General features: G+C 62.0%; 35 protein-coding genes (1 of these 35 running past the window's edge). 10 read left to right on the forward strand and 25 right to left on the reverse strand.

Annotated elements, in window-relative coordinates; all coding sequences use genetic code 11:
- The first annotated feature begins 90 nt into the window (after nucleotides 1-90).
- The 4 genes from AACH73_RS17260 to AACH73_RS17275 all read left to right on the forward strand — a co-directional run bounded on the left by AACH73_RS17260 (nucleotide 91) and on the right by AACH73_RS17275 (nucleotide 5,330).
- Nucleotides 91-1,236 carry an AAA family ATPase gene (locus AACH73_RS17260; protein ID WP_338736581.1) on the forward strand — a complete coding sequence of 382 codons (1,146 nt, stop codon included), beginning with the start codon at nucleotides 91-93 and terminating at the stop codon, nucleotides 1,234-1,236.
- Between the two features lie 11 nt (nucleotides 1,237-1,247).
- Nucleotides 1,248-2,330 carry a ParB/RepB/Spo0J family partition protein gene (locus AACH73_RS17265; protein ID WP_338736487.1) on the forward strand — a complete coding sequence of 361 codons (1,083 nt, stop codon included), beginning with the start codon at nucleotides 1,248-1,250 and terminating at the stop codon, nucleotides 2,328-2,330.
- A gap of 210 nt (nucleotides 2,331-2,540) precedes the next feature.
- Nucleotides 2,541-3,644 carry a replication initiator protein A gene (locus tag AACH73_RS17270; RefSeq protein WP_338736488.1) on the forward strand — a complete coding sequence of 368 codons (1,104 nt, stop codon included), beginning with the start codon at nucleotides 2,541-2,543 and terminating at the stop codon, nucleotides 3,642-3,644.
- Nucleotides 3,645-4,292: 648 nt separating this feature from the next.
- Complete coding sequence (locus AACH73_RS17275; RefSeq protein WP_338736489.1) at nucleotides 4,293-5,330, forward strand: family 43 glycosylhydrolase; 1,038 nt, start codon at nucleotides 4,293-4,295, stop codon at nucleotides 5,328-5,330.
- Between the two features lie 448 nt (nucleotides 5,331-5,778).
- On the opposite strand, the gene iolB is transcribed toward AACH73_RS17275, so the two are convergent.
- The 5 genes from iolB to AACH73_RS17300 all read right to left on the reverse strand — a co-directional run bounded on the left by iolB (nucleotide 5,779) and on the right by AACH73_RS17300 (nucleotide 12,312).
- Nucleotides 5,779-6,600 (reverse strand): 5-deoxy-glucuronate isomerase, encoded by an 822-nt coding sequence (iolB, locus tag AACH73_RS17280; RefSeq protein WP_338736490.1) that lies wholly within the window; start codon nucleotides 6,598-6,600, stop codon nucleotides 5,779-5,781.
- Complete coding sequence (iolE, locus tag AACH73_RS17285) at nucleotides 6,597-7,499, reverse strand: myo-inosose-2 dehydratase (RefSeq protein ID WP_338736491.1); 903 nt, start codon at nucleotides 7,497-7,499, stop codon at nucleotides 6,597-6,599. Before iolE ends, iolB begins: the two co-directional genes overlap by 4 nt.
- Nucleotides 7,496-9,322 carry a 3D-(3,5/4)-trihydroxycyclohexane-1,2-dione acylhydrolase (decyclizing) gene (iolD, locus tag AACH73_RS17290; protein ID WP_338736492.1) on the reverse strand — a complete coding sequence of 609 codons (1,827 nt, stop codon included), beginning with the start codon at nucleotides 9,320-9,322 and terminating at the stop codon, nucleotides 7,496-7,498. The genes iolE and iolD overlap by 4 nt, the downstream gene beginning before the upstream one ends.
- A 14-nt stretch (nucleotides 9,323-9,336) precedes the next feature.
- Nucleotides 9,337-11,253 (reverse strand): 5-dehydro-2-deoxygluconokinase, encoded by a 1,917-nt coding sequence (gene iolC, locus AACH73_RS17295; RefSeq protein ID WP_338736493.1) that lies wholly within the window; start codon nucleotides 11,251-11,253, stop codon nucleotides 9,337-9,339.
- A 192-nt stretch (nucleotides 11,254-11,445) separates the two neighbouring features.
- Nucleotides 11,446-12,312: a MurR/RpiR family transcriptional regulator gene (locus AACH73_RS17300; protein WP_338736494.1), complete on the reverse strand. Its 867-nt coding sequence runs from the start codon at nucleotides 12,310-12,312 to the stop codon at nucleotides 11,446-11,448.
- A gap of 180 nt (nucleotides 12,313-12,492) precedes the next feature.
- Here AACH73_RS17300 and iolG point away from each other — a divergent pair, with 180 nt between their 5' ends.
- Complete coding sequence (gene iolG / locus AACH73_RS17305) at nucleotides 12,493-13,476, forward strand: inositol 2-dehydrogenase (RefSeq protein ID WP_338736495.1); 984 nt, start codon at nucleotides 12,493-12,495, stop codon at nucleotides 13,474-13,476.
- On the opposite strand, the gene AACH73_RS17310 is transcribed toward iolG, so the two are convergent.
- From AACH73_RS17310 to cyoA, 9 genes are all read right to left on the reverse strand, one after another.
- A complete protein-coding gene (locus tag AACH73_RS17310; RefSeq protein WP_338736496.1) occupies nucleotides 13,466-15,763 on the reverse strand; it encodes a GH92 family glycosyl hydrolase in 2,298 nt (765 codons plus the stop codon). The genes iolG and AACH73_RS17310 overlap by 11 nt on opposite strands.
- 4 nt (nucleotides 15,764-15,767) lie before the next feature.
- Entirely contained in the window at nucleotides 15,768-16,778 is a 1,011-nt protein-coding gene (locus AACH73_RS17315; RefSeq protein WP_338736497.1) for an ABC transporter permease, read from the reverse strand.
- A gap of 9 nt (nucleotides 16,779-16,787) precedes the next feature.
- The gene (locus AACH73_RS17320; RefSeq protein WP_338736498.1) at nucleotides 16,788-18,320 is read right to left on the reverse strand and encodes a sugar ABC transporter ATP-binding protein; all 1,533 of its coding nucleotides are present in this window, start codon (nucleotides 18,318-18,320) and stop codon (nucleotides 16,788-16,790) included.
- 7 nt (nucleotides 18,321-18,327) lie between these two features.
- The gene (locus AACH73_RS17325; protein WP_272741171.1) at nucleotides 18,328-19,296 is read right to left on the reverse strand and encodes a substrate-binding domain-containing protein; all 969 of its coding nucleotides are present in this window, start codon (nucleotides 19,294-19,296) and stop codon (nucleotides 18,328-18,330) included.
- Nucleotides 19,297-19,444: 148 nt separating this feature from the next.
- Nucleotides 19,445-20,944, reverse strand: coding sequence for a CoA-acylating methylmalonate-semialdehyde dehydrogenase (locus AACH73_RS17330; protein WP_338736499.1), 1,500 nt, complete (start codon nucleotides 20,942-20,944; stop codon nucleotides 19,445-19,447).
- 156 nt (nucleotides 20,945-21,100) lie between these two features.
- On the reverse strand, nucleotides 21,101-21,544 hold the full coding sequence (gene cyoD, locus AACH73_RS17335) for a cytochrome o ubiquinol oxidase subunit IV (protein WP_338736500.1): 444 nt from the start codon (nucleotides 21,542-21,544) through the stop codon (nucleotides 21,101-21,103).
- A complete protein-coding gene (gene cyoC, locus AACH73_RS17340) occupies nucleotides 21,544-22,221 on the reverse strand; it encodes a cytochrome o ubiquinol oxidase subunit III (RefSeq protein WP_338736501.1) in 678 nt (225 codons plus the stop codon). The genes cyoD and cyoC overlap by 1 nt, the downstream gene beginning before the upstream one ends.
- Nucleotides 22,222-22,223: 2 nt before the next feature.
- A complete protein-coding gene (gene cyoB, locus AACH73_RS17345; protein ID WP_272741175.1) occupies nucleotides 22,224-24,254 on the reverse strand; it encodes a cytochrome o ubiquinol oxidase subunit I in 2,031 nt (676 codons plus the stop codon).
- A gap of 45 nt (nucleotides 24,255-24,299) precedes the next feature.
- On the reverse strand, nucleotides 24,300-25,265 hold the full coding sequence (gene cyoA, locus AACH73_RS17350) for a ubiquinol oxidase subunit II (RefSeq protein WP_303651420.1): 966 nt from the start codon (nucleotides 25,263-25,265) through the stop codon (nucleotides 24,300-24,302).
- A gap of 381 nt (nucleotides 25,266-25,646) precedes the next feature.
- Here cyoA and AACH73_RS17355 point away from each other — a divergent pair, with 381 nt between their 5' ends.
- Complete coding sequence (locus AACH73_RS17355) at nucleotides 25,647-26,075, forward strand: hypothetical protein (RefSeq protein WP_272741177.1); 429 nt, start codon at nucleotides 25,647-25,649, stop codon at nucleotides 26,073-26,075.
- 63 nt (nucleotides 26,076-26,138) lie between these two features.
- Here AACH73_RS17355 and AACH73_RS17360 read toward each other — a convergent pair whose 3' ends face one another.
- On the reverse strand, nucleotides 26,139-26,870 hold the full coding sequence (locus tag AACH73_RS17360; RefSeq protein ID WP_338736502.1) for an SURF1 family protein: 732 nt from the start codon (nucleotides 26,868-26,870) through the stop codon (nucleotides 26,139-26,141).
- Nucleotides 26,871-27,107: 237 nt separating this feature from the next.
- Between AACH73_RS17360 and AACH73_RS17365 the strand changes: the two genes are divergently transcribed.
- Nucleotides 27,108-28,253, forward strand: a complete 1,146-nt coding sequence (locus AACH73_RS17365; RefSeq protein WP_272741179.1) for a hypothetical protein — start codon at nucleotides 27,108-27,110, stop codon at nucleotides 28,251-28,253.
- 57 nt (nucleotides 28,254-28,310) lie between these two features.
- On the opposite strand, the gene AACH73_RS17370 is transcribed toward AACH73_RS17365, so the two are convergent.
- From AACH73_RS17370 to pelA, 6 genes are all read right to left on the reverse strand, one after another.
- Nucleotides 28,311-31,169, reverse strand: coding sequence for a pitrilysin family protein (locus AACH73_RS17370; RefSeq protein WP_338736503.1), 2,859 nt, complete (start codon nucleotides 31,167-31,169; stop codon nucleotides 28,311-28,313).
- Nucleotides 31,170-31,357: 188 nt separating this feature from the next.
- The gene (gene kduI, locus AACH73_RS17375; protein WP_338736504.1) at nucleotides 31,358-32,206 is read right to left on the reverse strand and encodes a 5-dehydro-4-deoxy-D-glucuronate isomerase; all 849 of its coding nucleotides are present in this window, start codon (nucleotides 32,204-32,206) and stop codon (nucleotides 31,358-31,360) included.
- A gap of 2 nt (nucleotides 32,207-32,208) precedes the next feature.
- Nucleotides 32,209-33,579, reverse strand: a complete 1,371-nt coding sequence (locus AACH73_RS17380) for an oligogalacturonate lyase family protein (protein ID WP_338736505.1) — start codon at nucleotides 33,577-33,579, stop codon at nucleotides 32,209-32,211.
- Nucleotides 33,580-33,589: 10 nt separating this feature from the next.
- Complete coding sequence (locus AACH73_RS17385; RefSeq protein WP_338736506.1) at nucleotides 33,590-35,839, reverse strand: glycoside hydrolase family 88 protein; 2,250 nt, start codon at nucleotides 35,837-35,839, stop codon at nucleotides 33,590-33,592.
- An 84-nt stretch (nucleotides 35,840-35,923) separates the two neighbouring features.
- A complete protein-coding gene (locus tag AACH73_RS17390) occupies nucleotides 35,924-39,238 on the reverse strand; it encodes a TonB-dependent receptor (protein WP_338736507.1) in 3,315 nt (1,104 codons plus the stop codon).
- A gap of 105 nt (nucleotides 39,239-39,343) precedes the next feature.
- Nucleotides 39,344-40,657 (reverse strand): pectate lyase, encoded by a 1,314-nt coding sequence (gene pelA / locus AACH73_RS17395; protein ID WP_272741185.1) that lies wholly within the window; start codon nucleotides 40,655-40,657, stop codon nucleotides 39,344-39,346.
- A gap of 419 nt (nucleotides 40,658-41,076) precedes the next feature.
- On the opposite strand from pelA, the gene AACH73_RS17400 reads away from it, so the two are divergent.
- Nucleotides 41,077-43,347 (forward strand): hypothetical protein, encoded by a 2,271-nt coding sequence (locus tag AACH73_RS17400; protein WP_338736508.1) that lies wholly within the window; start codon nucleotides 41,077-41,079, stop codon nucleotides 43,345-43,347.
- A gap of 45 nt (nucleotides 43,348-43,392) precedes the next feature.
- On the opposite strand, the gene AACH73_RS17405 is transcribed toward AACH73_RS17400, so the two are convergent.
- The 4 genes from AACH73_RS17405 to AACH73_RS17420 all read right to left on the reverse strand — a co-directional run bounded on the left by AACH73_RS17405 (nucleotide 43,393) and on the right by AACH73_RS17420 (nucleotide 53,871).
- Complete coding sequence (locus AACH73_RS17405; protein WP_272741187.1) at nucleotides 43,393-43,866, reverse strand: VOC family protein; 474 nt, start codon at nucleotides 43,864-43,866, stop codon at nucleotides 43,393-43,395.
- A 481-nt stretch (nucleotides 43,867-44,347) separates the two neighbouring features.
- A complete protein-coding gene (gene galB / locus AACH73_RS17410; protein WP_338736509.1) occupies nucleotides 44,348-47,059 on the reverse strand; it encodes a beta-galactosidase GalB in 2,712 nt (903 codons plus the stop codon).
- A 140-nt stretch (nucleotides 47,060-47,199) separates the two neighbouring features.
- Nucleotides 47,200-50,061 carry a TonB-dependent receptor gene (locus tag AACH73_RS17415; RefSeq protein ID WP_338736510.1) on the reverse strand — a complete coding sequence of 954 codons (2,862 nt, stop codon included), beginning with the start codon at nucleotides 50,059-50,061 and terminating at the stop codon, nucleotides 47,200-47,202.
- Between the two features lie 441 nt (nucleotides 50,062-50,502).
- Nucleotides 50,503-53,871 (reverse strand): DUF4450 domain-containing protein, encoded by a 3,369-nt coding sequence (locus AACH73_RS17420; protein ID WP_338736511.1) that lies wholly within the window; start codon nucleotides 53,869-53,871, stop codon nucleotides 50,503-50,505.
- 847 nt (nucleotides 53,872-54,718) lie between these two features.
- Here AACH73_RS17420 and AACH73_RS17425 point away from each other — a divergent pair.
- Both AACH73_RS17425 and AACH73_RS17430 read left to right on the forward strand, forming a co-directional pair.
- A complete protein-coding gene (locus tag AACH73_RS17425) occupies nucleotides 54,719-57,286 on the forward strand; it encodes a GH92 family glycosyl hydrolase (protein WP_338736512.1) in 2,568 nt (855 codons plus the stop codon).
- A 44-nt stretch (nucleotides 57,287-57,330) separates the two neighbouring features.
- Nucleotides 57,331-57,671, forward strand: partial view of a glycoside hydrolase family 2 TIM barrel-domain containing protein gene (locus AACH73_RS17430; protein WP_338736513.1) — the start only. It continues 2,791 nt past the right edge of the window; only the first 341 of its 3,132 coding nucleotides appear in the window; its start codon is at nucleotides 57,331-57,333; its stop codon lies off the right edge, out of view.

Here is a 57,671-nt window from a genome sequence, read left to right on the forward strand (position 1 = left end):
GTGAACGCAAATCATTGGAATAATGAGGGGTTTCATCCTCACCTTGCCGAAGCTGAGCGAATCACCCAGTTGGCGCAGGCCGGTGAGCAGATGGTTGAGCGTTTGCGCCGCACCGCCTTCCTCCCCGGTGCCACGAAGGCGCTGAATGTGCGCCTGGGCATTGCCGAAGCCGCTGAACTGCTGGGCTGTTCCACCAACCGCATCCGCATGGCCGAACAGGATGGCCGCCTGCCTCCCCCGCCCGAAAGCGATACGGGGCGGCGTCTGGGCTATGATATTCCGGCGCTCCTCAATATGCGGCAAGTATTGGGCGCGTCGCCGCGTCGCTCTCCGGAAGACCCGCCGGCCATTATCACGGTGCAAAACTTCAAGGGCGGCGTCGGTAAATCGACCGTCACCACGCATCTGGCCCACTATCTGGCCGTTCAGGGCTATCGCGTGCTGGTCGTCGATTGCGACAGTCAGGCCACCACCACCACCCTGTTCGGCTTCAATCCGCATTTTGCCATCCGCCGCGAAGAGACTCTCTACCCCTATCTGTCGATCGAACCGACCGAGGACAGCCTGCACTATGCGGTCAAATCGACCATCTGGCCCAATGTCGATCTGATCCCCTCCAATCTTCAGATGTTCGATGTCGAATATGAACTGGCGGCGGCCGGTTCCGGAGGCGGCGGCACACTGGCCTCTCGCTTTCGCAAGCTGAAACAGGGGCTCAATGAGCTGGCGCAAAATTACGATGTTGTCCTGCTCGATCCGCCTCCGGCGCTGGGCACGATTTCGCTGGCGGTGATGCAGGCGGCCAATGCGCTTCTGGTGCCACTGGCGGCGACGACGCCCGACTTCTGCTCGACCGTGCAATTCCTCTCCATGATGTCGCAGGTCATCACCCAGCTTCAGGAGGCCGGCATTCAGGTCGAATACGACTTCTGCCGCCTGATCTGTTCGAAGTTCAATTCCAACGACCCGAGCCATGCCATGATCCAGCGGATTATGGAGCAATCCTTCGGCCCGGCCCTCCTCCCTATCCCCATACTGGAGTCCGCCGAAATCAGTCACGCGGCGCTGCGCATGATGACTGTCTATGAGCTGGAAAAGCCTGTGGGCACACCGAAAACCCACAAACGCTGCCGCAGCAATATCGACGAGGCGATGGGCCAAATCGAAAAACTTATCCGCCTGCGCTGGGGACGTGTGGATAACGAGAAGGGCGCGGCACTGGCCGCTGCCCTATAGGGGATTACACCATGTCCAAACGTCAGTCCGACTATCTGTCCGCCCTACTTAACGACGCGCTGGCCGAAAGCACACCCGCACCGGCGGCCCCTGCCCGTCCCTCTCCGGCGGTTCCGGCCGCCCCTGCCCCGGCAAGCGTACGATCAGCCACCACGCTTCTGGCGCGGGAATCCGCCCTGGCCCGCGTCGCCAATGGCGAGGTGAAGCAGGTCACCCAGCTTCTGCTCGATCCGGCGCGTGTGCGCATCTGGGCCGGAAACCCGCGTCATCAGGAGTCGCTCAACGAAGCCAATTGCCGTGAGCTGATCGACGCCATTCTGGCCGAAGGCGGGCAAAAGGTCCCGGCGGTCGTCCGCCGCGTGGATAATGACCCTGAGCACGATTACGAGGTGATCGCTGGCTCCCGTCGCCACTGGGCCATCTCATGGCTGCGCGCCAACAACTACCCGGACATGATGTTCCTGGCGCAGGTCTATGCGCTGGACGACGAGTCCGCCTTCCGCATCTCCGACATCGAAAATCGCGCGCGTAAGGACGTCTCGGATTTTGAACGCGCCCGTACCTATCTGGCCGCGCTCGATCAGCACTATGGTGGCAAGCAGGTGCGTATGGCCGAACGCCTGCGCCTCTCGAAAGGCTGGCTGTCGAAAATGCTAAGCGTCGGCGCCCTGCCCGCTTGGGCTGTCGCCGCCTTCGCCAGTCCCGCCGACATTCAGCTCGCAACCTGCTACCCTTTGGCGCAGCGTATCCAATCCCTCGAAGCCGCCAACGACACCGAACTTTTGCCGTTGATGAAGTACGCTGCCGAGGAAGTGGCGAAACTGCAGGCCAGCGTTCGAGGTGGCCCGAGCATTCCCGCCGCCGAGGTGGTGCGTCAGTTGATGACAGTCGATGCGCCGGCCGCCGCCGAGGACCGCAGCCTGCTCACCCTGCCCGCTCCGTCCGGCCGTCCGGCGCTCAGCATCATGTCGTCCAACCGTAACGGCGTGTCGCTGCGTCTGCATGCCGGATCGGGCGCTTCGGCACGCGAGCTGACCGACTTGTTCCGCAAGGCGCTTGAGACTTTGGACAAGCAGGGCAAGGGGCTGCGGTAAAAAGTTTCTTCGAGGAAACTTTTTTGGTTTCAGGGTGTGTGGGGCCTAGCGCTCAGACAGCGAAGCAATAGCGCTAAAAAGGCCCCACACCCCGACACTCACCTCATCCTGAGAATCGGCGTATGAAAAAGTTTCCTCGAAGAAACTTTTCAGAATCCAGGGCCGGAGGCTCCAGAGTCTCACCTATCTTTCCTCATCAAATATGCAGACATGGCTGCCAGGATCATGGCCGAAGACAAGCCCGAACAGATTGATCTCTTCCTGCCCTATCTGGCCGATCTGAGCCTGCGCGATCAGCGCGAGATGATGGAGAGGCCTTTCTTCAGTCTGGCCAAGTCGAAGCGTCTCAAGCCCATCGACTATACGTCCCCGGACGGCAAGGTCTGGGTGCACGTGTCGGCCAATCCCGACTATGGCATGGCGACGATCTGGGACGCTGACATTCTGATCTATTGCGCCAGCGTGCTGAACGACCTCAAACAGCGTCGCGTCAACGAAATCCCGCGCACGCTGAAAATCATGCCCTATGACCTGCTGCGCTCCATCGGCCGCCCTATTTCGGGCCGCTCCTATGAGCTTTTGGGTCAGGCGCTCGACCGGCTGCAATCGACAACCGTCAAAACCAATATCCGCTCGGACCTGCGCCGCGAAGCCACCTTCTCCTGGCTCGACAACTGGAGCCAGTTGGTCGATGAAAAGACCGACCGCTCACGCGGGCTCAGTCTGTCGCTCTCAAGCTGGTTCTATGAGGGCGTGCTGATGAATGGAGGCGTGCTCTCCATCGACCGCGCCTATTTCGACATCACCGGCGGGCGCGAGCGCTGGCTATACAAGGTCGCCCGCAAGCACGCCGGCGGGGCCGGCGAGGGCGGCTTCGCCATCGCCCTGCCGACGCTGTTCGAAAAGTCCGGTGCCGAAGGTCAGTACCGCCGCTTCAAGTTCGAAATCGCCGCCATCGTGCGCCGCAACGACCTGCCGGGCTACGACCTCAGCCTGACCGAAGCCGCAACCTCGCGCGAACCGCTGCTGCACATGGTGCGCCGCGACGCCAGCCCCGCACCCGTCGAAGTGGTCAAACCGACGGCCAAACCCAAGCCCGTCAGCGCCAGTGACGAACCGCGCGGCTATATCACTGAGGACACGCTGGAGCACCTGCGCAAACATTATCGCGGCTGGGACTTCCACGCCCTGCACGCCGATTTCCGCGCCTGGCTGGCTGAAAGTGCGGACCGCGCCCCCGACCGCTATCAGAGCGCCTTTATAGGCTTCGTCAAACGCTATCACGAAAAGAACCGCCATCAGTTGCGGGCTTAGGTTTTGAGAAGGTAAGGGTAAAGAACGCAGGGGCCTCAGGCCCCTGCAACCCACAACGGGGCACAAACGACTAGCGATTATTGTGTGGCTTGGTGGGGAAGGGGCTTCGCCCGAAGATCATAGAGGCCTGAGCGTATAGGGGTGCAGGGGCCTGTGGCCCCTGCGTCTTTCATCTTCTGTCTTTTCGTTCCCCCACCAAAGCGTTCCCGAAGTGACGAATCACTCTCCGGTGTTTGACAACAAACCATCACAAAAACCGAATCTGTTGACAGGAAGGGAATCGGTTTGAACGAGTTTTGAGCGAGGCTTGGCCAAATTGATTCAAAAACCACGGCCCCGCACCGAAGTTTCGACACATCGGGAACGGCCTTCGGCACATCGGGAACAATCCCCTGATACTTCGGGAACGCGGCCTTTGACACTTCGGGAACGCAGACGCGACACAACGGGAACGCTGTGGAGGCCTAGTCCGATGACTCCATTGCGAATTTCAGGCCTCTGGAGGCGTTTAACTCTGTAACTTAAGACTCTTGAACGCCTCTAACGCCTTCAGAGGTTTAGATAAGGAAAAGGTTTGAAAGGGCGTTTTGACAAGGGCCGGGGAGGGCGATAGGGTAATTGTAAGACATAATCAAACGGGAAGCCGAAATGCCAAAACCGACCTCTTTATCGCGTCGTCTGTTTATCGGGTCTGCGGCCGCCGCTGGCCTGAGTGCGCCCGTCATCGCGCAGGCTAAAAGCGCGCCGATCATCAACCCCATTATCCGGCAACGCGCCGATCCGCAAATCCTCAAACACAGCGACGGCTATTACTATTTCATGGCCACGGTGCCGGAGTATGATCGTCTGGTCATCCGCCGTGCGAAGACGCTGGGCGAACTGTCCGCGGCCGAAGAGGTGGTCGTGTGGCGGCGTCCGACCGAGGGCCGGATGGGCGGCTATATATGGGCGCCGGAGTTGCATCATTTCGATGGCCAGTGGCGGCTCTATTTCGGGGCCGGGGATAAGGGCGAACCCTTCCGTGTGCGCACCTATGTCATCTCTACCGCCGAGGCCAATCCGTTGACCGCCAAGTGGAACGCGCCCGTGCAAGTGCAGATGCCCTGGGACACCTTCAATCTCGACGCCACTGTATTTGAGCATCGTGGGGTGCGTTACATGCTGTGGGCCCAGAAGGAGCCCGGCATCGACACCAATTCCAACCTCTACCTCGCGCCCATGGCCACGGCCACGACCTTTGCCGCGACGCCGGTGCGCCTGACCATCCCGACCTATGACTGGGAGACCGTGAAGTATAAGGTCGCCGAAGGGCCGGCGGTGCTGATCCGCAATGGCCGCATCTTCGTGACCTATTCGGCCTCCGCGACCGATCATAACTACTGTCTGGGGCTTCTGACGGCCAGGGCCGATGCCGACCTGATGGACGCGGCCTCATGGAGCAAGTCGCCCGTACCCGTCTTCGTCAGCTCGGAAAAGAACACTATCTGGGGGCCGGGGCACAATGGCTTCACCGTCGATGAGCGCGGCCGCGATGTCATCGTCTATCACGCCCGCGACTACAAGGAGATCAAGGGCAACTCGCTTTTTGACCCTAACCGCCACTCCAGATTGCAATATGTGAAGTGGCGTAAGGATGGCACACCCGATTTCGGTGAACCCGTGCCTGTCGGCCCGCTGAAACGCTGAATTTCTGATTCAAAATCAGAGTCTTAACGGCGAAACGAGGCTGAAATCTTCTGCGGATATCGCCGAGGCGCTCAGGCGGCCCGTGAGGGGCCTTCAGCTTCTTTTTTGATGGCGTATGGCCAAAACATGAAAATGCGCTGTGCGGGCTTCCTAGTGCCCTTTTCGTGGATTTGTGATTTTGGCGTTTTTCTAGAAGTCAAACGAAGGGGCCGCGGGCCCCTTCACCCCTAACCGGGAGCATACGCGCCTGGCGAAGTGCAGAGGGGGATAGGGGGAGGGGGCTTCGCCCGAAGACCGGCTCGCACCGCGTTTCGGGGTGCAGGGGTCGTGACCCCTGCATTCTTGTTCATGTTCGAACAAAGTGAATTTCCGAACATGTAGAGTTTATCAGGTTAGAAAAATCCGATTTTCATAACATGTGAGGGGTGAAGTTTTGGGGACCCCGTACTCACTCTCGCGACACCCCTCGGCCCTTCAGCATCCACTCGTGCTGCGGGTCATTGCGGAAGATCCAGCGACGTTCCGGCCCGGCCATAACGTTGAGGTAGTAGAGGCTGTAGCCATGCGGCGCGCCGACCGGGTGATAGCCGCGCGGGACCAGCACCACGTCGCCGTCTTCGACAAGCACGGCTTCATCGAGGCTGCGGTCGTCGGTATAGACGCGTTGAAAGCCGAAACCCTGCGGCGGGTCGATCCGATGATAATAGGTTTCTTCGAGCTGCGTCTCCAACTCAGGCTCAGCGCTGTCGTGCTTGTGTGGCGGATAGCTCGACCAGTGACCGGCGGGGGTGACCACTTCGACCACCAGCAGGCTGTGGGCCGGGCGGTCCTGCGGCAGGATGTTGCGGACGTAGCGGGTATTGGTGCCCTGACCGCGCACTTCGCGCGACATCTCGGAGGCCGCGATCTGGCGCACCGCATCACCGGCCTGACCCGGTGCGGTGCACACGGCCAGTTCAACGGTGTCCTGAGCCGTTACGGCATAGGCGGTGGCGGGCGGTACGAAGATGGCGCCTGGCGGCGCGTCCTCGAACGGCGAGCGACGACCACCCACTGCGGCGAAGTGTTCTGTCCCGGCCTCTATGTCGGCCGTGCCACTGACGATGACGAGGCAGGTTTCGCGCGTCTCGTCCTGCCCACGATAGGTCTGACCGGCCACCAGCCGCACCAGCGTGAAACCGACATAGGTCCAGCCCGCCGACTGCGGCGTAATGACGGTGACGCGGCCTTCGGCGTCTGGCGGGGCCGGGCGAACGCGCAGATGGCTCATCGGGCGGCCTCTGACAGACCGGCGGCCTCAGCGGCGGTACGTAGGGTTTTCAGCCCCAGCTCGGCATAGGCGCGCGGATCGGCCTTTGCCGGGTCCTGCTCAGCCTCGATAATGATCCAGCCAGCATAGCCAATGCGTTTCAGGCCCTGCATGACGCGGTCAAAGTCAATCGAGCCGTCGCCCGGCACGGTGAACATGCCGGCCAGCACGCCGTTGAGGAAGCTCTCCTCAGCTCCGGCGGTCTGGTCAAACACCGGCTGACGCACATCCTTGCAATGGACGTGGACGATGCGTTCCGGATGGCTGTCGATCAGGCCATAGGGGTCGATACCGCCCAGAACCGCGTGGCCCGTATCGAGCGTCACCCCGACATTGGGCGTGGTGTGGGCCAGAAACGCCTTGAGGTCCGCTTCGTCCTGTACGACCGTCCCCAGATGGTAGTGGTAGGCGAGTTTGAGGCCCTGAGCGTTGACATAGTCGGCCACCGCGCTGAGACGCGCCCCAAAACGTGCCCAGCCCTCGGCATCAAGATGCGGGCGGTCTTTCAGGGGAATGTGTTTCTGCCCGTGGATGGCATTGCTCGTTTCGGCGATGACGAAAACGCGGCTGCCCATGGCTTTCAGAAGCGCCAGATGCCCTTGCAGGGCGTCGATTTCGGCCTCGGCGTCGCGTGTCAGAAGCTCGCAGCTATACCAGCCGCCGACCAGCTCGAGCCCATAGCCGCCCAGCAGGGCCTTCAGCACCGGGGCGTCCTTGGGGAATTTGCCGCCCAGTTCCGATCCGGCGAAACCAACCTCGGCAATGTCCTTCAGGACGCTGTCGAGCGGGGTATCGCCGCCCAGTTCAGGCATGTCGTCATTGATCCAGGCAATGGGGCTGACGCCGAAGGTAATGGTCATGAGGGGTCCCTGAGTGTTTTGAGTTTTTGGTCATAGGCGCTGCGCGCGGCCCGCACGGCGGCGGAATCCGAGACTTCGGGGACGGCCACGTCCCACCAGGCCCCGCCTTCGCCAAGCCCTTGCGTGGCCTCGGTTTCGATAAGGATCAGATTGACACCGCCGCGGGTTCTGGCGGCTTCGATGGCACTTTCCAGTGCGTCGATAGAGGCTGCGTGCACGGCATGGGCCCCCATGGCGCGGGCGTGGCCCACGAAGTCGATATACGGCAGGGTTTCGTGGTGACTGTCTTCGAGGCGGTTGTTGAACGGCGCTCCACCCGTCGCCTTTTGCAGGCGGTGAATACAGCCAAAGCCGCGATTGTCGATCAGGATGACGGTCAGGCGCACCCCCGTCATCACGGCGGTGGCCAGCTCTGAGTTCATCATCATGTAGCTGCCGTCGCCGACCAGCACATAGACCTCGCGCTCAGGCTCGGCCATGGCCACACCCAGTCCGCCGGCGATCTCATAGCCCATGCAGGAATAGCCGTATTCCATATGATAGCCGCCGCTCTGGCGCGTGCGCCACAGCTTGTGCATATCGCCGGGCAGACCTCCGGCGGCGGCCACGACCACGGCGTTTTCCGGGGCACAGCGCATCAGCGCGCCCAGAACTTGCGCCTCGGTAGGCGTGCCCTGAGCGGTCATAACTGCGTCGGCGCGGGCCTCCCAGACGGTGCGCGCCGCACTCAGACGCTCGGTCCAGTCCGGCGGAGCCTGATAATCGCTCGTGATCTGCGACAGGACGGTCTTGGCGTCACCAATAACCGGCAGGGCGTCGAACTTGTGCGCATCAAACGCCGCCGTATTGATCGAGGCGATGCGCGCCTGCGGGAAGAGGGCGGCCGAACCGGTCGTGAAGTCCTGTAGTCGTGTGCCGATGGCGATGATCAGGTCGGCCTCACGCGCGGCCTGATTGGCGGCGTTCGTGCCGGTGACGCCGATGGCCCCCAGATTGAGAGCGTGGTCATGGGGCAGGGCGCCCTTGCCGGCTTGCGTCTCACAAAAGGGAATGCGGTGGCTCAGGCAGAAGGCCGACAGGGCGCTTTCGGCCTGACTGTAACGCACACCGCCCCCGGCGATAACCAACGGGCGTTTGGCCTCAGTCAGCGCCTGATGCAGGGCGGCCAGATCATAAGCATCGGCCGGGGCGCGTCGCAGGGGCCACAGACGCGGCTCAAAGAATTTGGCGGGATAGTCAAAGGCTTCGGCCTGCACATCCTGACACAGGGCCAGCGTCACCGGGCCGCACTGGGCCGGATCGGTCAGGACGGCCATGGCGGCGGGCAGGGCCTTCAGTATCTGTTCCGGACGGGTGATGCGATCAAAATAGCGCGAGACGGGCCGGAAACAGTCATTGGCCGAGACGGTGGCGTCGCCGAACGCCTCGATCTGCTGCAGGACCGGGTCGGGGCGGCGGCTGGCATAGACGTCGCCAGGCAGGAAGAGGACCGGCAGACGGTTGACATGGGCGACGGCGGCGGCGGTGACCATATTGGTCGCCCCCGGCCCGATGGAGGTGGTGCAGGCAAAGGCGCGCCGTCGCGCCCTCTGCTTGGCATAGGCGATGGCGGCGTGCGCCATGCCCTGTTCGTTATGGGCGCGATAGGTGGGCAGCCGATCGCGCACCGCATAGAGGGCCTCGCCCAGCCCCGCCACATTGCCGTGCCCGAAAATGGCCCAGACGCCGGCAAAAAAGGGCACAGGGCCGTCCTCTGAGTCGACCATTTGCACGGCCATCCAGCGCGTCAGGGCCTGAGCCATGGTCAGTCGGATAAGGGTCATGGCGTCTCTCCCGGTTATTGGCGGGGCTGACGAATGGCCCGCCACCCGTCCACCAGCCGCGACAGCTTGTCTGCCATGGCGGCGGTGGCGGCGTCATCATCCATTTCGCCCCGTAGCCACTGGGCCGCCACATCGTGGAAGATGGTCCGCCCGATAGCAAAGCCCTTTACGCACTTAAAGCGGGCGGCGACCCCAAAGGCTTCCAGCAGTTCCTCTTCCGGTGCCGAGAGGCCCAGCACCACCACGCCGCGACATAAGGGGTCATTATCAGCGATGACGGCTTCGATGTGTCGCCAGTTGTCGGCGTCTGCGACGGGTTCCAGCTTCCACCAGTCGGGCTTGATGCCAAGGTCGTACAGGCGCTGCATCCCGCGCGCGCGCGTCGTAGTGTCCGACACCATACCGGCGGGCAGGATCAGTTCCAGCAGCAGTTCATGGCCTGAGCGACGGCAGGCATCGAACAGGGTGATCAACTGACGCTCCTGTTCGTCACGCAGGGCTTTCTCATCGTCGGGATGATAGAGGACCAGGCACTTGACCACCTGATTGACGGGCCAGGTGTGCAGGTCGAGCCCGACATCGGCCCCGGTTTCAAATTGCAGAGGTCGTGATTTCGGCACCTCGACCGGGCGGCCGATCCAGTAGGTCGTGTGTCCGGCCTCGCTAAGCGCCTCGGCCCCATAGCGCCCATCCAGCAGCACGCCGAAATCGGCATGGCCTTGTGCCAGACGATCCACGGCCTTAAGCGCCAGCCGCTTGAAGGCTGAGATGCGCGACAGCTCGGCCCCGAAATCGCTGGCCATCTCCTCGAACTGGAAACGGTGATCCATGGCGAGGATCATCAGGGCGTCATAGTCGCGGTGGCGCGTGCGCGCCCAGTGCAGGTGATCGAGCGCGTTTTGGGCCTCAGCCGTCATCGGGTGTTGCGCGGCCATAAAGGCCTGCAATTCATCAAAGGTCGGCATGGCCGGGGCGCAGGAATGGCGCGTCACCACCAGCGCGCCGCAGGCATTGGCCCAGCGCCCGCAGGTGGCGAGGTCCTCACCACCCAGCCAGCCGCGCAGAAAACCGGCGCTGAAGGCATCGCCCGCCCCCAGCACATTCATCACCTCAATGGCAAAGCCCGGCACGACCAGCCCGTCAGCGATGCGGTCGGGCACCTCGCCGGGGAAGATGGCGCAGCCATCCGGCCCCAGCTTGCATACCAGCACGGCGTTCGTCTGGGCGCGGATGGCCTTCAGGGCGGTAATCACATCCTCATGCCCACCCAGAATCCGCACCTCTTCCTCGGTGCCGATAATCAGGTCACACAGGGGCGTGACGGTGGCCAGACGCCGTGTGACTTCCGGATCGGCGACGTAGCGCTGCTCGCCCATGTCGCGCGTCGTCAGGCCCCACAGAACGGGGCGGTAGTCGATGTCAAAGGCGATCTGACCGCCGGCGGCCTTTACCTGCCGCACGGCCTCCAGACTGGCGGCAAAGACGCCCGGTTGCGACAGGTGGGTGCCGTCGATGACCAGCGCGCGCGCCGAGGTCAGCCAGGCCGGGTCGATATCGGCCATATCAACGGCCATGTCGGCGCAATTTTCGCGGTAAAAGATAAGCGGGAAGGTGTCCTTATCGACGATCCCCAGAAGCACCAGCGCCGTCAGACGCGCCGGGTCGGTCACCACGCCGGCCGTATCGACGCCTTCGCGGCGCAGGGCCTCAAGGATGAAGCGGCCCATATGGTCGGCCCCGACACGCGTGATCAGCCCGGCCTTCAGCCCCAGCCGCGCCGCCCCGATGGCGGTGTTGGTCGGGCTGCCGCCGACATATTTGGCAAACGAGGCCATGTCTTCGAGACGGCCACCGATCTGCTGCCCGTACAGGTCCACACTGGACCGGCCCAGCGTGATGACATCCAGTCCGCCAAGGGTGCGAGCGCCCATAAAACCTCCCACGAGGCGCTTGAACCGGCCTCTTTTGGAATGTTTATTTCTTTATTTGGAATTTTGCAATTATCATTTCAAAAATGATTTCACCCTTGCGATGAGAGCGGAATGATCTTTTCAGAATCATTCCGCTCAAGCCGCCATTGAGGCGGCGGCCAAGGTGGCGAAGCCGCCGCCCGGCGAGGGGCTTTAGGTGGCAAAGGCGTAGGCCACGACGAGGGACTGCGCCAGACACAGGGGCGCGGTCAGCGAACGAAAGGCGCGCACTTCCGATTCGCGCAGCAACAGGCTCTGATGCCCCGGCTTGACGAGAGGCGAGACATTGGAATCGGTGATCGACAGCACCTGCGCGCCGCGTTCCAGCGCCAGCGCATGGCAACGCACGGTTTCTTCGGCATAGGGCCGGAAACTGATGGCGATCAAAAGGTCTTCGGCGCGGATGCCGCGCGCCTGCTGCTCCCAAAGCCCACCCGCGCCATCCAAAAACACCACACGCTTGCCCGCCCGCTGAAGCGCGTAGGCGAGGTAGGAGGCGACCGGAAAGGCGCGGCGAAACCCGGCAATATAGACGTTATCGGCGGCGATAATGGCCTCGACGCTGGTGCGAATCTGCTCGGCAGACACGCTTTGCCGCAAATGGGTGAGGGCCAGAATATCGGCTTCGGCAAACTCATCCAGAATGGAACTAAGCCCCTCGGCCCCTATCCCCTCAGAGGCCCCGAAGGCGCGGGCCCGCTCGCCATAGGCCAGACTGATATGGCTGGACAGCAGCTCATCTCGGATGACCTTCTGCATCTGAGACGCCCCGGCATAGCCCAGCGTCTTGGCAAAGCGCACCAGTGCCGAAGGCTGTACATCGGCGCGTTCGGCGACCACGGCCAGGGTCTCGAACGCCACGTCTTCGGGCTTGTCCAGCACGAAACTGGCCACCTGTTTCATGCGCCGTGAGGCGTCGTCATACTGGCGCATGATGGCCGCGCGCAGGGCATCGAGCGTTTGCGGGGCGTCACCGCCGGGGGTGACGTCTTCGGGGGTTTCCGCCGGGTGTGGGCTCATCGGGGCACTCCGCCGCTGAGAAGAGAATCAACCATTTTCCAAGTTGACACAATATGGAATATTTGTTCCAAAATGCAAAGCCAGACGTGGAACCCTTTTGTAAGGCTTGGGTTTCAAAAATGGAATAAATATTTCAAAGCGGGATCAGGCTTGCGCCGTACCCCATACAAAGGAAACGCAATGTTTGAAGTGGCTGTCATCGGGGCCGGGCGTATCGGTCGTATCCACGCCAGAAACGTCGCCGCCCATCCGGCCTTGCACCTTAAGGCCATTGTTGATCCGGTGGGCGACAGTGCGGTGGAACTGGCAAAGGCGCTGGGGTCGGAGGTATCGACTTTTGAGGCGGTGCTGGCCGATCCGAACGTCAGGGGCGTGGTCATTGCCTCACCGACGGATCAGCACCTGACGCAGACCCTTCAATGCATCGCAGCGGGCAAGGCGGTCCTGTGCGAAAAGCCGCTGGATCAGGATCTGGAAACCGCGCGCGGGGCCGCGGCCCAATTAGGTGGGGATAAGCCGCTTCTGCTCGGCTTCAATCGCCGTTTCGACCGCCATTTTGCGGCGCTGAAACAACAGCTTGAGGCCGGACGCATCGGCGCACTGGAAAGCCTTTTGATCGTCAGCCACGATCCCGCACCGCCGCCGGTGTCCTACGTCAAGGTCTCAGGCGGCCTGTTCAAGGACATGGCCATCCACGATTTCGACATGGCGCGCTTTATTCTGGGCGAAGAGATTGTTGAGGTCTATGCGGCGGCGGCCTGTCTGGTCGATCCGGCCATCGGGGAGGCGGGGGATGTCGATACCGCCAAAACGACACTGAAAACCGCCTCAGGCCGCCTGTGCGTCATAAGCAATTCGCGCCGCTCCGGTTATGGCTACGATCAGCGCCTCGAAGCCTATGGGCAGAAGGGGCTTCTGAAGGCCGACAATGTGCTGGAAAGCACGGTGGCGCACTGGGGGGCCGAGGGCCCGGTGCTCGATGCCTTCCAGAACTTCTTCCTTGACCGCTATGCTGAGGCCTATCGCAGCGAAATCGCGCACTTTGCCGACATCGTGGCGGGCAAGGCTAAGCCGATGGTGGGCTATGACGACGCCGTGCGCGCGCTGGAACTGGCCGAAGCGGCGGCCTATTCGGTCGCCACCGGTCAGGTTGTCAGGGTTTAGTAAACCTTGTGGCCCAGCCGTTGGGTTGGGCCGCCATATCCAGTTCCAGCCTACCGCCCTTGATCAGTTCGGCATGGGTGAGCCAGGCGCGGTCGATCGCCTTGCCGTTCAGACGCGCGCCCACGACATAGATATTGGCCTCTGAGGTCTGGGGCGCGATGATCTGAAACGTCTTGCCGCCTTCCAGATGGATGGTTGTCTTCCGGAAGAGGGGCGAGCCGATGTAATAGAAGGGCTGCCCCGCATTGGGGTAGAGCCCCAGACTGGCCCACACATACCATGACGACATGGTGCCGGCATCGTCATTGCCGGGCAGGCCGTTGCGCGTCGGCTTATAGTGTACCGACAGGATGCGCCGCACGCGCTCGGCCGTGCGATCCGGACGTCCGGCGTGGATATAGAGCCACGGGGCCAGAATATCGGGCTCATTGCCCTGAAGGTAATAGCCGTCGTCAAACAGACGGTCGAGCCAGCGCACAAAGCCTTCGCGCCCGCCGGTCTTGGCCACCAGGCCTTCGACATCGTGCGGCACATAGGTCGAATATTGCAGCGAATTGCCCTCATAGAAGGGGGCCTCCCACCACGGGCCGGACTTGTCCGGATAGTCATAGGTGCAGGTGAAGTTTTCCAGCCAGCGCCCGTCGGCATAGCGTGGACGGATGCAGCCCAGATCGTCGTCCCACAGCTTTTTCCACGCCTCGGCGCGTTTGAGATAGCGGGCCTGATCGCCTTTTTGACCGAGATGCGCGGCCACGGAGGCGATGGCGAAGTCGTTATAGGCGTATTCGAGCGTGCGCGAGGCGGAGCGCGTCTGGCTCAGCGACACATAGCCCAGAGACAGATAGTCCTTCAGCACGCGCCCCTGAAGGAAGGGCTTGTCGCTTTCGACCTCGCCGTCCTTGCGCAAGGCGGCATAGGCCTGTTTGACATCGAAGCCACCAAGGTTTTTGACCACAGCATCGGCGATCAGCACGTCGCCGTTTGACCCGCCCTGCGTCATGCCATTCGCCCCGGCGATGCGCGAATCCGGCAGCCAGCCCGTATGGGCATAGGTGTCGATCAGCGAGCGGATCATGTCGCGCTGACGCTGCGGCTGGATGAGGGTCAACAGCGGATGCAGGGTGCGGAACGTATCCCAAAGGGTATAGAAATCCTCATAATGCGGCTCGGTTGAGTTCCACCAGACGTTTTCGCCGCTCAGGTCGTGCGGCATGGTGTGGCTGCGGTAAAGCCCCGAATAGAAGTTGCGCTTTTGGGTATCGTCGCCGCCTTCGACCTCGATCTTGGCAAGCGCGCCATTCCACAGGTCGCGTGCCTTGGCGTGCTGCGCATCGAAGTCCCAGCCGGGCAGTTCGGCGGCCAGATTGGCTTTGGCCTTTTCGACGCTGATGAACGAAACGGCCAGCTTCATCTGCACAACCGAGTCGGTCGCCGTATCGAACGTCATGAAGCCGCCCAGCCGGTTCGAAAACTCCTGCTCGGTGTCGTATTCGATCATCAGCCCCTGACGATTGGCCGCGCTCTTGGTCTGATTGCCGCCGTTAAGACGCCCGATGCCCTCCTGAATCTGCACCTCGCCCTGCCGGGCCTTCCACGCCCCGTACTTGACCGCCGGGCGGTCGAACACAGCGTAGAAGTAGAGCTTATAGGGGGCGGGGTTCCAGCCACCTTCAAAGCTGGCCCAGCCGGAGAGGGTGTGGTCGTCCACCACCTCAACCTGGGCCGCCGTGGTGCGCTGACCGCTGCCGCGCAGGCCGATGACCGAGGTGGCGTCGAGCACGAACTGACCCGGTGCGCCTTTGGGGAAGGTCACGCGCTGAAAGCCCACAAGCCGCGAGGCGGTCAGCTCGACGCGCACCGCCTTGGCCGGATCATTTGCCAGAGTCACGGCGTAATAGCCGGGCGAGGCCGTCTCATTGTGCTTGGCGAAGACCAGATGGTTGACGCCCAGTTCCCCAGACGTCGGGGTGACGCGGAAATTGCCGTACTTGCTGGTGCCGCCCGTGCCGGTGACGTGGGTGAAGCTGAAACCCAGAATGGCGCTTTTGGAGTCGTAGCCATTGGTGTCGCCATTGGCCGTGTCCGGGCTTAAGGAGACGAAGCCGAAGGGAATGCCTGCGCCGGGGACCGTATTGCCGCCGTCATCGACGCCGACAAAGGGATTGGCCAGCACGGTATAGTCCGGGGTCGCCGTCGGCTGAGCCATGGACGGGACACTGAGGGCGCACAGGGCCACTGCCATCATCAGGGCGCGAACCGAACCACGGCGTTTCAAACCAGAGGACATGCGATCAGACCTTTCCGCGATGCGATTTGGCATAGGCGTCGAAGGCCACGGCCGCCACGATGATCAGGCCGATCACCACCTGCTGGAAATAGGACGAAACGTGCATGATGACGAGTCCGTTCGACAGCACGCCGATCAGCAGCGCCCCGATCAGCGTACCGCGAATATTGCCCGCCCCGCCCGACAGGCTGGCCCCGCCGATGACGACCGAGGCGATGACGCGCAGCTCGTAATTAATGCCCGCCACGGCCTCCGCAGAGCCCAGACGCGCCGACAGCAAAAAGCCCGACAGCCCGGCCAGAAAGCCGACGATGACATAGACGCTGATCAGTATGGCCTTGACGTTGATCCCGGCCAGCCGCGCGGCCTCGGCATTGCCCCCCACCGCATAGACCTGCCGCCCGAAGCGCGTGTAGCGCAGCGTCACATGCCCGGCCAGCGCCACCAGCGCAAACAGGATGACGGGCACGGGCACACCCAGCACCGCCCCTGTGCCCCACCAGCGATAGCCGGCATCGAAGCCGGAAATCGGGCCCCCGTCATTGAGAATCAGGGTCGCGCCGCGCCAGATGGTCATGCCGCCCAGCGTCACGATAAAGGCCGGCACCTTTAGCCAAGTAATCGTCTTGCCGTGCGCATAGCCTGCCGCCAGCCCGATGGCCGAGGCGACGCTGAGTGCCACCAGCCATTGCGGCAGGTCGCCGCCCATATGCTGCACCACCCAGGCGGCGGCAATCGCGGCAAAGGCCAGAAGCGAGCCTACCGCCAGATCGACCCCGGCGGTGAGGATGACAAAGGTCATGCCGACGGCAATGACGCCATAGATCGACACCTCGGTCAGGATGTTGAGCGCATTGCGCAGCGACAGAAAGCGTGGGTTCCACGCCGCGAACCCGATAATCAGCAAAAGCAGGAACAGGGTCGTCCCCCAGGTCCGCAAAAAGGCCACCGTGTCGAAGGGGGCTTTGGCCGGGGGCGCAGACGGGTCAGGGGCGAGGGCTGGGGTGGCGGTCATCAAGGGGACTCAAGGGTTGGGGGCTTGCGGGGCGCTGCCGGTGGCCATCAGCGCCATCAGGGTTTCTTCATCGGCGTCGGTGGCTTCCAGCGTGCCGGTGATGCGGCCTTCGCGGAAGACGATGATGCGGTCGCTGACGGCCATCACTTCGGGCAGTTCGGAGGAGATGACGATGACCGCCATGCCCTCAGACGCCATGTCGAACAGGACCTGATGCACGTCGGCCTTGGCACCCACATCAATGCCGCGCGTCGGTTCATCGACGATCAGCACCTTGGGCGACAGGGCCATGCAGCGCGCCAGAAGCACCTTTTGCTGATTGCCGCCGGACAGGGTGCCGATGGCGGCTTCGGGGCTGCTCATACGGATGCGCAGCTTCTGCCGGAAGGTTTCAACAAGGCGTCGCTCGGCCCCTTCATCGACGAAGCCACCGGGGCGCGACAGGGCCTTCAGACCGGATAGCGACAGGTTATGCCGGATAGAGTGATCGAGGAAACAACCCTGCTGCTTGCGGTCTTCGGGCACCAACGCGATCCCGGCGCTCAGCGCCTGCGCCGGTGATTGAATGTCGAGGGCGCGGCCACACAGATGGATGCGTCCGCTATCCTTGCGGTCGGCCCCGTAAAGCACGCGCGCCAGATCGGTGCGGCCGGCGCCGACCAGCCCGGCCAGACCGACGATTTCCCCCGCGTGCACCTCAAAAGAGATGTTGTCGAGCGAGGTGCCGCGCGCCTCATGCGCGCCGCGGCGGCGGCTGACCCCGTCGATACGCAGCACCGGCGTCGGCGCGACCTGACGCGGCGGGCGCTTGAGAAAGGCGACATCGCGCCCGATCATCAGGCGCACCATGTCGTCGATACTGACGTCTGAAACCTGTCCGCCGGCCACAAAGCGCCCATCACGCAACACCGTGTAGGCGTCACAGATGGCCTTCACCTCCTTCAGGCGGTGGGTGACATAGATGACCGCGATGCCGCGCGCCTTCAGCGTGCCGACAATGCGATGCAGGATGTCCACTTCACGCGGGCTAAGCGCCGCTGTGGGTTCGTCCATGATGATCAGCTTTGCCTGAAGCGTCATGGCTCTGGCGATTTCGACCATCTGCTGATCGGCGACATTGAGGCGGCTGACCTCCAGATCGGGATCGAGGCTGAGGCCCAGATCGTCCAGTATACGCCGGGCATCCGCGCGCATCTGCCGGTGATCAATCAGGCCGAACCGCAGGGGCTCGCGCCCCAGGTAGAGGTTTTCGGCGACGCTCAGATAGGGCTGAAGGTTGAACTCCTGATAGATGGTGACAATGCCCGCCTTTTGGCGCTGGCTGGGCGTATCGTCGGGACGCAGGGGCTTTGCGTCAAAGGTGAGGTGCCCGCCGTCGCTACCTTGAGCCCCGGCGAGGATTTTGAGCAGGGTCGATTTGCCCGCGCCGTTTTCGCCCAGCAGGGCGTGAACCTCGCCCGGTTCGACGCGCAGGCTCGCCCCGCCCAGCGCCACGACACCGGGGAAACGCTTGGTGATGTCTTGAGCCTCAAGCAGGGCCATGACCGGCCTATTTCACTTCGCCAATGCGCGACGCCTGAGCGAGCGTGTCGCGGGTGATCAGCACCGGCGTCAGGCTTTTGGAGACGATGGGGGTCTTGTCTTTCAGATTGGCCACGACGGCGCGCAGGGCCGAGCGGATCTGTTCGCCCGGATTCTGTTCGACGCTGGCGGCCATTTCGCCGTCGCGAATACGTTTCAGTGCTTCGGGGATGGCATCGAAGCCCAGGACGGCGATCTGCTGCGTCGTAAAGCCCGCACCACGAATAGCCTCAAGCGCGCCCATAGCCATGTCGTCATTGAGGCACAGAATGACGTCCGGGTGCGCGCCGCCCATTGAGGTAAGCACGTTCTGGGTGACGCTTAAGGCCTGATCGCGCTTGGAATTGCCGGTCTGTTCGGCGACGATCTGATAGGCCGCACCGCCCGCCGCCAGCCCCTCATGCACGCCCTTGACGCGCTCAATCGAAGAGGTGCTGCCCGGATCATTGGTGATGACCACGACCTTGGCCCCCTTGGGGTAGGTCTTGACCACCCAGTCGGCCATGGCGCGCCCGCCTTCGACATTATTGGCCCCGAAATGCGGCACCGGGTGCTTGCCGCCACCGATCTGACGATCGACGGAGACAACGACGGTCTTTTCGTCGATCAGGGCGTCGGTGGCCGAGGCCAGCGCCTTGGAGTCGGTCGGCGCGATAATCACCGCCGAGATGCCCTGAACGCGCGCGGCCTCCAGATCGGAGACCTGCTTGGAGGAATTGTTCTGACCGTCCAGCACCTGAACCTTGACGCCCAGCTTTTGAGCTTCGTCCTCCAGATCGCGGCGCATGGCGACGAAGAAGGGCTGCGACAGGTCGCTGAAACTGACGACGATGCCGTCGGTGGCGGCGGCAGAACCGGATTTCTGACAGGCGGTCAGGCCCAAACCAAGGCCCATACCCAGACTGGCGGCCAGCAGGTGGCGGCGGTGAATCGACATAAGAGTTCCTCCCGTGGAACCGTGCGCCTTGCGGCTGCGTCATCTGTTCTATCTCCGGGACGAAGGCGTGTGGCAGAGGGCCCCGGATGGGCGTGCCGATTGGTCGGCTTTTTTTGTTTGTGCAGTAAATGGAATTTTTATTCCAACGTCAACGCATAGTCGGAATAATGAAGCTGGAATCGTGACTCTGGCCCGCGCGCGGCCATCTTTGGGTGACGGTTTTGGTGCGGGTGTAGAAGCGCACGCCGTCCATGCCGTACTGGTTGAGGTCGCCGAAGCCGGAGCGCTTCCAGCCGCCGAAGGAGTGATAGGCCACGGGCACCGGGATGGGGACATTGATGCCGACCATGCCGACCTCGACCTGAGAGGCGAACTCACGCGCCGCATCGCCATTGCGCGTGAAGATGGCCACGCCATTGCCGTAGGGGTGTTGCGACGGCAGGCGGATGGCCTCTTCCAGCGTTCCGGCCCGCACGATCTGCAACACCGGGCCGAAGATTTCGTCCTGATAGGTCTGCATGGTGGGTGTGACGTGGTCGAACAGGCTGGGGGCCAGGAAGAAACCGTCCTCATGGCCCTGAAGTTTGAAGCCGCGCCCGTCGAGCACCAGCTCGGCCCCCTCATCGACGCCCATCTGGATATAGTGTTCGATGCGCGCCTTGTGCGCCGCCGACACGACCGGGCCATAGTGAGCTTCGGCGTCGGTCGAGACACCGACGCGCAAGGCTTCGGCGGCGGCCAGCAGCTTGGGCCTAAGACGCTCGGCCGTCTCTTCGCCCACCGGCACCACTACGGGCAGGGCCATGCAGCGTTCGCCGGCGGACCCATAGGCGGCGCCCATAATATCGGCCACCGCCTGATCGAGATCGGCATCGGGCAGGACGATGCCGTGGTTCTTGGCGCCACCCATGCATTGCATCCGCTTGCCATTCTGCGACCCGCGTCCATAGACGTATTGTGCGATGTCAGACGAGCCGACGAAGCTCACGGCGCGGATGTCGGGGTGATCGAGTATGGCATCGACCACCACCTTGTCGCCGTGCACGACATTGAGCACGCCTTCGGGCAGCCCGGCCTCCAGCAAAAGCGCCGCCAGCCGCACGGGCACGGAGGGGTCACGCTCGGACGGCTTGAGGATAAAGGCATTGCCGGTGGCCAGCGCCGGGGCGAACATCCACATGGGGATCATGGCCGGGAAGTTGAACGGCGTGATGCCGGCCACCACCCCCAGCGGCTGCCGCAGCGAAAAGACGTCGATGCCGGGCCCCGCCCCTTCGGTATATTCGCCTTTCAGCAGGTGCGGGATGCCGCAGACGAACTCCACCACCTCCAGCCCGCGCTGAATGTCGCCTCTGGCATCGGAAATGACCTTGCCGTGCTCAGACGCCAGAAGATGCGCCAGGGCGTCCATATCGCGCTCCAGCAGGCGCTTGAACTCGAACATCACCCGCGCGCGGCGCTGAGGATTGAGCGCGGCCCAGCCCGGCTGCGCGGCCTTGGCCACCGCTACGGCTTGCGCCAGCTCATCAGGCGTCCCCAGATCGACCTGCGCCTGCACCCGGCCGGTATTGGGATCGAACACCTCACCCACCCGGCCCGACACCCCCGCTACCGCCTGACCGCCGATAAAGTGTGAGATGTGCCGCATGGGTTTCCACCTGTCCGTTAAGGGGTTCTGGTATTTTAGAAAAAATATTTCATATATTTTGAATTTGCAATGATCATTTTATTTTTGGTTTGCAGCAGAAAAAAAACCGCCCGGACGGGTCCGGGCGGTGCGTGGGTCGTCTGTGAGGTGGGGGCGTTAGCCCAGACCGCCGCCACTCATCATGCCGGGGGCCATGTTGTGGTTGAGGTGCGTCATCACCCACAAGGAGCCGATGATCAGGATGCCGACAATGATCGCCGTAAAGATAAAGGCGAGATTGTTCCATACCTGGCTCGAGGAACTGTTCATGTGCAGGAAGTAGCGCAGGTGCACGACAATCTGGATCACGCCGAGGATCAGGATGACCGGCACCAGTGTCGAGGCCGGCATTAGCTTCAGCATGGTCAGGACAAACGGAATGGCCGTCAGGATGACCGACAGGCTAAAGCCGATCAGATAGTCCTTCACCGAGGCGTGGCCAGCCCCGTGATCGTGACCATGGGCGTCGCCGTGGTTCAGCTTGTCCACCGCGTGGTGGTCGGCCAGCTCGGTATGCGGGTCCTTGGCAGGGTGCAGGGTGGGCTTGTCAGGGATGTGCATCAGGCGGCTCCCATCAGATAGACGATGCTGAAAACGCCGATCCAGATGATGTCGAGGAAGTGCCAGAACAGGCTCAGCTCCATCATGCGGATGCGGTTGGCGGGGGTGATGCCGCGGCGGAAAAGGTGGACGAACATGACGCCCATCCAGATCAGACCCGACGTGACGTGCAGGCCGTGCGTGCCGACCAGAGTGAAGAAGGCCGACAGGAAGGCCGAACGGTCGGGACCGGCCCCTTCGTGGATCAGGTGGTTGAACTCATAAATTTCCATGCCCATGAAGCCGAGGCCCATAAGCCCGGTCACGGCCAGCCAGCCCAGAACGCCGTTCAGCTTGTTGTTCTGCATTGAGATCATCGACAGACCAAAGGTCAGCGACGACAGCAGAAGCAGCGAGGTTTCGATGGCGACAAAGCCGAGATCGAACAGCTCACGGCCATTGGGGCCGCCTGCGGTTGCATCCTTCAGCACCGCGAAGGTGGCAAACAGGGTCGCAAAGATCAGGCAGTCGCTCATCAGGTAGATCCAGAAGCCGAGCGTAACCTTGGCTTCTTCGTCCTGATGGTGGTGGTCGTGCGTGTCGTGGGCTTCGTTCGGATTGTGGTCGTAGGCGGACTTCAACTGATCCTTGAAGGCGCCGACGGGGTTTTCCGCCGGATTAACGGGGGTGCTGCTCATGGTTACGCCTCCGTCGTTGTGTTGAGCTTGGCGAAGCGCGCGTCTTCGATAGCCTTGATCTCATCAGGCTGAACGTAATAGTCGCGGTCTTCATTGAAGGTGTGCAGGATGGCGAGCCCGATCATGCCGATCAGGGTCACGACGGCCAGCCACCAGATGTGCCAGACCAGCGCAAAGCCGAACGGAATGCTGGCCAGACCGATCAGCAGGCCCGTTGCCGTGTTGCGCGGCATGTGGATCGGCTCATAGGACTTGGGCTGGATATAGGCCTGACCCGTCTGCTTGGCGTCCCAGAAGGCATCGTGGTTGCCGATGGCCGGGGTGACGGCAAAGTTATAGAAGGGCGGCGGCGAAGAGGTCGCCCACTCCAGCGTGCGGCCATCCCACGGGTCGCCGCTATCGTCGCGCAGCTCATCGCGCTTCCAGATGGAATAGCCGATCTGGACGATCTGAGCGATGATACCGGCAAAGATGATCAGGGCCCCACAGGCGGCGACGATCAGATAGACGTGCCAGACGGGGTTATCCATGTGGCTTAAGCGGCGCGTCATGCCCATCAGGCCCAACGCATAGAGTGGCATGAAGGCGACGTAGAAGCCGATCAGCCAGCACCAGAAGCTGACCTTGCCGATGCCCGAATGCAGGCGGAAGCCGAAGGCCTTGGGGAACCAGTAGTTGAGGCCCGCAATACAGCCGAACAAAACGCCGCCGATGATCACATTGTGGAAGTGGGCGATCAGGAAGACCGAGTTGTGCAGCACGAAGTCTGCCCCCGGAATGGCCAGCATGACGCCGGTCGCCCCGCCGATGACGAAGGTGATGATGAAGCCCATGGTCCACAGCATCGGCACTTCGAGGCGCACGCGGCCGCGGTACATGGTGAACAGCCAGTTGAACACCTTAACCCCGGTGGGGATCGAGATGATCATGGTCGAGATGCCGAAGAAGGCATTGACATTGGCACCCGCGCCCATGGTGAAGAAGTGGTGCAGCCACACGATGAAGGACAGGATGGCGATACACATGGTCGCATAGACCATGGCGTCATAGCCAAACAGACGCTTGCGGCAGAAGGTGGCCACGATCTCCGAGAAGATGCCGAAGGCGGGCAGGACGAGGATGTACACTTCCGGGTGACCCCAGGCCCAGATCAGGTTGACGTACATCATGGCGTTGCCGCCGCCGTCATTGGTGAAGAAGTGCATCCCGAGGTAACGGTCGAGACCCAGCAGCGCCAGAGTGACGGTCAGGATGGGGAAGGCGGCGACGATCAGGATGTTGGCGGCCAGAGTCGTCCAGGTGAAGACCGGCATGCGCATCAGGGTCATGCCCGGCGCGCGCATCTTGAAGATGGTCGCAATCAGGTTCACCCCGGACAGTGTCGTACCTATCCCCGAAATCTGGATGGCCCAGAGATAATAATCGACCCCCACACCGGGCGAGAATTGCAAGCCTGACAGCGGCGCATAGGCGAGCCAGCCCGTATGGGCAAACTCACCAACGACCAGCGAGACGTTGATCAGCACCGCGCCCGCCGCCGTGAACCAGAAGCTCAAGCTGTTCAGATACGGGAAGGCCACGTCGCGCGCCCCGATCTGAAGCGGCATGATGACGTTCATCAGGCCGATCACGAAGGGCATGGCGACGAAGAAGATCATGATCACGCCGTGGGCGGTGAAGATCTGGTCGAAGTGGTCCGGCGGCAGGAAGCCGTGCCCGCCGGCCGAGGCCAAAGCCTGCTGCGCGCGCATCATCAGGGCGTCGGCAAAGCCGCGCAACAGCATGATGAGGGCCAGGATGATGTACATCACACCGATCTTCTTGTGATCGACGCTGGTCAGCCACTCTTTCCACACATAGGGCCAGAGCTTGAAATAGGTGGTCAGGCCGAGCACGAGCACGGCGGCACCGACCATACCGGCACCGGCCCCCATGATGATGGGGTCGTGCCATGGCACGGAGCTGATATCGAGTTTACCGAAGAGGAAGCGAAGAACGGGGTCTTCGTGGAGTTCGGCGACAGGGCTGGACATGGGTTATAATCTTTTTACGGGTCAGGTTTGGGGGCGGCGCGGAACTCAGCTTTCCGGAGTGGCGCGGTTCAGCGCCACCTTGTCGGCCGTCTTGTTTTTGGACGTCAGGATCTCAGGGGCGACGCAATCGACCGCGCCGGGCACCAGATTCTTCATCATCGCCATGTTGAAGGCGTCTTCCTTACAAAGACCCCCATCGGCGCAGCCATTGAGGACCTTGGTGAAGAGGGCGGGCTGAACCGCTGCATAATAGGCCGGGGCCTTCAGCGTGCTTTTCTGGTGCAGGCTCTTGTAGGCGCCGGCATCGAGCGTCTGACCGGAGGCCTTGGCGCTGGCCACCCAGGCATCGAAGCCGGTCTGGTCCACGGCCTTGGCCTTGAACTTCATGTCGGCGAAGCCGAAGCCCGAATAGTTGGCGGAAATGCCGTCATAGACACCGGCGTGGTCGGCGCGCAGCGACAGGTGCGTTTGCATGCCGTTCATGGCGTAGATCTGCGTGCCGAGCTGCGGGATGAAGAAGGAGTTCATCACGCTGGCCGAGGTGATCTCGAAATGGACGGGGACACCGACCGGCATGGCCATCTCGTTGACCGTGGCGATGCCGTACTGCGGATAGATGAACAGCCATTTCCAGTCGAGCGCCACGACCTGAACCTCGATCGGGGTCACGCCCGCCTTGTCGGCAGCGGCTTCGACCTTCTTGTGCGGATCAAGCTGGTGCGTCGAAATCCACGTCACCGTACCGAGCGCGATGATGATCAGCGTCGGGATGGCCCAGACCACAGCTTCGATGCGGTTGGAGTGCTCGAAGTTCGGATCATAGGTCGCCTTGGTGTTCGAGGCGCGGTAACGCCACGCAAACCACAGCGTCATGACGATCACCGGCACGACCGGGATCAGCATGAGGAGGGTGGCGAGGATGATCAGGTCCTTTTGCGCCAGACCGACCGGACCCTTGGGGTCCATCAGCGCCCAGTCACAGCCGCTTAAGGACACGGCGGCGGTCACCATCAGGCCCGCAATAAGGCCCTTGCGGATCAGGTTCCTGCCTTCAAAAAAATTCAGATGCACGACGCGTTCACCGAAGTAAGTCCCGCACGCGGGAGGTTTTCAAATGTCAAAGCGTTCGCGTCCTAATGAAATTGGGAAGAAGCGCAAGGGACAAATTGTCTCAGGCGGATCGGTCGCATCCTGTTAACCATGCCGGTATTTTTGTTATTTGAAATTCGGCACTTATGTAAAAAATGCGTGAGAAGGCGCAGGCTTGGGGATAAATAAATGACATATGTGTCAGATTGCCGCAGATTCGACTTGCGCAAACCGTTGCGGCGCGTAAGGATGAGACAAATTGACGCTGTTGTGAGTTTTGGCGTCAGCTATGGAGGAACTGACATGACGGATGCTCTGCACACCTATCGTTTCGGACCGGTCGTCAAAATCGCCCTGCTGTCGGCGGCCCTGCTACAAATTGTCGCAGGCGTTCTGCTTATGGCGCAGGCCTATCTGGCGGGCGGCACGGTTCTGCAACAGTTTTCGGGCGTGGTGCTGGGTATGATCCCGGTGTCGATTGCGCTCTTCCTCACCCCGGTTCTCTGGCGCTGCGAACTGCGCGTCTTTGAAGACCGTCTGGAATATCAGGGCGTCCTGCTCGACATCGCCATTCCGCGCGATCACATCGTCGCCGCCGTCGCCCCGCGTCGCGGTCTGGGCATGTTTGATGTGTCTCTGGAGCTGGTCAATGCGCCGTTCCGTCGCCTGCATCTGGCCATTATGGACCGCAATGAGGAGCGTCTGGCGCGCTGGCTCACCCAGACGGCGTGAGAGGTTTAAACGGGGTTGAAACGAGAATAATAAACGAAGCGCCCGTCCATCGGACGGGCGCTTTTACTTTGCCTGTGGCTCATCCCCGGACATCTCTCCCCGCCGGCCGCGACGGCTTAGCCACAGACTGATGCCGGCCAGACCGCCCGCCAGACTGAACCACGTAATGGCATAGACCAGATGGTTGTTGGTGAAGCGTACGACGGTCAGTCCGCCCTGCGGTAGGCCGCCGGGCAAGGGCGTGGCCTCGGCGTCGACGAACCAGTTGGGCACCTTGAGCTGACGCGCCCTCGCGATCTGCGCCACGTCGCGCAGGAACCATTGGTCCTTGGCCGGGTCGTTGGGCTGCGAGAACAGCCAGCCCCTGTCCTGGCTCAGGCGAACAAGGCCAGTGACCTCGACCTCGCCGCCTATCTGCCCGGCGGTGCGCGTGGCCGGATCACGCTTATCCGTCGGCACATAGCCGCGATTGACCATGACCGTGCCGTCTGGTGTCTCCAGCGGCGTCATCACCCAGTAGCCCGCACCTAAATCGGTCAGAGCATAGACCTGCGTTTCCTTGTCATGTCGGAAATGACCACGCAGCCTCACGCGCCGGTATTCATCGCGCTCAGCGGTGAAGGCGGGCCAGCCACCCGGTCCGCGCACCAGGGGCTGAGGAGCGGCATGGACGCGCGCCGTGACGGTTTTGATCAGCTCCGTTTTCCACATCAGGCGCTGCACCTGCCAGATCCCCAATCCGCTCAGGGTCACGACGGCGACACAGACGCAGATCAGGGCCAGAAAACGACGCATGGCATTCCCTTTCACAAGGCGATCACACCCCCGCAGGGTGGCCTATAGGGCATTGGCGCACAATATGCACGAAAATGTGTAATGCCAGTGGGTTCCCATTCGCTACGGACGGGTGTTTATTTACCACTGGTTAATCCTGTGATCCCATAACTCGCGATTATAGAGTGGCGTAACCCTATTGGCAGACGGCGGTCGCAGCGGGCGGCTGACGCAGATAAGCAGGGCGGGGGTCCTCTTATGGTTTTTGAAATGTCCGGCACGCAGAAGGATGTGCGCAGCCTCGCAAATCTCGGCGAGACGGCCTCGACGTCGCGCGTGCTGAACCTCGGCTACGTCTATCGTGCGCACGGCGAATTGCCGGAATATACGGCCAAGCCGTTCTTTGCCAACCGGCAGATGAACCGGGCCCTGATCCTCAAACACACGCTGCGCGCCAATGAGCAGGACCTGTTCACTAAGCCGCGCCGCACCACGACCAAGATCATCCTGCCGTTCGATCCGGACGATCTGAAACTGGGCGGGCAGTCGGTGCTGGTGGGGCAGGTCGGTTACGACAACTTCTTACGCAACATCTATAACACCAAAACCATCGCGGCCCTGCCGGATGTAGAGGTGTTGCGCGCGCTGGATGAACTGCCGTCGCTCGATCCGTTTTTGGTGCGCGAGCATCTGGGGCGGCGCGGCTATCGCCCCGCAAGCTGTTATCTGCATATCACCCAGGCCGACATTGCGCGCATGATCGGCTTTGCCAATGGCGAAATCGAGAGTCTGGTGCGCGAGGCCTTCGGCTCGGCCATGCAGCAGGCGACGCTTAAACTGGCGGGCAAAATTCTGGCGAACGAACTCGATAATGAACTCGATCCGCTGCGCATGACGCTGCGCCTGTCCAGCGCCGAATTTTCCGACGGCATCTTCTCGTGGCGTGGCTTTCTCTATTTCAAATGGCGCTATACCGAGCTTCAGGGCGAACTGAACAAGGTGCTCAACGGGCTCGCGACCTACCAGCCCATGCTGACGCGCGACAAGGCGGTGCTGGAGTTTCTGGCCGATATCCGCCCGCGTCTGGCCAAGCGGATTTCACTGGCCATCGTCTCGGTCGGTCGCACGCTGGCCGTCTATGATCAGGCCTATCTGGCCCTGACCAAGGGGCATGATCCCGGCCCCTTCCGTCGCTTCCTGCTCGAAGGCCCGTCGTTGTTCTTCGAACTGGGCGAACATATTGGCATCCTCAGCCACATCAGCTCCTTCTGGAATTACCGCATGTCGCGGGTCAACCGCATGCAGCGCATGTCGGCGGAAGAATATTCCGAACTTCTGATGGACTATTCCGACAGCCTGTCGGCGCTCTATCTTGAGGATGAGAGCACCGCCCAGAGCTGGTAAGGTGTTGAGAACGCCTTCCAAAACGTGTGCAACGGTAGTCGCGGTGCGGCTTGCGGCTTACCGGAAGGGCTCGACCATCTGCACCGGGCCATAGCCTAGTGCTTCCAGACGCTTGGCCTGCGTCGCCGCGTCCCCGACCACCACCAGTATCATGCGATCCGTGTTCAGATAGGTGCGCGCCACCTGCTGCACCGTGGCTCTGTCGAGCGTGGACAGGGTGGCGTTTTCGCGGGCAATATAGTCTGCGGGCAGACCGTCATCTCCGATACGGGCGAGAAGCCCCAGCTTGGCGCGCAGCGTCTCGAAGGCGCGGGCGCGCGCCTTGATCAGCGATCCCTTGGTCAGGTCGAGATCGGCCTGGGTGTAGGTGGTGCCAAAGTCGCGCATGATGTCCCGCATCAGGGTCGCGGATTCCAGCGTGACATTGGCGCGCACCGGCGCCGTCATTTCAAAGCGCCCGCCGGTCGTGCCGCCTGCAAAGCGCGAGTCGGCCGCGTAGGTATAGCCCTTGCCTTCGCGCAGTTCCTGCGTCAGGCGTGACGCGAAGCCGCCCCCGCCCAGAATGAAGTTGGCCGCATAGCCCTTGAACCAGTCGCCCGAACCGCGCGCCGGGCCCGGCCGCACAAAGAGCAGAGCCGACTGCTTGGCGCCCGGTACGTCGTAGAACAGGATCTGCGTGCGCGCCGGTTCGCTAAAGGCAATGCTGCCCATCGGGGTCGGTGCCGGTCCGGTCCAGCGCGCCGCCAGCGGTGCAAAAGCCTTGGCGACCTCCGCTTCGCTGATCGCTCCGGCCACGCGGATGCGGGCGGCCTGCGGCGCATAGGTGCTGGCCATAAAGCGCTTCAGGTCATCCAGACTGAGGGCGGTGACCGATTCCGGCGTGCCGCGCACATCGTTGGCCAGCGCGCTGCCTTTATAGAGGGCGCGGCGCATGACCAGTTCCGCCACCTCCTCCGGCTCGGCGCGGGAGGCCTGAATCCCGGCAATCGCCGCGGACTTGGCCAGCGCCAGTTCTTCCGGGTCCCAGCGCGGTTCAGTGAGCATTTCGGTGATCAGCGCCGCCGTTGCCCCGAAATTGCGGGCCAGGGTCGTGCCGCTGATCAGGGTGCGTTCCTGGCCCACATCGACCGACAGGCTGGCCCCCAGGCCTTTCAGGGCGTTCTGGAACTGCTCGCGCGTGCGGGTTTGGGTGCCACGCACCAGCATGTCGGCGACCAGACTGGCCGCCCCCGGGCGCGCGGGGTCGTCGCGCAACTGACCGCCGTCAATCGCGATCTGGAAGGCCACAACCGGCAGTTCGTGGTCTTCTATGCCCGTCAGGCCCGTCCCGTTGGGCAGGGCCCCTTTCCAGATGGCGGGCGTTTTCACCTGCGGGGTCGGGCCTGCGGGCGGTTCAACCGTGCGGTCGATGCGCGACGGCGTGCGCGGCACCTGCGTGCGCCCGGCCGTCTGATCAACCGCCGCTTCGGCCCCCTGCACAATCGCCTCTTCGGCCTCGACCTTCGCCGGTTGCGATCCGCTAAGGGCGAGCGCGTCCTGACCCTTTGGCAAGACGCTGAGTTCAAGGTGCGGCCGCGCCAGATCGAAGCGGTCGAGCGCCGCCATCACGTCCGCCGGGGTGAGGGCCTTCAGTTGCTTCAGATAGGTATCGACCAGATCAGGACGGCGGGACTGGGTTTCGGAGTCGGCGATCATCTGCACCTTGCCGATGACGCTGCCCACCTGCTGATAGAGGGCGGCCTCGCGTGACGCCTTCAGGCGCTCCAGCTTTTCCGCGCTGATGCCCTCGCGCCGGAAGCGGGCCATACCCGCACTGACCGCCGCCCGCACCGTGTCCAGCGGCACATTTTCAAAAGCCCGGATCTGCATCAGGCCGAGGCCGGTGATCTGATTGTCCCAGACGAAGCCGTCCACGCCGTCGCTGACCTTGGCGTCTTCGACCACGGCCTGATAGACCGGACCATCCGGCCCTTCGGTCAGAGCGGCGAACAACAGCTCATCCGCCACCGTCTCCGGCGCGCCCTTTTGTGTGGCGGGCCACACCAGGGTGAGCTGCGGCAGGGGGGCGAACTTATCGACATAGCTCAGCCGGCGCGTTTCGCTCAGGCTGGCCGGGCGCGGGGTGGGGATGGGGGCGGGCTGACCCGCCTTGAACTCGCCGAAATAGCGTTCGACCCACTGGCGGGTCTGGGCCGGATCGAAGTCGCCGGAAATCACGAGGGTGACGTTGTTGGGGACGTACCAGCGGCGGTAGAAGCTGCGGACACCCTCAAGCGAGGCCGCCGACAGGTCCGCCAGCGAGCCTATCGTCGTCCAGCTATAGGGGTGGTCGGGGGCAAACAGGGCCGACTGAACGATGGGCAGGACCTGACCATAGGGGACATTGTCCACGCGCTGACGCTTCTCGTTCTTGACGACCTCGATCTCTTTGGCGACGACGGCCGGTGTGACGGTATTGATGAAGAAGCCGAGCTTGTCGGCTTCGGCCCACAGCATCTTTTCCAGCGCATCATTGGGAACGGTCTGCAAATAGACCGTGTGGTCCATATTGGTGTAGCCATTGGCCCCTTCACCGCCCACGCGCGCCGACAGCTTGTCGAGCCCTCCGGGGCCGAGGTTTTCCGAATTCAGGAAAAACAGGTGCTCGAACAGGTGGGCAAAGCCGGTGCGTCCGGGCACTTCGCGCGCGGAGCCCACATGCGCGACCAGCGCCACCGCCACGACCGGGTCCGACCGGTCCACATTGAGCACCACCCGCATCCCGTTGGGCAGGGTATAGGCCTCGGCGGGAATGAGCGAGGCGGGGGCCGCCGCCCGGGTGGCCGAAGCCGGCGGTACGCTCTGACCTGCGGCGGGCAAGGCCGCAAGGGTGAGGGCCGCCGCGATCAGCGTGGCATGAACAGGCGATGTCGTCATAAGGGGCTCCCCAGCCGTCCGGACAAAGGTCAGTACGCGTTCAAACGAAATGGACTGTAACCCTTAGAGCGCATTCCGAAAAGTGTGTAACGGTTTTCGGTATCAAATGCGCGACAAAACAGACAATTAGAGTGGATTTTGATTTAAGGAACAAAATCCACTCTAATCCGGACAGACGACAAGCGGCCTCAGGCCAGTTGGCACAGGTCCAGTTCGCTGAAATCGCCATAGTCGAGGTTTTCGCCGCCCATGGCCCAGATGAAGGCATAGTTGGAAGTCCCCGCCCCGCAATGGATCGACCACGGCGGGCAGATAATGGCGTCTTCATTGGCGGCGACCAGGTGGCGCGTGTGGCCCGGCTGACCCATGAAGTGAAACACGCGATCGTTTTCGCCCATCTGAAAATAGAAATAGGCCTCCGAGCGGCGGTCGTGCAGGTGCGGCGGCATGGTGTTCCACACATTGCCGGGCTTGAGCAGGGTCAGGCCCATTAGCAACTGCGCCGAACGGCAGACGCGCGGCACGATCAGTTGATGGATGATGCGGTCGTTCGAGGTCTGAAGGCTGCCGCGTTCCAGCGGGTGACTGCCCGACAGCGGTATGTGCCGGGTGGGATAGCTGACATGCGACGGGGTCGAAGCGAGGTAGAAGCGCGCCGGGGTCGCGGCGTCCACGCTTTCAAACGTCACCTCGCCCGTATCCGCGCCGATATAGAGGGCATCGAGCGGGCTCAGCGCATAGGCGACGCCTTCGACGCGCACCGTACCCGCACCGCTGCCGACATTGACGACGCCCATTTCGCGGCGCGCCAGAAAGGACGACCCGGCGGCCGAGGCGGGCTCGCTCACCACGGGCAGGGCGACGCGCTGCTGCACCGGGGCGGCCCCGCCGATCACGAGGCGTTCCTGATGGAGGTAGTTCAGCCTGACCGCTTCGGGCGCGAACAGGCCGCTGATCAGATAGCGGTCGCGCAGGGTCTGCGTATCGGCGAGCGCCAGCTGATCCGGGTGGGTGGCGTAATAGGTCTTTTCAAACATGATCAGCCGGGCACCCCCGGCCGGGCATCGACCGCATAGACGTGATTGGCGCCGTGCATGTTGGAGACGAAGACCAGCCACTGGCCATCCGGCGTAAAGCGTAGATTGGGCTCAAGGCGGTAGTCGTGCGCCGTCATATCGACCAGCCGCGTCGCCCTGAACTTTTCAATCGTGATCAGGTCCGCATCATAGGAGGGCAGGTCGGCATCGACGATGGTTTCGGCCTCCAGCAGCGAAATCCATTTGCCGTCCGGTGCGTGGGCCACCATGTCGGCATCGCCGCCGTCCGAGGCAAAGGTTTTATTGTCGGGCGCCATGTTGAAGTGCACGCCCCAGTCGTTGGCCTCCAGCCGCTTCCAGACGCGCTTGCCGGTGGCGAGTTCGAGGCCCGCCACCCAGAAGACCTGACCGCGCGGCGTTTGCAGGTCGTACCACAGCCATTTACCATCGGGGCTGAAGAATTCGTGGCCCCAGATCTCCATATTCATGCTGCGGGTGTGCGCACTTTTCAGCCCTGTGCCGTCGGATCGGATGAGCTTGATGCGATCCACGCGGTGCCACGGCCCTTCCATGCAGAAGCGGATCAGGGTCGGGTCGGTCGGTGAAAACTGGGCGTGGCCGATCCATTCCTCGGTTGTGTAGAGGACGCTTCGCGCCTGTGTTTTGAGGTCGATAGTGAACAGCTCCGCCGGCACGCGCGCCGCCCAGCGTTCCAGCATCCGCACGCCCTTGGCCCTGGCGAAGTTGAGCGGCTTGCCGTCCGGCCCCAGCGCCGCATATTCGGCCTGACCGAACTTTTCCAGCGAGCCCTTGTCCTTGGGCTGTAAGGGCTTGGCGCCATAGGCGACCTGACCCAGAAGCAGGGTGTCATCGGCATTGGAACCGGTGATGCGCCCGGCCGGGATGCGCGTCAGCTTGCGCACCGTTTTGGTGTCCACATGGATGGCGTAGAGCGTCTTGGGGCGGTCCTCGGCCTCGCCCTCACCGGGGTCGGTGACGGCATAGACCGCTTCGCGCGTGGTGCGCATCATGAACAGAAGCTCGTTATCCTTGCCCTTGACGAGCAGGCTGGTCTTCCAGTCGCTCAGGCGCACGGCCACAATGCCCGACGGCGACTTGATCACCATAAGATCGCCCTGGGGGGTATAGACCGGGCGGTAGAAGTAAAGCACGCCAGAGCCGTCTTCGTCGGATATTCGGATCACGCGGCGACCCGTCTTCGGGTCGATGAATTGGCGCGGGATCGGCCCTTGCGGGGCGGGGGCAGGTGTCGCCGGGGTTTGCGCCTGCGCGGCCTGCCCCACGACCAGAGGCAGCAGGGCCGAGGCCCCCCACAGGCCCTTCAACGCGGCGCGGCGGGTCGAATCCGACATGGGGTACTCCTTACGGTACAGGTTTAAAGCTGAAGGTCTGCGTCCCGACGAAGGCGTCCCACGCCTCGCGCGATTTGAAATCAAGCCCGCCGTCCCAGGCCGATCCCATGTAATAAACGAAGGGCGTACCCGGCGTGACGCGCACCAGAATCAGATAGTTTTCAGCGTCTTCGGTAAAGCCTTCGACCAGGGCCGGATCGACGGCGATGGTGATGCCGATATGGCCGTGATCGCCGACGTCCGGCTCCCAGAAGCTCAGCAGACCGTTTTTGGCGTCCTTCGTCACCACGCCCGACCCGCCATCGCTCTTACGCTTGTTGATGCCGATGCCGACGATCAGCGGGTCTTTGGTGTCCGAGCGCAGGGTTGAGGTCATGCGCGTGAAGTTCGACCCCAGCGGCAGGGAGAAGGTGCGCGTCTCCCATACCTTGCGCACCACATCGACGGGCCAGGGACGGTAATCGACGCTGAACTTCGCCTCATCGCCGCCGGTCTTGTCGATGCGGTAGGTCGAGAAGTTGCGCGATGTCCACAGCTTGTTGTCGTACCAGATGCCAAGCCCGCCCGCGCCGCGCCCGCGCCCGACATCGTAATAGTCGAGCCCTTCACCGCGGTCGGTGTGGTAGTTGGGGAATTTCAGTTGCCGGTCCATGAAGGGATAGCGCACACGCTTGGCCCACACGTCGATGCCGGAACCCGACGGCGCTTCGCGCGCTTCCAATGCCGGGCCGTAGATGCGGTGCGCCACGCGGTCATTTTCCCACAGGAGGTCATCGAGGCGATCCGGCGCAAAGCGGGCGACGGCGCGCGGCGTCTGATCAGCGGGTGGCGTCAGCTTTTCAACCGGGGCCGGGCGTTTCAGCGTCGCCGGATCGTAGGCGAGGGCGCGGGTCGCCTTCATTTCGGCCTCGCGGCGCGCTTTTTCGGCGTCCCCGACGACGGTCACCGGCGCGATGGGTTGCGGTGTGCTGGCGAAGATGGCGTCCTCGCCGTCGCGCGGCAGGGGCGCTTCGGGCAAGGCCTGTACCGGTTCAGTGAGGTCCATCACCTCGATTCCGGCCAGCAGATAGGCCCCGGTGGCATAGGGGCCGACATCGGTGGGCTTGGTCGGGACCGGGCGGTCGCCGGTCTTTTGCGCCGCGCCGATCAGGCCATTGGGCAGGACATGGCGATTAAGCGCCGCCCAGCCCTTCGTCACCGCCGGCTGATAGGTGGCGCGGTCCAGCAGACCGTGATTGATCCCCCAGGCCAGCGCATAGACGAAGAAGGCCGAGCCGGAGGTTTCGGCTTCGGGATAGCCCTTTGGGTCATTGAGGTCGCTGCGCCACAGGCCGTCGGCCTGCTGCAATTCGATCAGGCGGCTGGCCATCTTTTTGAAGATATCGACATAGAAGGCACGGCCTTCAAACCCAGCGGGCATGGCCTCCAGCACGCGCACGAGGCCGCCCATCACCCAGCCATTGCCGCGCGCCCAGTAGATGGGTTTGCCGCCTGTGCCTAGATGGCTTTGGTCCTTGAAACGCTCGTCGCGCAGGAAGAGGCGGTCCTGTTCGACCCACAAACGCGCGGCCGTGCGTCGCCATTCCCTGTCCATGGCCTTGAGGTATTTAGGATCGCCGGTCAGGGCCGATTGTCGCGCCAGCACCGGCGGGGCCATGAACAGGGCGTCGCTCCACCACCAGATCAGGGCCTCGGTCTCCTGCGGGCGGTTGAGGTGCGGCACCATGTAATCGAGGCGCTGTTGCAAGGGCATGAGCACGCCCGGCTGCCCCCGGCGCGCATAGAGTTCCTGATAGAGGTCGCCAATAGCCAGCTCGTCGGCATTGAGCATCAGACGCTCGGCCCGCGCGCCGCGAAAGGCGTAGTTATAATGCTCCGCCGTGGCGGTCAGAAAGCGCAGCGTGTCGGGATTATCGCTGATCCGCGCCAGTCGGCTGGCGCCGACATAGAAGGTGGCGGCCACCCAGTTGGAGGAAATTTCAGAGAGGTTGGAGCCCGTCGAAAGCTGGATCGGACGGCGGCTCATATCGGCGATCTGAGCGGCGGCGACGTATTCCAGCACGGGCAGGATCGCCTGACGGCTTGGCACCCGGTCCGGGGCAAAAACAGTATCAGGACGCTTCGGCAGGGTCAGCCAGCGCGCTTCGATCCCGGCCACGGGGGTTGTCTGCGGCGCATCGGCGGCCACAACCGATGCGGCCAGAAGGGCGCTCATGACCAGCGACAGGGTGGCGTGTTTCAGGCGCGGGTGCAAGGTCATGGGAAACGTCCTTAAAAAGGGTCCGGCCCCGGATGAAGGGGGCCGGACTCAGTTACGGGCAAAGTTACGCGTACTTAAAAGGGTTTAGAAGGTCGTGATGATACCGAAGTAATAACGGCGACCATAGTAGAGGGTATCGAACACATAGGGCGTACCATTGCCGACATTGCGGTATTCCTCCGGCGAATAACGCGTCACCATATCATCGAGCAGGTTCTTGCCTTCGGCAAACAGTTCTAGCTTCTTGTTGACCTTATAGGACATGCGCGCATCCAGCGACTTCGAGCCGTTCTTGTAGATGGGGGTCACGGTTTTGAAGTAGCTGGTCGCGCCGCCATAGGGCTCCAGGTTGATGCCAAGCGCCTGTTGGGTCGCTTCGTTCGGCACGCGGTTGGCGCTTTCGCTGGCGTCCATGCGATCATAATAGAAGTCGCGCTTTTGATAGGCGACGCGGGCGTTGAGACGGCCGTCATCGTACCAGAGATTGACGTTGTAGTAGTAGTCAGACTGGCCGCGCGGCGGCAGGGCCTTGCCGGTGATCGGGTCAATCGCCGTATTGGCGGCGTTCGACTCGGTCTTGGAATAGTTGAAGCCCGCGCCTGTATACCGCAGATACCACGGCAGGTAGGTGAAGGCGGTCTTCGCCGACACTTCGAAACCGGTTTGCTTGAGCCCGCCGGGACCATCTTCAAAAGTATCGGCGATGTACTTGGTGCCCTCAAGCTCGTACTCCGGCAGGGTGACGTTTTCGGGACGCTGCGTCTTTACGTCGATGCTGTAGGAGGCCACAGACACCTGCGTGTCCTTGTTGGGATACCATTCCAGCGACAGGTTGGAGGTGGTGGCCTCATAACCCTTCAGCTCCGGATTGCCGATACGACCCGAGCAGCGGGTAGCGCTCGAAGCGGTAGGGTCTTCGGTGTCCGGGTCACCGTCGTCAAAATAGCCGGGATTATTGGCATAGAAGTTGAGCAGGGCCTGATCGAGCTTATAGCAGTTGGCCGCACTCGTCCCGGTCAGGTTGGTCATGCTGGGGCGCGCGCGCTGCTTGGCAATCGAATAGCGCACGACCACCTGATCCTCGATCGGCCAGACGGCCAGGTTGAAGCTCGGCAGGAAGTCTTCCGACTGGCGGTCGATCTGACTGATGCGGCGCGACACAAAAACGTCGGTATAGGGGGCCGGATTGTTGGCCGAAACCTTGGTCGTATCGAGCGTGCGGTTATAGAAGTTGATCGAAGGTGCGGCATGCACCTCGATGCGCTGATAGCGGAAGCCGAGATTGCCCATTACCGGCATACCGAACAGACGGGTTTCGAAATCGCCCATCAGATAGGCCGAGGTCGTGTCTTCTTCAGTCGAGTAGCTGGGGCGGGTATAGGTCTTGCCGTCCGACGCGATACATTCGTACAGGCAGTTCAGATTGTGGTGGCTGAGGTCGGCATATTTGCCAAGCGTGCCGAAGAAGCTGTCGAAGTCGAACGCCGTCCACGAATTGATCAGGGCCCCGCGGTCCGGCATGCCTTCGAAATAGTTGGCGCCCGGCATCTTGATGATGCTGTTTTGCAGCAGTTCGCGATACTGGGCCGGGGTGAGCATATGCTCCTTTTCCAGACGGTCCTGACTGGTCGGGCTGGTCACAAGGGTGCGTGAGCCATACTGACAGTTGGCGCCGCTGACGCTGGGGTCGCACAGGCGGATATAGTCGAGGCTGCGGGCCCGCGACAGGGTGACGCCCGGTGCGATGTTAAAGCCGCCCTCGCGCCACGTCTTGTTTTCGCGCGCCGTATGAGAGACGCCGAACTTGACCGTCTTTAGCGGGCCAAAATTATCGAAGAAGCGCGTCACATCGAGTTGAAGGTTCAGCTCGTTATTCTTGTCGGCCTGCGGCGTGTATTCCAGACGCGCCGTGGTCGTCGGATTCTGGAAAACACCGGGACGCGGCGTCGCTCCGGCATTGTCGGCCGCAGTGGGGTAGAAGGCCGAAGGACTGCTCAGATCGACATTCGGCACCTCAAACGTCCACAGGCCGTTTTCCGGGATCATGTAAAAACGCGCCGAAGGGATGGAGGCGATGATCTTGAAGGCATCATCTTCGCGCTCGCCCTTGGCAAAGCCGTACTGGATGCGCCCCTTGGCGATCCACTGACCCTTTTTATAGTCGAGGCCGATCTGGGTGTAGTGCTGTTCATTGGTCCGCTGAATATCGCGCACCTGGCTGTCATAGTTCAGCGTGGTGACGCCATTGCCACGGATCAGATCGTACTGGGTAATGTAATGGTTGGCATTGACCACCACATTGCGCATGTTGGTGCTCAGCACACCCGCCGTCGAGGTCGAGCCGGAAGGCGCGATGATCTGAAGGTTATAGGCCTGAAAATCCTGTTTGCGGATATTGGGGTTGTAGGAGATGAAGCCGGTCAGGCTGTCGCTGAAACGATAGTCGGCGCGCAACTGGAACGAGGTGCGCGTATCGCGGCGGTTTTCACGCCGCATACGCGGCAACGACGGCGCATAGTCTTCCCACTGCGCATAGCAGTTCAGACGGCTGTTGATACCCGTCGTCGGCAGGGCCGCGCAGCCGGCCTTGGTGGTGACGGCGGCGGCCACCTTATCGTAGGGCGTGGTGAAGGTCTTTTCCGGCGAGTTGTCGTGATCGCCGGATGGCTGATAGCCGATCTGCTTGTCTGACACGCTGTTGAAATCGGTCGAAGTGCGCGCGTCGTCATAGGTGAAGTTGAACAGGACCCCCAGACGGTTATCGAGGAATTTGCGCGTCAGGATGAGGTTGGCGCGCGGCGACCAGTTGCCGTCCAGGGTATTGCGCTGATACTGCAGATTGAATTTGTACAAAGGCTTGGCGAAGTCGAGACCGCCGCGCTGTTCGATCTTCACCGTGCCGCCGACGCCGCCGGGGCGCATATCGGCGGTCTGGCCCTTGATCACGTCCACGCTCTTGATCAGATCCGACGACATGTCGTTGAGGGCCGTTACGGAACGTCCGTTTTGCGAATCGGTCGGCAGCATGGACATGCCATCGACTTCGATGCGGATCAGATCGGCGGTCTGGCCGCGAATGGTGAAGCCGCCCTGATCGCCGGAGTCGGTTACGTCGAGGGCCACACCGGCGATGCGCGCGATGGCCTCACCGACGTTCTTGTCCGGGAAGTTGCCGACGTCGTCGGCGACGATGGAATCTTGAGCTGTCGCCGCGCGCTTTTTGCGGTTAATGGCCGACTGTTCGGCGCGGCGCGCACCCACGACGATCACTTCCTGAACGCCATCGGCAGCCGATGCGGCAGGTTGTGCGGTTTGCGTATTCTGGGCCAGCGCGGCACTGGCGGTACTGAGTGCCAGAAGAGAGGCGCTGAACATAAGGGCGGTGCTTCTGAGTTTCATGGTGTTTAATCCCTTCCCATTGTGCGTCCCCGGATTGGTTTCCGGGTGGTGTGATTGGTGCGTTGAGGCGTGGCCACCGGTGTCATGCTGCGGCCGGAAAACCGTTTATCTCGGGTGTGTCTTTACCCAGTCGGCATAGGCATCGAGCGCCTTTTTGGGGCCGTTGCCGTACCAGGAATAGCCATTGCGACGGCCCTTGGAGATGTTATTGACATCGTCCTGTATCGACTTGTCCCAGTCGCCGAAGATGGGCTTACCCGTCTGAATGTCGTAATTGCGCGACCAGATCGGCCCCGCCCCCGGCTTGTCGATCAGCTTGCGGCCCTCGTCCTTGCTGACCTCGGTAAAGGCCTTGTCGTAAATGGCGTGGGCTTTGAGCCAGTTGACGCCTGCATGGATGGCGGCGCGCACCTCCGGCGTGGGCTTCGGCTGACGCATCAGAAACAGCAGCACATCCGTGCTCTCAGAACTGGCCAGAGAGCGCATCTCGTAATTGCGCGCCGAAATGGGGGCGAGCGTCAAAGCATCGACCTGCTGCGGCCAGACGGTCTTTTGGCCGTTCACCATGATCTGAGCGTCGAGAATGGGGCGCAAGGCGCGCGCGGCAGCCTCACCGGCCTTGCGGCGCAGATCAGCGGGCACGAACGCAAAATCCGGCTTACCTTCGGCGATATCGGTCAGGAGCAGGGCGGCCTGCGCCACCGCATCGTCATTAAAGGTAATCCCGTCGTGGAAACCGCCTTCGAGCGGATAGTTCTGCGGCCAGCCGCCATTGGGATACTGCGCCATCAGCAGATAGGCGATGCCCTTGAGAATGCTGGCGCGGTAGGCGTCGCCATCCTTGCCGGGTATTTGCGCCTGCACGCGGCCCAAAAAGCGCATCTCCGTCCACGTCGCGCCATTGTCCAGCGTGCCGACAAAGGTCCAGAAGCGGTCGTGCGGGGCATCGAAACTGCCCGTATTCAGCTCCATCGTCTCCGCATTATTCCCAAAGCGCTGACCCCGCAGGCGTGGCGGTTTGGTGCGATCCTGATTCTTGCTCCAGCCGCCCGACGGGGTCTGGAAGCTTACAATCGTGTCGGCCATGGCGCGCGCTTCGGGTGTGGCGTACCAGGCGGCGTCCTTATTGAGCGCCATCTTGCCGCTGCCGGCGACGGGCGGCGGGGGCGGGGTTTCGCCAGGCTGAAGCTCGGCGGCCAGCGTCGCCTTGTCGAAGGCCATCTGCTTCTGTGAGCGCGCAATATACTCAGCCCACGCCGCACGTTGACTGGCCGGAAGCTCGCTGAGGCGGCTCGGCGTCACCTCCGGGGCCGGTGTATTGGTGCCGATCACGGCGGCGGCCGCAAATTGAGGCGTGGCGGCAAAAGACAGGGCAAGACTCGCGGCGGAGATCAGGCCCACCCATCTGGCTGATGGCATTTTCGTCCCTTTTATCGGAATGTATTTTTTAAAATAGATACTCTAAGCCCGGTGGGGTGTAAACGAAAATGCTCACTTTCGACGTATTTTTTGAAATTCTTTTCATTTGCGAAATAGTGCGGCGTTGCAGCGTAAATGGATGAAAAAAACTGTGACTTTTTGGCCATTTTTTGATTGAACCTGCGCGTTCGTGAAGAAATCATCCGGCCAAATACGGTTGCCATGGCGGGATGGCGGTATTATGAAAAGGGTAAATTCGGACCCTGAGCCGAAATTAAAAGGGCCTGAGCGGGGGTAAAACCGCTCTCCGGTGATACAAGATTACAAATAAAGAGACTGCGCAGGCCGCCGTCCGGTTGTGGCGGGCCGCCCTAACGCGGCCGCAAGAACCCGCTGACCCCCCTACAGGAAGACCGCCCATGCCGATTTCGCTTTCCCGCCGTCACCTTCTGGTCACCGTCGCAGCCACCGGGGCGTCTCTGGCCCTGCCCGCTCAGGCGCAGGGCTCCCGCATTGACCGTCAGGCGCTGGTGCGGCGGCACAACCCGATCCTGACCACGCCTGATCCGCATGCGCCTTTGATGGTGGGCAATGGGAATATCGGCTTGACGGCGGACATTACCGGCCTTCAGACCTTTACCGAGCCCTATTCGAAAATCGCGCCGCTGCTGATTGAGGCGCAATGGGCGTGGCACAGCTTCCCCAATCCGCAGGGCTATACGGTCCGCGATACGCAGATCGAGATCGACGTGCGCGGGCAAAAGCGCCGCTATGGCTATCTTAAAGACTGGGCCGAGGCCGCGAAGAACCCCGCGGTCGCATGGATCCGCGAAAACCCGCACCGCTTCTCACTGGGGCGGCTGTCTCTCGACCTGCGGGCAAAGGATGGGACACCTGCGCGCTTTGCGGATATTAAAGAGACGCAGCAGACGCTCGACCTGTGGACCGGCACGCTGACCAGCCGCTTTGTCTATGACGCAGAGGCCGTGACAGTCGTGACCCGCGTCCTGCCCGACAGCGACACGATCATGGCTGAGGTCACCTCGGCGCTGGTGACGCAGGGGCGGCTGGGCGTTTTTGTGCGTTTTGCGGGTGTGTCGAAGACGCTGAACCCCGACCCGTCGGACTGGACGAACCCGGACGCGCACATCACGACCGAGATATCGCGCAAGGCCGGTGAAGTGCGCCTGAAGCGTCAGATCGACGCGACCACCTATCACGCGGCCATCGCCGCCCCGGGGGCCGGTATCGAAGCGATCGCGCCGCACAGCTATCGGGTCAGCGCCAAAACCCCGACCCTGACGGTCATGGCGTCCTTTTCGCCTGATCCCATTGCGGCCCTGCCACAGCCCGGCATGGCCAAGGCGGCCACTGAAACCCACTGGATCGACTATTGGTCGAAGGGCGGGATGGTTGATTTCAGCGGCTCGACCGATCCGCGTGCGCCGGAGCTGGAGCGCCGGGTCATCCTGTCGCAATATCTGATGGCGGTGAATGCGGCCGGGGCCTTCCCGCCGCAGGAGGAGGGGCTGTTCTCGAATAGCTGGAATGGCAAGTCGCACCTTGAGATGCACCCCTGGCATTCGGCGCACTTTGCCCTGTGGGGCCGGCCGCACCTTCTGGAAAAGAGCCTCGGCTGGTATGTGACCTTCCTGCCCAAGGCGAAGGCGCGCGCCGCCGAGCAGGGATTGAAAGGCGCGTGGTGGCCCAAGATGATCGGGCAGGATGGCGTCGATAGTCCGTCCAAGGTCTCGCCCTTCATCATGTGGCAGCAGCCGCACCCCATTTATATGTGTGAACTTCTGTATCGGGCAGGCGATAGCGGGCGCATCCTCAAAACCTATGGCGAACTGGTCGAACAGAGCGCCGAATTGCTCGCGTCCTTCCCCTATCTCGACGAACAGACGGGCAAGTACCGGCTGGGGCCGCCGATCATTCCGGTGCAGGAGAATTTCGACCCCCTGACCACCTATGATCCGGCCTTTGAGGTGGCCTATTATCGTTGGGGGATCGAGACGGCACAGGCGTGGCGCGAGCGGGCGGGTAGGGGCCGCCGTGCCGACTGGGACGCGGTTCTCACCAAATGGCCGGACCTGCCGCAAAAGGACGGCCTCTATCTGCCTGTGCGTTCTGAGCCCGGTTTCTGGGACAAGGCGGCGGGCGCGTGCAGATCAAATGCCTTAGATGAGGTATGCCAGAACCGCGACCACCCCTCCTTCCTGATGCCGCTGGGCTGGTTGCCGGGCCGGGATATCGATAAGCCCACTATGCGCCGCACGCTGGACCGTCTGAAACGCGACTGGGATTTGCGCCAGACCTGGGGCTGGGATTACGCCATGATCGCAATGACGGCGGCGCGGCTGAACGCGCCGCAAGAGGCCATCGACTGGCTGTTTTTCGACGCCAAAAACAACCACTATGGCCAAAGCGGCATGACGCCGCGCGTACATCTCGATGCCCATGCCGCGGCCTTTGTGCCGACCACAACGGGTGCCGGGGCGCAGGCCGATGCCGGGCCGGACGGGCCGGGCTATCAACGCGCCGCCGAAACCTATTTCCCGTCCAACGGCAGTCTTCTGATGGCCGTCGCCCTGATGGCCGGCGGCTGGGACGGGCAGGGCGAAGCGGCGCCCGGTTTCCCCAAAACCGGCTGGCGCGTGCGGGCGGAGGGTCTGCGGCCGTCCTTATAAAGGACCTGTAGCCACAGTTAGCCATTCGTGGCAATAAGTGGCTACCTATCCCTTCACCGCCGCTTCGATCTTCGCCACGTCGATCTTGCCCATGGTCATCATGGCCTGAAAGGCGCGTTGCGCGACCTCGCCGCCCTGCGTCATAGCCTCAGTTAAGGCGCGTGGCGTGATCTGCCACGACAGGCCCCAGCGGTCCTTGCACCAGCCGCACGCGCTTTCCTTGCCACCATTGCCGACAATCGCATCCCAATAGCGGTCGGTTTCGGCCTGATCTTCGGTGGCGATCTGGAACGAAAAGGCCTCGGTTTGCTGGAAGGCATCGCCGCCATTAAGCCCCAGACAGGGAATGCCGCAGACAGTGAATTCGACGGTGAGAACCTGACCCGCCTTGCCACCCGGAAAGTCGGTCGGAGCCTTATGCACGGCGGTCACCGCACTGTCAGGAAAGACGCTGGCGTAAAAGCGCGCGGCCTCTTCGGCCTCGCGCGCGTACCACAGGCAGATGGTGTTCTTGTGCATGGAAATCTCCTCCGTCTTTTTGCCTGCACCTTAGACCTCTCTGCCCGCGCTCACCATGCCGAATGTCAGGCGGAACCCTAAAATGCGCAAAAAAAAGAGAAGCAGGCGCTTCGAAAAAATAAGAAATAAAATCAGATATTTATTAAATCCAGGATGGAGATTGAAAAAACGAAGCCAAACTGCCATTATTAAACCAAATTGAAATAATTAAACAGCACCCAAGCGACGCTTCAAGGCGCTGTTTCTGACCCTATCTGGCCTCCGCCCGGGTGTGAGGCCTGCCCCACTCTGACGACCCAAACGGTCCATGGCCGGTGATGGGACGTATGTGAGAACGTGAGCGTGTATCTGATCACGTAGTTACCCGGCTCCCGGTCTTGATGTTTTAAGGCCTGGTTCGGTTTATTTCTCTCTCAGACTTTCACCCACTGTCTTCGGACAGTGGGTTTTTTTCGGGCTACGAGGCCAATGGGATAAGGATCTAGTGGGCTGCAATGGCGAGGTGAGCGCTATTGAGACCCTCCGACTGTGCCCGTAAACTCAGCAGGCCCTTCTGCCCCGGCTTCGCGCGCACAATGGCCAGAGCCAGTCCGTTGAAGGCTTTGCGCGTGGGCGAGGGGAAGGCCGTAAAATCGGTCGGATCGCCATTGTCGGTGGCAACGATCTCGCCCGGACCTTCCAGCGTGAAGGTCACCGTCTCCTTGGCGAAGGGTACGGTCTCGCCCTTGTCATCGACAATGCGCAGGGTGACGAAGCTCAGGTCCTTGCCATCGGCATCAATCACGCTGCGGTCGGCTTCCAGCGTCAGGGCGCGGGCGGCCCCCGTGGTCTGGCGACGCGCCTCGGCCCACGGCTTGCCGTCCTTATAGACGACGGCGCGAATTTCGCCCGGTTCGTAGATGACGTAGTCCCAGCGCAGTCGGTATTCGAACGGGCGCTTCTTGATCCGCCCCTGCGACTTGCCATTGACGAACAGCTCGGCCTCATCCCCGTTGGTGAACAGGTGTACTGGCGTCACCTCCCCCTCACGGCCATTTCCCGTATCTTTGGCCCAGTTCCAATGCGGCAGCAGATGCGCCACCGGCAGGTCGGGACGCCACCGCGCCTGATAGAGCCAGAAGCGGTCCTTCTTGAAGCCTGCCAGATCAATAATGCCGAAATAGGAACTGCGTGCCTCGTAATAGGGGGTGGGCTCGCCCAGATAATCCCAGCCGGTCCACACAAATTCGCCGGCCACATAGGGGTTCTGATCCTGAGCAGCCCAGTTACGGTCGGGTGAGGAACCGAAGTCGGCGGCAAACAGTTCGTAGGCACTGACCTGCCGGGTTTTGGGGTCGCCCCCGACGCCGGGACGCACCGGCCCGCTATTGGTACCGGGCACGGGAAACTGATACTCACCGCGGCTGGACACGGCGGCAGAGCTTTCGCTCTGGAAGATGATCTTGTTGGGGAATTGGGCGCGGAAAGCCGGGAACTTACTGGGCAGGCTGCGGATGCCCGCCCCCTGATAGTTGAGACTGATCACGTCCATCTCCGCCGGCAGGGGCATGTCGGCCTGCGCCCAGTTCATCGCATTGGTGACCGGTCGCGTCGTGTCCTCCTCGCGCAGGATAGTCACCAGCCGCCGGGCAATCTGTGCCCCTGCTTCGCCGGAATACTGCTCGCCCACCTCATTGCCGACGCTCCAGATGACGATCGAGGGGTGATTGCGGTCGCGCCTAAGCATGGCGCGCAGATCAGCCTCGTGCCAGTCGGGGAAGATCAGGTGGAAGTCGAGGGGCGTCTTGCGCTTTTCCCAACAGTCAAACACCTCATCCAGCACCACAATCCCCATCCGGTCACACAGGTCCAGCAGTTCCGGGGCGGGCGGGTTGTGGCTCATGCGCAGGGCATTGCACCCCATCTCCATGAGCATCTCCAGTTGCCGCTCAGCCGCCCGCACATTGAAGGCCGCCCCAAGCGCGCCGAGGTCATGGTGGTTATTGACCCCCTGAAGCGGCACAAACCGGTCATTGATAAAAAGGCCTTTGTCCGCGTCGAAGCGCAGGCTGCGGATGCCGAAGGGGGTCTCATAGCGGTCGATTTCACGCGTGCCCTGCATAAGGCTCGTCACCGCGACATAGCGGTTGGGCACCTGCGTCGGCGGTGGCCCCCACAGGCGGGGTTGTAAAACGGTAACTGAGGCTTTGACGACGGTGCTCGATGCGGCGGCCACGTGCACGGACTGGCGCGGGGTTTCGCTGATGGCGCGGCCGCTGGGCTTCCCCTTTGCGTCCAGCGCGTATAGGCGCGTGACGAGCGTGATATCGGCCGCTTCAGTGCCATCATTATCAACGCGGGTGACGATATCGACCGTGGCCTCGTTCTGAGAGACGCGCGGTGTGGTGATCTGCGTGCCCCAGTGGGCCACATGCACCCTGTCGGTCTTGACCAGCCAGACATTGCGATAAAGCCCCGCTCCCGGATACCAACGTGCCGACTCCGGCGGGTTGTCGAGGCGGATGACGATGTGGTTGGCACCGCCGTAGGTCAGGTGCGGCGTCAGGTCGAGACGGAAGGAATTGTAGCCGTAGGGCCAGCCCCCGACGAGGCTTTCATTGCACCAGACGGTGGCATAGGACATGGCCCCGTCGATATCGAGGAACAGGCAACGGCCCTTGTCGGAGGCCGGGACGTGCACCTCGCGCCGATACCACGCCGGTCCCCAGGTCTTCAGCCGCCCCATGCCGCCATAGGGGCCGGTCTCCAGAAACGGGCCCGCGATGGCCCAGTCATGCGGCAGGGTAACCGCTTTCCAGTGGGAGTCATCAAAGGCGGATTGCACCCAACTGACCTGCGCCCCCGGATGACCTTCGGGGCGGACGTGGCGTTTGTTGGGATCAGAGATAAAGGGATTGGCCGTGCGCAATATCCACGGTTTCAGCACGGGCCGCGTGGCGCTGACCAGAGTGGCATCGACGGGGCGGGCGTCCGCCTCCTTGCCATCCTCGCTCTTTTTGATCTCGGGACGGACGTCGTAGTCCAGGGCGCCGTTTAGGCCTTCGGGATCGCCCGCATGGAAGCGCCAGCCCTCATTAAGCGACAGGCGTTCGCGTCCGTTTCGGGCTTTGGCGACCGCCGTCTTTGGCAAAAGGCTCGTCGCGGCGGCCGCTGTCAGCAGGGCCCTTCGGGTGGTTGGAATGGCTGAGGTCATGCGCAGTTTTTCCCTGACGCGATAAAAGTCGTCAGCTTGTTTGTGAAGGGCCAAAAGGTCCGGGCAAGTATCCTAAAGAAAAAAAGACGGACAGGCCGGGAAAAGCCTGTCCGCCCAGAGGGACGTTTCGGGGAGACAGATCAGAACTTGCTGCGCCAGCCGAGGTGATAGGTGGCGCCGGGGTTAAAGTGGCTGTAGGCCGCGTTGGCATAACCGAAGTTGGTGCGGAACGGCTCATTGGTGATGTTGGTGGCTTCGAAGGTCAACTGACCCTTTTGACCGAACCAGTCGGTATTGTAGCTGGCCGACAGATCGACCTGGGCCCGGTCCGCCGCGATCAGAGGCAGAAGCAGCCCGTTTTGCGGGGCACCCGCGGCGATGCGTTCGTCGAACCACACATAGCTGGCGCGGACCGAGAACAGGTCGTTCTCATAATAGGCAGTGGCATTGACCGTCTGTGGCGAAAGCTGCGCCGCTGCCCCGTCCTTTTCGTCGTCCAGATGTGTGTAGTTGGCGCTGAAGCCCAGACCGTCAACGATGAAGTCGAGCGGTTGCACCCATCCCAGTTCGACGCCGGTCAGATTGATGGTGTTCACATTGACCGGCTGGTTGACGAAAACATCGGCGGTGGCGGGGCCGCCACGGTCATTGATCGCTTGCTGCTGCTGGGCCGTCAGAGACGCAAAGTCGATACCGAGGTCGGTGAACTTGCGCGTTGATTGCTGCACGACCGTGTAGCCGGTGACGGTCTTCTTGAAGAGGGCCAGACTGACGTAGCCGAGACCTCCGGTGTAGTATTCGGCCCCGAAGTCGAGATTGTCCGAATAGTAGGGTTGCAGTGACGGGTTGCCCGCAGATGCCGTTTGCGCTGACGGATCAGAGAAGCTGACGCCCGGCAGCAGATTGTTCGGATTGGCGCGGGTCAGGGTCTTGGAGGCGGCGGCGCGCAGCAGCAGCTTGTCCGTCACCATGGTCGAGACGTTGAGCGACGGCAGGTTGGCGCTGTAGGTGGTGCTGGCCGTTACGAACTGACGCACACCGTTGACGGTGACCGGGCCGGTCACGGTCTGATCCGTCACCGCGCGGCGTACACCCGCATTGACCTTGAACACCAGACCGGCAAGCGGCACCTGGGTGTTGTATTCGATATAGGCGCCCTTGTTCTTTTCGTTGATCACGCCCGAAGGGGTGCCCAGCGCCGAGTTGTTGGTGAAAGGCGCGGCGCTGTTGAAGGCAGCATAGTTGGTGGCGGCCTTCAGCTTGTTGAGGTCGGGCAGGATGTACTGTGTAAAGCCCGGCGTGCCGTCGAGTATGTGCGTGAAGTCCGAAGCCGGCCCAACGCCCAGATAGCTGGCGATGGCGCTTTGCGGCACGGCAGCGAAGGCGGCGGTCTGGTAGTTGGCCGAGTTGTCGAAGGCCGTGATCTTGCGATCGGCCTCGTCGTAGGCCGCCCCGACCTTCAGCGATGCACCGCTCTCGAAGTCGTAGGTCAGATCCGCGTGGGCACCGGCCGTATAGGTCGAACGCTTGACGTTCTGGATATTCACACGGTTCCAGGTCCAGCCGAGGTTGGGATCGGCGATATTGCGGCTCGGCTTGATGGTCGGGATAATGCCGTCGTTGGTGTACTGGATCGTCAGCCCGGAGTTAAACGGCGTGTTGAACAGGAAGCTCGGGGCTTCACGGAAGAAGACCGAATGGGTGTAGTTGGCCGCGGCATCAAGGCGCAGTTTCGGCGAAATCTGCCAACTCACGCTGGGGTTGACGTTGACGAAGTCGAGGCGCTCATCGAACTTGCGCGCTTCGACAAACATGGCCGAATTGGCGAAGGTGCCTGAGGTGACCACATTGTTGGCATCGACCTTCAGATTGATCGGCACCATACCGCCGGTGGCGGCCGTCGAGGAGTTGCGCACGAACCAGTTGAAGCTCGACCGGTCGTATTCCCCCTTGGCCGACGCGGCCATGATGTCGAGCGCAAAGCGCAGGGTGTCCGAGGGGCGATATTCAACAGCCGTGATCAGGGTCAGGCGGTCACGGTGACCATCCACATAGTTGAGACGACCCAGGCGCGGGATCATGGCATTGGTCAACTGATTGGCCGTCAGGCCGGGATTGAGGGCCAGAAGCGCGTTCAGGTCGAGGGTAGCGCCAGTGGTCAGACCATTGCCGGCATTGGCCGGCACCACGGTGGCGAAGCTGAAATTGTTGCCCTGCGCGTTGCTGCACGCCGTGTCGGTCGTGGGGCACGCCAGGTTGGCATTGGTCCAGCCCACCGAGTCAAAGCCGTCCGACCGGGTGCGCTGACGCGAACCGGCCAGACCGACCAGCACGCCCCACCTGTCCCAGGTTTTCGAGAAGGTGACGGCTCCACGCGGCGAGACGTCGCCGGAGGCTTCGCCGTAGGAGGCCGAAGCCGATACCGTCAGATGCTGACCCTTGTTGTCAAAGGGGCGGGCATTTTGCAGATTGACCAGCGACATGCCGCCTTCAAGCTGGCTGGCCGTCGGGGTTTTCGAGACGGTCAGCCGGGTGAACAGTTCCGACGGGAAGAGGTCAAGGTCCACTTCGCGGTTGGAGGCCCCGCCGTCGATACCGCCGTCAGAGGCCACCGCCACGCCGGCATTGTTCAGTACGATCTTGGTGAAGCTGGCGCCCAGGCCGCGCACATTCACCTGCGTGCCTTCGCCCGTATAGCCGTTGCGTGAAATCTGGACGCCCGGTACGCGCTGCAGGGATTCAGCGAGGTTCAGATCGGGGAATTTACCGATGTCCTGCGCAAAGATGGAATCCGAAAAATTGACCGAATTGCGTTTGGCGCGCGTGGCGTCCTGAAGGCTCTTGCGATAGCCGGTGACCACAACTTCGGTGACGTCCGCACTGGCGGTAGGGGTGTCTGCGCTTTGGGCCTGCGCCGCGCCGAAGCTGAAACCGGCCAGAATGGTCGCAGACATAAGGGCAAGACGGGTCGCGCGCTGAACGCGCGTATTTTGACGTATCATGGGGCTCCTCCCGTTGGAAAGTGGTGACGGTTCGGCGGGCGCGGGCCCTTCCGTCTTGTTTTATGGTAACGCTCACATTCTTACAGGGGTCAGATTTATTTTGTCAATTAGGTCAGTCCAATATTTGTATAACCGTCTCTTTTTGGTCAGGGTAAGCCCGTACGTACCCTGCTTTTCAATAAAAACAAGCAGATAGAAAGTGGCGGGATTTGATTTAGCGCTGTAGGAGGCACTTATAATCTTATAAATGTGCATATTTGTGTGACAAATATTGCGTCTCCCGCGACGTTGCCTCGGAAGTAGGTAGACTTCGTGCCAGATAACCTACAGATCAGCCTTCAACATTGGTCTGACAAAATGAATCGTTTTTTCGGCCAAAGGCGCGTCGTCCCGAAGAGGCATCGGCGTATCCGGGCTGACGCCCATCCGGGAGCAAAGCGGTCAGCGCTCCAGACTGACGCCCATCAGACCCATAACCACCTCATTGGCGACGGCGCGGACGGTGAGGCTTTGCAGCGTCTTGTTCGCATCAAGGTCGAGGCTCAAAACGCTGGCCGCGCCACCCTCTATGCTCTCGCGGTCGGCACGCCCCTTCCAGTCGGGTCCCGGTGTGCGCACCTTGCCCGTCTTAAGGTCCACGCGCACCGGCACTTCGCCGCACAGGCGGAACTGATAGTCGTCGATGAAGTAGTCGCGCTCAATCGGCCACCAGTTTTCCGGATTACGCAGGATGAGCACGGTCTTGGTGCCGTCTGTATAGGTGACGATCACCTCGCCATTGGTCAGGCGGCTTTGCATGTGGTTGGTCGATCCCGCCATCAGCAGGAAGGCACGTTTCGCTTGTCCGCTTAAAGGCACGCTCACCTCGTCCGGATAATTGTCCCACAGGGAGGCGAAGGCGATATTGTTGCCCTCGGCGGGCGTGCGGAAGCGCAAGCCCTTGGTGGTCGTGATCTCGCCCCCCGCCTGACGCAAGGCCGCGTCGTCAATCGTCGCCGTGGCGTTGACGTGCCCGGCCCACGCGCCAATCCCCTGCGCCGGCATGGCCAGCGACACGAAGGGCGAGCGCGGCGAGCGATACTTGCCCGGCTGGAAGAGGTTGGTCACCTTGTCATTAAAGGCGGCGCTGAGGTCGATGGCTTCGGTGCGCAGGGTCTGGGGGGATGTGGCCCAGGCTGGGGCGGTCACGGGGCAGGCGGGCAGAACGGGGGTCGCGCTCTTGGGGGCCAGCCACGTAAACTGGCCCTGATACATGGCCGTAAAGGCCGGATCGGCTTCCGGCACCTTGTCGGCCCGTGCCGGGTCGATGGCCTGACCGGCCCAGACGATGCGTACCTCGGTGCGGCCCGTCAGCGGCGTTTCAAGGCGCAGCCTGGGCGCGCCTATGCCTTCAGGGGCGTCCCATCGCACCGCCCGGCCATTGACGGTCAGGCGCGCCACGCGGTCACGCCGCACGGGCAGGTCGAACAAGGCTTTACTAAAGCGCCGGTCCGAAGGGGTGACGGTCCAGATATCGGTCTGACCGGCGCGCCGAAAGGCAAAGCTCAGATTCGGATGGACAAGTCGCGCCCGGTCCCATTCCGGCGGCAGACCGGGGCTGAGCGTCAGGGTGCGACTGAGCGCATCCGGGCGCACGCCGAACAGGCCCTCCACCACGGTACGCGCCATGACGCCCGTGCCGTCGGCAAAGTCGCGTTGCGACTCCCGGCGATAGACGTCGAGATAGTTGAGGCTGCCGACATTGCCGGGCGCTATGCCCATAAAAAAGCTGGCCAGCAGGCTGCCGCGCGTAATGTCATAGGCGCTGTCCGGCCGCCCGGCCTGCCACAGGGCCAGCGCCGTGTGCAGGTTTTCGCCCATCACCACATTATTGATCGACCAGCTATAGGGCATCCAGTCCGACGAGGGCAGCATACGGTAGGGTCGGTCATTCGGCACGCCTTCGCCAGTCACGGGCAGCGGCCGCAGACGGCGTTCCAGATCGGCCGCCATGCGCGCCGCCTGAAGCGCATCGGGTGCGCCGGAGTCTATGCTGTGATAGAAGCTCCACAGGCCGTAGCTGGGGTGCAGCATTTGCTTGCCCAGATAGTCGCGGAATTCCCCATAGGCCCCGCGATCTTCCATCCATAGCCAGGTCTGCATCCCCCGCTCGATCAGAGCGGCCTCGGTCTGATACGGCGTCGGGTCCTTGCCGATCAGGGCGGCGAGGCGCGCCATCATGCGGTTGTGATAGAGATTATAGGCCGTCGTATAGGCCACGCCGCCGCCGGAATACTGCATATCGTCCGAGGCCCAGATGGCGGCATAGGCCTCATAGAGGGGCAGCTTGTCCGGGCCGTATTCGCGGCGGAACAGACGCTTTTCCCACGCCATATGCCGCTCGATCACCGGCCACACGCGTCTGGCGTATTCGAGATCACCCGTCCACAACAGATGACGGAACATCGCGTCAAAGAAGCCGATATTCATGTCGTAGTGGGTGTTGGACAGGTCACCATTGGTGTGCAGCCCGTCCGGATTGCGCGCCAGATTGGTCTTCTCTTCGGGCGGGGCGACGAAATCGGGAATGGGTCTGGTGTTCTGTTTGCGCGTCCACACGCTGAAATTTTGCCGTGCGCGGTCGTGCCAGCCCAGCGCATCCAGCGCATAGGGCCCGCGCCAGCCCAGAAGCCGCGCCCGCCACGCAATAGCCCCGTGCATGATGCCGCCGCCGTCGCGCTCATCCCACTGACCGTCAGACGCAATGTTCAGCGCCCCCATAGCCGCATCGAGATAGGGGTCGGGGGTTTCGGTACGCACGCGATTGCGTATCTGAGCAAAATGGCGGCGGGCGTCTTCAAAACGCGCCGCCAGTTCGGAGGCCGCATAGGCGGGGGAGGTCGAAAGGGTTTCGGACCGTGCGCCTGAATTGCCCGCCGTCACATCGCGATAGGTGCCAAGTTCCTCGGCCGCGCCGCGCCGCGTCACCTGTATCGCCAGATAGATCGGACTGGTCCCCAGCGCTACATGGCCGGTGACCACCTGTATAGGCGCGCTGTCGTCAGAGGCCAGAAGCTGTGCCGCATCGCCCCATTTTGTGGCATCGGACAGCTTCAGTGCGGCGGGGACGGATACCGTGCCGGTCAGGCCCGCCGTGCGGCTGTCGGCATGAAAGACCTGAGTGTCGGTGTCATAGCGCGTGCCGTCGGCATAGTCGGGCTTGAACTGGAAATACTGGCTGATCGGCACTTTTTCGGTGCCGATATCGCCGTCGCGATTGCCGCGCTGCCCGTTACCGGCCCCATAGCCAAAGACCAGCTCCGTGCCCCTGGGCAGGGCGGTTCCGCTGGCGCGCAGCAACAGGCCTTCGCTGGCGTGGTCGGCAATGACTTCGATGACAAGGCGGCCTGTCGCACCGATCAGCGGATCGCGGATTGTGTAGAGCATCTCACCGGGGCGATAGCGGCTCTCGGTGCTTTGCGCGTCATTAATCCACTTGATGCCTGCGGCGGTCCGCAGCCCCAGCCGCAGATTGCCGCCGCGTCCGGGCAGGTAGAGCGAAAATTCCGGCTTGTCGCCCGCATCGACACGAAAGGCCGTATGCCCGCCATAGAGCGCACGATTGAAATATTCGGTGCCATTACGGATGACGAAATCGCCCTTGTCCGGCCGGTAGCGCAGTGGTGCCGAAATCTGACCATCGAGATTGGGCCGCAGTCCGCCTGTGGCCGCCGGGGCCTGAGCCTGGACCTGAGAAAAGGGCAGGGCGGCGGTCAGAGCCGAAGAGATAAGCAGCAGGCAGGCGAGGGCGGAGGGACGCAGGCGGGGCATAGGAACTCCTGAGGGCATTTCCCGGTTTTATTTTTATAGGATTGCATTTTAAATATAGAGACGATGGCGCGGTCTCAAGCCTCATTCGTCCCCGTCCGGTATAAACCGTTTCACAGATCAAAAAAAGAGCCTCGCCTTTTCAGGCGAGGCTGGAAAAGTATGTGCTCCGCATCAGGGAGTGGGCGACCGGAACACGGTTCTGACCCAAAAGACGTCTGCAGAACGTCTTAGGGACGGAAAGAAACTCTCATATCGGGATGATATTATACATATAGACACATGACAAGCTAGATGGGTGTTAAAAAGCCGCTCGGTGTGTCCTGTCAAACGGCGCTGGCTAAAATGGCAGGGATTTCCGTGCAAAGGATTTAGGTCTTACCAAATGGCGAGGGCATCGCTGCGTGCGCAGGTGTGCAGGATTTAAGCCCTGAAAAATAATGGTGACCGGTCCTCATAAATAAAACTCTCACGAAACAGATATTTAATGCTGTGAGGGGTGCTCTCCAGACCTGTTGCCAATCCGCCAAAATTGGTTTACCTATCTATCAATTGAAAGCCAAATTGGTCAACGCTTCGCTACGGCTTGCGGAAAGGTCAGGCCAATAGGTGGGTAAGGCGCAGGGGTGTGCGATCGTGCGTCGCCCGTCTGAGGCGCGTTTTGGCAGAGGTTCGTCCGCCGGTGCGGACATAACAGAATTGGGTTGCTTTAGTGGCATTTCGCAGCCCGATAACTGAGTAGGCGTAACGGCGGGGCTCCTCCCTTCGGTCTCGTCGCACTCATCCTGACTGTGCGGGCCGGCAGATCTTGCTGGCCCGTCTTTTTCGTCAGGTAAAACAAGAAATGACAATGGGTGAGGCGGGAATGAGGCGATCCATAGGCGCGAGTTTGCTGATATGTGCCTATATCTGCGGCCCGACGGGGGCGATCGCCGAGCCTGCGCGTTTCACCTTGCCCGATCTGCACATTGGCCTTGGCAATGATAATGAGGGCGACACGATTCCGGGCCCGGCCCGCCCGAATGGCTCGATCCATCCCTCGCCGGAAACGCTCAATCCCAACAATTCCGGCTATAATCCGGCTGAAAAGATCACCGGCTTTGGACAGTTACACACCCAAGGCTCAGGCGGCGTGACGACCTACGGGACGTTTTTGCTGTCACCGCAGGTGGGGGCGCCTCTGTTCAATGAGCCTGACCATCTGTCGGATAAGGCCAATGTTGAGATGGCGGCGGATTATTACGCGGTTGATCTGGCGCGATACAAAACGCGCGTAGAAATCACCCCCGCCCACTATTCGGCCCTTTATCGTGTGACCTATCCGCAAACTGAAGAGGCGCAGCTTGTCATCGATGTGACGCGCAAGGTCGGCGGGCTGGTCGCCTCCGAAGCCGCAGAGGTGACCTATGATTCAAAAACCGGCAAGATCGTCGGTCATGTGAAGGCCAGGGGGTACTGGAATCCCGCCCTGATCGACATCTGGTTCGTCGCAAAAGTCAGTCAGACGCCTACGCGCTGGGGCATATTCGATAATGCGACGGCGAAACCGGGCGCGAACGAAGGCCAGACGGGCCGGGATGAACGCCTGGGTGCGTGGCTGACTTTCAACGGCGACCCGTCAAAACCTGTGCTGGTTAAGCTCGCCGTCTCCTTTACGAGCGCCGACACCGCTGAGGCACTTCTTGATCGGGAGATCCCCGGATGGGACTTCGACGCTGTGCGCCAGCAAACGCAAGCCGCGTGGAATGCGCAACTGTCCAAGATCGAAGTCTCAGGCCTGTCCGAGGCGCAGACACGACGCTTTTACACCGCGCTTTATCACGCCTCCATTCAGCCGCGCGACCGATCTCTGGATCAGCCCAAGGCCGAGCTCAATCGGCCCAACTGGGACGATCACTATACGCTGTGGGACACCTATCGCACCCTGTTCCCGCTGATGTCTCTGATTTCGCCAAAGGCGTACACCGCCAACCTCAACAGCCTGATCCATACGTTTGACAAGTTCGGGGCGGCGGATACGGCCATTATCGGCGGCCAGAATTACCATGTGGGCCAGGGCGGTGATGAAGTGGATAATGTGCTGGGTGAGGCGCTGATCCGCGGCGCAGACGGCGTAGACTGGTCGCAGGCCTGGCGCGTCACCCATTTCAACGCTTTTGAGCGTCGCCGCCCGCGCTATCTTACCGACGGTTATTTTGGTGTGGGCGATCTCAGCCCCGAACCGAACAATCAGCGCGCCAAATCCGGTTCATCGACCCTGGGCTTCGCGCTGAACGACTACTATGCGGCGCAGATGGCGCAAAAGACCGGCCACACGGAGGAAGCACAGACCCTCCTCAAGCGCTCGGCCAACTGGAAAAAAATCTGGAACCCGGCCACGCAAAGCGACGGTTTCAGTGGCTTCCTGATGCCGCGCTATCCGGACGGCAGGTTTCAGGACATTGACCCGAAGCTGGGCTGGGACGGCAAGGTCCACAACAATGTCGGCTATTACGAAGGCACGGCGTGGATCTATTCTTACGGCGTACTCCATGATCTCGACGGCCTGATCGAGGCTATGGGCGGGCGTGTGCGCTTTAATGAACGCCTCGAATATGCTCTGAGCGCGCATCTGATCGACATCACCAATGAACCGTCCTTTTCGACGCCGTGGCTGTTCCACGCCATCGGGCGCGCGGATCAGTCGTCCTACTGGGCGCGCGATACGTTCAAATACTTCACGGATACGGCCTATCCCGGTGATGAAGATGCTGGCGCCATGAGTTCCAACTACGTCTTTAACCGTCTGGGTCTGTTTCCGAAACTGACGACCGACCGCTACTATCTGCACGGGCCGCGTCATGCGCGCAGCGTCCTGCATCTTGAGAATGGCAAGACCTTCGAGATCACCGCCGCCAATGCTTCGCCAGAGCATCCGTTTATCGCGGCAGTCACGCTGAATGGGCGACCCCTGGATGTTCCCTATGTGACCCAGAGCCAAATTCGAGCGGGTGGGCGCCTTGCCTTCACCATGAGCGACACGCCCGGCCAGTGGGTCTATGACGGGGCGGTCGCGGTGCTCAAGGCTTCGGTGCCAGCGCTTGTGGATGGCAAGACCTCGACGACCTGGGCTGCGGTGCCGGGAGACAGCGCGACGTTTGAGCGATCCGAACCGGTCTGCCTGAAGGCCTATAGCGTCAGCGTTGGCGCAGAGGGGCCGACGCCTTCGGCGTGGAGACTGGAGGGCTGGGATGGCAAACGCTGGCGCGAACTGGACCGTCGCAAGGGGGAAGTCTTTGGTCGCCCCCACATGACGCGTGTGTTTAACCTCAAAACCGTGGCCTATGCCCGCTACCGGCTGCACATGGCCGGAAAGGCGAAGACGCAGGTGGCTGAGATCGAGTTCATTGCGGGTCCGCCTAGAACCTGCATTCAGTAATTGGCTTTCAGGCGTCTTACGGCGTCTCAACCACAGGAAACACCATGTCTTATCGCCCATACGCGCTGGCCTCGGTTCTCACCGGGCTGGCGATGCTTGCGCCCGTGCTATCGTTTGCACAAGCGCCGCCAGCGCAGGGGACAGCCGAATGGGAGCAGCCTGAGGTGGTGGCGGTGAACCGCGAACCGATGAAGGCGACCTTCTTCAACTTCGAGAGCCGCGATCTGGCCCTGAAGGGCGACACATCGGCGTCAAAGCGCTTCCTGTCACTGGACGGCACCTGGGATTTCAAATTCTCCAAGGGCGTCGATAACCGCCCCAGGGACTTCTATAAAACCGGCGCGAACCTCAACGGCTGGGATAAAATTCAGGTCCCCGGCATGAT

Source organism: Asticcacaulis sp. DW145 (genome assembly GCF_037101385.1).
Taxonomy (GTDB): Bacteria; Pseudomonadota; Alphaproteobacteria; order Caulobacterales; family Caulobacteraceae; genus Asticcacaulis; species Asticcacaulis currens.

Bases quoted from the DNA above. Each gene is read 5' to 3' on its own strand.
- AACH73_RS17415 (WP_338736510.1), bottom strand. From the start codon at position 50,061: ATGATACGTCAAAATACGCGCGTTCAGCGCGCGACCCGTCTTGCCCTT.
- iolC (WP_338736493.1), bottom strand. From the start codon at position 11,253: ATGGGCGCTCGCACCCTTGGCGGACTGGATGTCATCACGCTGGGCCGG.
- AACH73_RS17300 (WP_338736494.1), bottom strand. From the start codon at position 12,312: ATGAGCCCACACCCGGCGGAAACCCCCGAAGACGTCACCCCCGGCGGT.
- AACH73_RS17360 (WP_338736502.1), bottom strand. From the start codon at position 26,870: ATGCGTCGTTTTCTGGCCCTGATCTGCGTCTGTGTCGCCGTCGTGACC.
- AACH73_RS17355 (WP_272741177.1), top strand. From the start codon at position 25,647: ATGACGGATGCTCTGCACACCTATCGTTTCGGACCGGTCGTCAAAATC.
- iolE (WP_338736491.1), bottom strand. From the start codon at position 7,499: ATGACCATTACCTTCGGCGTCAGCCCCATTGCCTGGATCAATGACGAC.
- AACH73_RS17275 (WP_338736489.1), top strand. From the start codon at position 4,293: ATGCCAAAACCGACCTCTTTATCGCGTCGTCTGTTTATCGGGTCTGCG.
- AACH73_RS17370 (WP_338736503.1), bottom strand. From the start codon at position 31,169: ATGACGACATCGCCTGTTCATGCCACGCTGATCGCGGCGGCCCTCACC.
- AACH73_RS17265 (WP_338736487.1), top strand. From the start codon at position 1,248: ATGTCCAAACGTCAGTCCGACTATCTGTCCGCCCTACTTAACGACGCG.
- cyoB (WP_272741175.1), bottom strand. From the start codon at position 24,254: ATGTCCAGCCCTGTCGCCGAACTCCACGAAGACCCCGTTCTTCGCTTC.
- iolG (WP_338736495.1), top strand. From the start codon at position 12,493: ATGTTTGAAGTGGCTGTCATCGGGGCCGGGCGTATCGGTCGTATCCAC.
- AACH73_RS17425 (WP_338736512.1), top strand. From the start codon at position 54,719: ATGGGTGAGGCGGGAATGAGGCGATCCATAGGCGCGAGTTTGCTGATA.
- AACH73_RS17405 (WP_272741187.1), bottom strand. From the start codon at position 43,866: ATGCACAAGAACACCATCTGCCTGTGGTACGCGCGCGAGGCCGAAGAG.
- iolB (WP_338736490.1), bottom strand. From the start codon at position 6,600: ATGAGCCATCTGCGCGTTCGCCCGGCCCCGCCAGACGCCGAAGGCCGC.
- iolD (WP_338736492.1), bottom strand. From the start codon at position 9,322: ATGACCCTTATCCGACTGACCATGGCTCAGGCCCTGACGCGCTGGATG.
- kduI (WP_338736504.1), bottom strand. From the start codon at position 32,206: ATGTTTGAAAAGACCTATTACGCCACCCACCCGGATCAGCTGGCGCTC.
- AACH73_RS17325 (WP_272741171.1), bottom strand. From the start codon at position 19,296: ATGTCGATTCACCGCCGCCACCTGCTGGCCGCCAGTCTGGGTATGGGC.
- AACH73_RS17315 (WP_338736497.1), bottom strand. From the start codon at position 16,778: ATGACCGCCACCCCAGCCCTCGCCCCTGACCCGTCTGCGCCCCCGGCC.
- AACH73_RS17380 (WP_338736505.1), bottom strand. From the start codon at position 33,579: ATGTCGGATTCGACCCGCCGCGCCGCGTTGAAGGGCCTGTGGGGGGCC.
- AACH73_RS17310 (WP_338736496.1), bottom strand. From the start codon at position 15,763: ATGTCCTCTGGTTTGAAACGCCGTGGTTCGGTTCGCGCCCTGATGATG.
- galB (WP_338736509.1), bottom strand. From the start codon at position 47,059: ATGACCTCAGCCATTCCAACCACCCGAAGGGCCCTGCTGACAGCGGCC.
- AACH73_RS17330 (WP_338736499.1), bottom strand. From the start codon at position 20,944: ATGCGGCACATCTCACACTTTATCGGCGGTCAGGCGGTAGCGGGGGTG.
- AACH73_RS17260 (WP_338736581.1), top strand. From the start codon at position 91: ATGGTTGAGCGTTTGCGCCGCACCGCCTTCCTCCCCGGTGCCACGAAG.
- cyoD (WP_338736500.1), bottom strand. From the start codon at position 21,544: ATGCACATCCCTGACAAGCCCACCCTGCACCCTGCCAAGGACCCGCAT.
- AACH73_RS17320 (WP_338736498.1), bottom strand. From the start codon at position 18,320: ATGGCCCTGCTTGAGGCTCAAGACATCACCAAGCGTTTCCCCGGTGTC.
- AACH73_RS17365 (WP_272741179.1), top strand. From the start codon at position 27,108: ATGGTTTTTGAAATGTCCGGCACGCAGAAGGATGTGCGCAGCCTCGCA.
- cyoA (WP_303651420.1), bottom strand. From the start codon at position 25,265: ATGGTGACCGCCGCCGTGTCCTTAAGCGGCTGTGACTGGGCGCTGATG.
- cyoC (WP_338736501.1), bottom strand. From the start codon at position 22,221: ATGAGCAGCACCCCCGTTAATCCGGCGGAAAACCCCGTCGGCGCCTTC.
- AACH73_RS17400 (WP_338736508.1), top strand. From the start codon at position 41,077: ATGCCGATTTCGCTTTCCCGCCGTCACCTTCTGGTCACCGTCGCAGCC.
- pelA (WP_272741185.1), bottom strand. From the start codon at position 40,657: ATGCCATCAGCCAGATGGGTGGGCCTGATCTCCGCCGCGAGTCTTGCC.
- AACH73_RS17420 (WP_338736511.1), bottom strand. From the start codon at position 53,871: ATGCCCCGCCTGCGTCCCTCCGCCCTCGCCTGCCTGCTGCTTATCTCT.
- AACH73_RS17270 (WP_338736488.1), top strand. From the start codon at position 2,541: ATGGCTGCCAGGATCATGGCCGAAGACAAGCCCGAACAGATTGATCTC.
- AACH73_RS17390 (WP_338736507.1), bottom strand. From the start codon at position 39,238: ATGAAACTCAGAAGCACCGCCCTTATGTTCAGCGCCTCTCTTCTGGCA.
- AACH73_RS17385 (WP_338736506.1), bottom strand. From the start codon at position 35,839: ATGACCTTGCACCCGCGCCTGAAACACGCCACCCTGTCGCTGGTCATG.